Raw genomic sequence first — 57,671 nt, forward strand, 5'->3', positions numbered from 1 at the left:
CCGACGCCGCTCAGGTCCTGATAACACTTCAACCATCTTATTATTCTGACTGGTGCTAAACATAGGTCTAAGACTACCTCTTATTTTAAGAGAGGCGAAGTGTCTGGTGATCTATGGGGCCAGTCTATAAATCATATTCCCGTTGTTTATTCCATCTGGCATTTTCTGCATCATTTTTAATTTGTGATAATGAACGTTCATCCTTTAGCATTGACAATAAGTCTGTAGCACAATGGTTATCAACTCTTGCTACTTGCTTAGGTGCAGCCTCTAAACGTCCTGTAATTGGGTTAACCGTCTTGCCTTCTGGTATTGGCTTAGGTTCTGGTGTGATAGCCTTTTTAACTTCTTCCTCTGTATGTGAATCAGGATTAGCTATAACCTCTGCCTGTTCAGTCTCTCTTTCATCTTCTTTAAATTGAGCATACCATTCAGCCTCTACACGCTTGCAGTTTTCTAATATAAATTCATCATTGAAGTTATATTGAATCCTTTTATTTCTCCTCCCAGCTTCTGTATAAATAACTCTTGTTAAAATACCTTTATCTTCAAGAATCTTACCATGTGCTGTTATGTCATCTATTTTCTTTATCCCTGTAGACATTGATAAGCGTTCTCTAGCTGGATTACAAACATTGTTGTAAGACATACAGCGATAGTGAAGCAGAGACACTAATAATGCATATTGAGTAAAAGTAAGGCCAAATGCTTTACTAGCATATTGAATAGCATAATCACGTACATATTCTTTTTTCATTTAATTCTCCTTAGATTGGAGTGATGTTATATTTACCTTGTGCAGTAATCATCACAAAGCTTAGATACAAGAGCAGGAATTGAAATGTGTTGCTGATTAGCAATAGTCAAAAGCTGCTGAAAAGTTTCAGGTGTAAAACGAATATTCATATAAACCTCCTAATATTAACCACTACTTAAATACTGAATGGCAACATATTTATTCCTTTTTTGTACACTTTTATTAACATATTTATTAACTTTTGATAGGTTTATAGTGAATGAAAATTACAGACACCCTGAAAGGGGGTATGCTACAGCAATACTTATTTTCACTCTTAACTTACAGACCCCCTGAAAAGGTGTATAAGGCAAAAGAACAATTGCTAAAGCAAAAGTATAAATAATGAAGGATAAAGAAAAAGGCCTCTCAAAAAGAGAAGCCTTTAAAAAGAACGCTGATAAGAAATAGAAACAGACAGAAAGGACTAAGCTTAGCCTTTACATCATAAAGCAAGCTTTATCATTCAGCGAACACTACAGCGATTAATTGCCACCGCAAGCGGAGGAATCAACTGTTTGAAAGTTAACCTGCTTACCATCCTCAGTCTCATAATAAGAAAGATAGAACAGCTTGTTACCCTGTCCACTTCTTGCAGTAAGATAGAGATAGTTCTTGTCTTTGTTGATGAAGTAAAAACGTTTAGATAATCCGCTTCCCAAATTCTTACTATTAATCAAGAAGTAATCCTTACCAGCGTAATTAATCCTTTTGGAAGCAACCCCTTGTAGCGTACACGGATAAGCAACAACCTTTACCAGTGAATACCATTTTATCTTACTCATTAACCATGCTACGAGAACTACAGATATCCACACAAGAGGATGCGTATAAGCTAACCACGTTGAATGCATCTATTCAGTTCCTTAGTGAAGCTACAGCGACTATTCTTGCAGAAAGGAATCAAAAGAAGCAATTAATTTATAAGTGGTTCCACTTACCATTCTAACCTCTACTAGTTCAGGCACAGCATGAATGTCATATTGTAGTGGCATAGTGAATTTGGCCACCTGAATAGAGGTGATATCATCACCTCATAGTCAAAACAGGTGACATTATGACCGGACGTAACAGACGCAATTTTAGCCCCGAGTTTCGCCTCGAGGCTGCCCAGCTTGTACTCGATCAGCATTACACCGTTGCCGCCGCTGCCACTGCGATGAATGTCGGCAAATCCACGATGGATAAATGGGTTCGACAACTGAAAGAAGAGCGAGCGGGAAAATCACCCATAGCTTCACCCATGACACCTGAGCAGATTGAGATACGTGAGTTGAAGAAAAGACTTCAACGCGTTGAAATGGAACGGGATATATTAAAAAAGGCTACCGCGCTCTTGATGTCAGACTCCCTGAACAATTCTCATTAGTTGAGAAACTCAGGGCGCGGTTTCCTGTTGCCGTTGTGTGCAACGTGTTTGGGGTTCATCGCAGCAGTTATAAATACTGGCGGCAGCCCAGGAAGCCTGACGCCACGAGAGTGGCATTACTGAGCCTTGTGCGTGAAGTTTATCGCGAAAGTAACGGTTCAGCAGGAGCGCGAAGCATTGCCGCAATGGTCACCACCAAAGGTATAAAACTGAGCCGCTGGCGGGCAACAAAGCTGATGAAAGCGCTCAATATTATCAGCTGTCAGCAACCTGGCCATCGTTATAAGAAGGCGTCTAAGGAACACATTGAGATCCCTAATTATCTGGATCGCCAGTTTGCTGTTACCGAGCCTAATCAGGCCTGGTGTGGTGATGTGACTTATATCTGGACGGGAAAACGCTGGGCTTATCTGGCTGTTGTACTCGATTTGTTTTCCCGTAAACCGGTTGGCTGGGCGATGTCATTTTTCCCTGATTCCGCACTGACAGGTAAAGCCCTGTCGATGGCCTGGGAAGCACGGGGAAAACCGGCTAATTTACTGTATCACTCGGATCAAGGCAGTCACTATACCAGCAGGAATTTCAGACAGTTACTGTGGAGATATCAGATAAAGCAAAGCCTGAGTCGCCGGGGAAATTGCTGGGATAACAGCCCAATGGAACGGTTCTTCAGAAGCCTGAAAACAGAGTGGGTACCGGATAATGGCTACGCGAATTTTAGCCAAGCCAGCACGGCAATAACGAATTACATCACAGGATATTACAGCCAGCTCAGACCTCATCAATATAATGGTGGTTTGACGCCGAATGAATCAGAACGATTGTTCTGGAAAAACTCTAAAGCTGTGGCCAGTTTTTGTTGACCACTACATATGCGTTCCCCGCCTCGTAATAAGTACCCTGTTCAATGGCATCAATCTTTACAGCCTCCTCAATCAGCGAGGTATTAATAGCTTTTTCAGCAGAGACAACCATGTGTGTTTCAGAGTCTAAATGGCTAAACACTTCAAATACTTTCATAACGCATTCCTTATTAACAAAAAAAATAGTTCTACTTTTCAGGAAACAGTTTAATCCATTCCCTCCACTTCAACGACTGAGGAACAGGCCCATTAACACTTGCTCTCATTCGATTCATTCTGATAGCCGGAATACCTAAGCTTTCAGGGCTTTTAAGTTTCTTAACATAAGTACATCTACACCCTTCATGAAAAGGAGGTAGTAATTCGGGAGCGGAGAGAGGAATAAGCAACCCGTCGCGTTCCCCACACTTATGGCAGGTATTGTAATCGAGAGTAGCTACAATTTCGTACCCTTCAACAATATCTTCATCTTTCACAGAACGCCCTCACATACAAAAAAACGTTTAAATATCTTTTTCATTTGTTATTCCTACTGAACCTTTCCGGTTTTCTGACAGGTTTTAAACTCTGAGGAAGAAGGGATTACACCTGTTCCATTCTCAGCAGCTTTAAGTTCCTTCCCATCCTTAATAAGATAGAGGAATGGGTATTCAGCCAATGCACTTTGCGCCCACACCTGAACAGAGCCTACAGAGCCATAAAGAACAGAGCTTGAGACTGTGTAACCACGGTCAGCCACTGGAACTACAAAGAAGATTTTGTAGAAGTGGTGTTCAACCTGAAAGGAAACATCAGCACCACATGAATAGTTACCTACATCTTCCTTAGTTAGAAATGATTTAGCAGTTTTATCAATATGTTCACTATCCAGCTTTTCACCAGCAGCTCGAATAGAACACCCACTAAGAAGCCCTGCAATTAAAGCAGCTACAATTAGTTTCTTCATGCTTAGCCCTGTTTGTTATTGATAGTATTATTAATGGTTACAGGTGCTTTATCTGTATTCAGCGTATTAAGAGGGCTATCAATCTTCATCGTAGCATCTGGTGTATTTAGTGTAATTGACTTATCTAAGTCCCATGCAGAGCCTGTAGCAAGGTCTACACCACCACATATAATGACACCGCAAAGAACATCACCCCATAGCCAGCCATTCAGATTATCATTGATTGTAGAAGTGATAGGTGTACTGGTAGCTGTTCGACGTAAGCTCACTGTGTAAGGTGCATCACCACGCTTTAAATTCACTGTAGCAGGTGCAACACCATCAGCCACTTCTGCACCATCAGCATTACGGATAGAGTAAAGAGCGGGTGCATTAGTCTTAATGGCTACAGGCTGTGTTTTACCATCCACGATTAAGCAGCATCCAGACAAAGAAGAAGCCAGTACAGCAGCACCAACTAAAGACGCCATAAATTTGATTTTCATTGCTTGTGCTTTCCTAAAATATAAATATAAATTATTTTGCTATCATCACTAACTTTTATTTTATTTCTTCACACGTATATTGAACATCAGCAAAATTGTTTTTTAAATCTAGCGTTTGTGTGGTCAGATAATATTTATTAACCTTGGCCTTATCATCGGAATTTAAAACATTAAACATATTGTTTTTAGAATCAGGAGGAGTAACAGTAAAGAATGTAAATACCACTTCATCGTCGTTAGCATTCTTACCACCTGCTGAGGCCTTACCTACATATGCCCCTGTGTAATCCTGTGATTGCACTCCCTCATGTTCATAACGACTATCAGGAACATCATTTTTAGCAATCACAAAGCCATTCTGTGAAACGGAAATAAACTCATACATTCCGATTGTAGGTAATCCGCCGTTAAGGTCTTTATCAGTTGTAACCACATCATCGACAGTTACGCTCTGACCACCTGAACATTTATAATGAGTCGTGCTGTGGTCTGTTATGTCATTCCATTCAGTGAAAGGGACTAAATCAGAAGCAGCATAGTTAGCTTCTACTTCTGGTGTTTTGTGATTGGCTTTAACTACAGGGGCCGCATTGCTGGTAGTATCTGAACACTTAGCCGCTGTGAAAGCACAAGCACCCAAGAACAGAGCGCCACAAACGCCAGTTCTAACTACAAAGAATTTACGAAACATACAAGCTCTCTTAGTCTGCTAAGCGGTCTATTTTATCGTCTGAACGCAAAATAAACTTGCGATTCTCTTTAACTAAATATTAAATATCCCTTCTAAACCCTCTGTAAGCCCCGCTATTCGTTTTGTTATTAACAGGGCTACCAGAGTATTCATTTATAAATTAAGCCTGTGTAGTGGCTTCTGGTGAAGTTTCAAAAGCTTCTACAAGGTCTGCTGCTAATTGATTACCTTTTCCTTTCAGGTCAATAAGACGGTCTAAATCTTCTTTTTCTACAGTCTCATTAGCAGTAATAATTTCTTTCATACGCGTTAAGAAGTCGCTTATCTCCTGCTCTGATTCTTCCTGTAACTGTCTCTTTGATTTCTTTACTGGTACTTCTGTTGCAGCATGTTCATCTTTGATTAATTCTGCAATATCACCCATAGAAGCTTTAAGTTCATTTGCAATTCTATCTTGAGCCTCTAGAAGCTTAATCTCTGTCATTTCTGAAAAAACAGTATGCAGAATATCAGGTGCTTTTTCCTTGCAGCATTTCAGCAGCAAATCAAAAAACTGCTTCTGCTCACGTGTGATGCTTACACCCTCGGCTTCTTTCCTAGCCCTAAGCTCTGCTGCTTCCTTTTCAGTTTTAGCTGTTTCTTCTTCTGCAACCTTACGGGCAAGAGCCTTACCTTCTGCTTCTGTTCTCCCTAAATGCCAGTGCTGAAGTTGCACATTTGCCAGCTTTAATTCCTTCTCTTTTGTCACATAATTAAAGATGGCGCTCTGTGGTAGCTTAGGTGTTTTATCACCTTTGATATAAGGAGCAAACTTAACAGCCTCTTTGATACGGTCAGAAACATTTTCTTTCCCATTCTTATTACCTAATACATCAATATCAATACCAGCTTCTTTGATTACCTTTGCTACATCTTCAAATCTTGCGTTCATTCTCAATCTCTCTTGCTTGCTGTTTACATAACTGGGAAGCAAATGTTGCGCTTATATATCTTCTTAAGAAAGCGCTTATTAATCACAAAGCACAAATACATTAAATAGTGATGCATAAATAGCCCTTGATAACAAATGATTAACCAGAGGCGTATATTTTATCTCCATGAAAACTAACGGATAAATACGGATGAACACGGATTGTTCGTATACATATGTTTAACCCATTTAACGCGATGAGATAACACCTGTAATTATATGTAAGGCAGCTAAGAACATGCTCACAAGGCTATATTCTGCCTGAATTAGCACAAATAGCTTAAATATCGCGGTGTTTATTACGCTTACTCACGTAAGCAGCCACTGAAAGGAAGAACTAATAACCAACTGCATTAATGCATCTCTCACCAAAAGGTTAAACATCACAAGATGTACAGGCCACATCACATAGCTAGCGGGAATAATAAGAAGCTCTGCTTCTGTATGAGTCCTTCACATAGCATCACGTCGCTCGTACAGAAGCAGAGCTTCTTACTGTTGCACACACGTAGCACACAATCTTGTGCACACTCACACACAAGTTATTGTTTTATATGGATGAAGGTAGATTGATATAATCTTTAACGGTTTTCTCTTTCCACTCAGTGTTAGCTTCAAAGAAAGATTTCTTGCAGCCTCTAACGTTGTATTAGGGAATGCTGCTAATTCTTTCTGTATCGACGTATAAGCCACTTTCTCAGATTGGCTAGGTTTGCATTGCCTCACCCATTACAGGGGCTTGTGGAGCGTCCTGTGAAGCCGTCCCTAACATCATGTTCAACTTAACAATCTTACTTTCATTGATCAGGCTGTCACGACACTTTGTTAACATCGCCTTCATTGATTGTAGCGGGGCTTCAAATTGTGAAAGTTCCACGTAACGCAATGTCATTTTCGTAGCTCGTTTTTGGGCTTCCTGCACATCGTAGGTTTGAAGATGGATCGTTAGCATTCCTCCATCGTGGCGCTTTCTCCAGATGTACCCTTTCCCCTTCACTAATGTTGTGTACTGAATGTGTACCGTTTGTGTATTCATCGCTCATGCCTTGCTACGTCTGGTTTCTATGGCGATTACTCTACATCCCTTGCTACATCTGGCTTTAGCGTCAACGTGCTAAAAATCAAATGTGCATCCTGCTAGATTTTGCCCATCTCCCACGATGGGCTTTTTTTTGTCCTTCACTCACCTCTGCACTCGACTGGCTGCAAAACTCAGTACCTCTTCCCTGCTATACAACAAATAATATTGCACAAGATACTGTGACTCTCTTCAAGTCGAAATATCCACAGCAATGCTATTACTATTCCACCGTCTTTTATGAGGTGATCAAATAATGAACGCATTGGAACTGCAGGCTATCCGCCATATTTTTGCTATGACGGTGGAAGAAAGCGCGATGTATATCTCGCGTGATAATAATGTTGCCGCATGGCAACAATGGGAAAATGGCGAAAGGGAAATCCCGGAGTACATCGCGCACATTTGTAAAGAAATGAAAGCCAGACGGAAAGTAAGAATTAATGCAGTTATCGACAAAATTAATAACCGCATTGGTAATAACACTATGCGTTTTTTCCCCGATCTGAACTCATTTCAGACGGTTTATCACCACAACGATTTCCTCGACTGGAAAATCTATCAATCGGCTGCTGTTGAGCTCTACGCTCACGACCTTGAGCGTTTGTGTTAAGCATTTACAACGCCATACCAATTTAGCCTCTTCGCTGAGTAACACATTATGAAAAACACCTATTTCTCCACTGCGATAGGGCTGTACTTTAATTACCTGGTCCACGGCATGGGGGTCATTCTGATGAGCCTCAATATGTCTTCGCTTGAACACCAGTGGCAAACCAACGCCGCGGGCGTCTCGATCGTTATTTCCTCGCTGGGCATCGGTCGTTTAAGTGTCTTATTAATGGCTGGCATGCTCTCCGATCGCTATGGCCGCCGACCGTTTATTATTTTCGGCATGATCTGCTACCTGATTTTCTTTGTTGGCATCATCAATACGCATAGTATTTTTATCGCCTATGCCTTTGGCTTTCTGGCGGGAATGGCCAACAGTTTTCTCGATGCCGGAACCTATCCCAGCCTGATGGAGGCGTTTCCCCGATCGCCCAGTACAGCCAATATATTAATAAAAGCCTTCGTCTCCAGCGGCCAGTTTCTGCTTCCTATGATTATCAGTTTGTTGGTGTGGGCCGAGCTTTGGTTTGGCTGGTCCTTCCTGCTGGCGGCCGCCATTATGATAATCAACGGCGTGTTTTTGTTTCGCTGTCGCTTCCCGGCGCATCCAGGAAATCAAACTTCCATCAAGGCATTACCTGCTAAACGGGAAACCCAACAATCTGAACATCGTTGTTCGATTCTCGATCTTGCCTGTTACACTCTGTATGGCTATATCGCCATGGCGACATTTTATCTGGTAAGTCAGTGGCTGGCGCAGTACGGACAGTTTGTTGCTGGCATGCCTTATACGTTATCTATCAAATTGTTAAGCATTTACACCTGCGGCTCTTTGCTGTGCGTATTGATTACTGCTCCACTGGCGCGCAAAGCGGAACGCGCGACATTGTTGTTGATGCTGTACACCTTTATTTCATTTATTGCGCTGCTGGTGGTTTGCCTGCACCCGACACCCTACGTGGTTATCACCTTTGCGTTTGTCATTGGATTTTCTTCAGCCGGAGGCGTGGTGCAAATCGGTTTAACGCTGATGGCGGCACGCTTTCCACATGCAAAGGGTAAAGCGACCGGCATTTACTACAGCGCGGGCAGCATTGCGACTTTCACCATTCCGCTGATCACAGCAAGAATCTCTGAGACCAGCATTGCTCATATCATGTGGTTTGATGCCGGTATCGCCGCGGTCGGTTTCCTGTTGGCGCTGTTTATTGGGTATCGCAGCCGCGCCGCATTAAAACATCAACTAAAAATGGCGACGGTCGCAGAATAACGGGGATGCAATATTGTTCATCCCTTCTGCAACATAATTGGCTGCCCTTTTAAATTATCAGCGAAAAGTCATCAGGAAGAATTAAATTCACAGTTTAAGATGCAAAATACCTGGTAAGTTAAACGCCATGCTATGTAGGTAATGTGTCTACTGAACGGTATATTAAGCACAAGGTCGCCGAAATTTAAAAATATCGTCAAGCACGAAATAATTTTAAAATCCGCAAGGAGTTGTGAAAATGTCTCAAAACAAGACCTTTAACACGCCATTTCTTCTGGCGATAATCTGTATTTATTTAAGTTATTTTCTCCACGGCATTAGCGTCATTACGCTGGCGCAAAATATGACGTCTCTCGCAGAAAAGTTCTCCACCGACAATGCCGGGATTGCCTATTTAATTTCAGGCATTGGTTTGGGGCGACTGGTGAGTATTTTATTCTTTGGTGTGCTCTCAGATAAGTTTGGCCGCCGGGCGATCATTCTGTTAGGCGCTATTCTGTATATGCTGTTTTTCTTCGGTATTCCCGCCAGCCCTAATCTGCTGATTGCCTTTATTCTGGCTGTTTGCGTTGGCGTGGCTAACTCGGCGCTGGATACCGGTGGCTATCCGGCATTAATGGAATGCTTCCCCAAAGCATCAGGATCGGCTGTTATCCTGGTTAAAGCGATGGTCTCGTTCGGGCAGATGCTCTACCCCATTGTCGTCAGCACCATGCTGCTCAACCACATCTGGTACGGCTATGCGGTCATTATCCCCGGCGTACTGTTCGTCGTTATCACCCTGATGCTGTTAAAAAGCCGCTTTCCCAGCCAGATGGTGGATGCCGGTATCGCCAAAGAGCTGCCACAGATGAACAGCAAACCGTTGGTCTGGCTGGAAGGCGTCGCTTCCGTGATGTTCGGTGTCGCGGCGTTTTCAACCTTTTACGTCATCGTGGTCTGGATGCCGAAATACGCCATGGCGTTTGCCGGCATGGCGGAAGCCGACGCCCTGAAAACGATCTCTTACTACAGTATGGGATCGTTGGTCTGCGTATTTATTTTTGCCGCCCTGCTGAAGAAAATGGTTCGACCGATATGGGCAAATGTGTTTAACGCCGCGCTGGCAACCATCACCGCAGCGGTCATCTATTTATATCCCTCTCCGCTGGTGTGTAACGCCGGTTCATTTCTGATTGGTTTCTCTGCCGCTGGCGGTATTTTACAGCTTGGCGTCTCGGTGATGTCAGAGTTTTTCCCCAGGAGCAAAGCCAAAGTCACCAGTGTTTATATGATGATGGGTGGCGTAGCCAATTTTATTATCCCATTAATCACCGGATACCTTTCTAACATTGGCCTGCAATACATCATTTTGCTGGACTTTGCATTTGCTCTGCTGGCCTTCATCACCGCCATCATCGTCTTTATTCGTTACTACCGCGTATTTGATATTCCCAAAAATGATGTGCGGTTGGGCGAACGTTATTTTCAATAAATTGTTTAGAAGGAGTATCAAATGGACGTAACTGCTAAATATGAACTGATTGGCTTAATGGCCTACCCTATCAGACATAGTCTGTCACCAGAAATGCAAAACAAGGCATTAGAAAAAGCGGGACTACCTTTTACCTACATGGCATTTGAAGTCGATAACTCAACGTTTGCCAATGCCATTGCCGGACTGAAAGCGTTGAAGATGCGCGGCACCGGGGTCTCTATGCCCAATAAGCAGTTGGCATGTGAATATGTTGATGAATTGACCCCTGCGGCCAAACTGGTCGGCGCAATCAATACCATCGTGAACGATGATGGTTACCTGCGCGGTTACAATACCGATGGCACCGGTCATATTCGCGCCATTAAAGAAAGCGGCTTCGATATTAAAGGTAAAACCATGGTACTGTTGGGCGCGGGCGGCGCATCGACAGCCATTGGCGCGCAGGCGGCCATTGAAGGCATCAAAGAAATTAAGCTGTTTAACCGTAAAGATGAATTCTTTGAAAAGGCGCAGGCATTCGCCAAACGCGTCAATGAAAACACCGATTGCGTCGTGACCGTTATCGATCTCGCCGATCGGCAAGCATTTGCCGATGCCCTCGCCAGCGCGGATATTCTGACCAACGGCACAAAAGTCGGCATGAAGCCGCTGGACAACGAATCTCTCGTGACCGACGTTTCCCTGCTGCGCCCGGAGCTGCTGGTGACTGAATGCGTTTATAACCCGCATATGACCAAATTATTGCAACAGGCGCAACTTGCGGGTTGCAAAACAATTGATGGTTACGGCATGTTGTTATGGCAAGGGGCTGAACAGTTCAAACTCTGGACCGGGAAAGATTTCCCACTGGAGTATGTGAAACAGGTTATGGGTTTTGCAGCCTGACGGGCACGCATTTGTAATATATTTAAAGGGTAATCAATGAAAACCGTAACCGTAAGAAACCTCGTCATTGGCGAGGGTGCGCCGAAGATCATTGTCTCGCTGATGGGTATAGACATCGCCACGGTAAAAAGCGAAGCGCTGGCCTATCGCGAAGCAGATTTCGACATTCTGGAATGGCGAGTTGACCATTTCAGCGATGTCTCTTCCACAGATGCCGTGCTGGAAGCGGCTCGCGCCATCCGCGATGTGATAGCGGACAAACCGCTACTTTTCACCTTCCGCAGCGCCAAAGAAGGCGGTGAACAGGCACTGTCTGTCGAAAACTATATTGCACTTAACCGTGCAGCAGTAGACAGCGGTCTGGTGGATATGATCGACCTGGAGCTTTTCACCGGTGATGAGCTGGTTAAAGCGACCGTCGAACATGCCCACGCGAAAAATGTCAGCGTGATTATGTCGAATCATGATTTCCATAAGACACCAGCCGCAGAGGAGATCATCCAGCGTCTGCGTAAAATGCAGGAACTTGGCGCGGATATTCCTAAAATCGCCCTGATGCCGCAAAACAAAACGGATGTGCTGACACTGTTGGGCGCTACGCTGGAAATGCAAGAGCGCTATGCGGACCGGCCGATAATTACCATGTCGATGGCTAAAACTGGGGTGATTTCACGTCTCTCCGGCGAGGTTTTCGGTTCAGCAGCCACCTTTGGCGCCGTTAAAAAAGCGTCGGCCCCGGGACAAATTTCGGTCGCCGATCTGCGTACTGTATTAACAATATTGCATCAGGCTTAATAGCAGAATATATCCACATCACTATTAGCAATGCCCTGCCCCAGATATTCGCTTAACCACGAATATCTGGCTGGCAGCTAAGCCTGATTAAATTAACTCACAATATTATTGTCGACTATAGCGACAGGTAGTCGCACGCATATAATCTGGAGTTTATATGAAATTTCTAAGACCAAACCGTATCGATGGTCGGGTACCTGTATTATCCGCAGCAGAAGCCATTAATTATATTCCTGATGAAGCAACCCTCTGCGTATTAGGCGCAGGCGGTGGTATTCTTGAAGCAACCACATTAATTAATGCATTGGCAGAAAAATACAAAAATACGCAATCACCACGTAATTTATCATTAATTAGCCCAACGGGTTTAGGCGACCGCGCCGACCGCGGAATCAGCCCGCTGGCGCAGGAAGGTTTAGTCAAATGGGCGCTCTGCGGCCACTGGGGACAATCGCCACGAATCTCCGACCTGGCTGAGCAGAATAAAATCGCTGCCTATAACTATCCTCAGGGCGTATTGACCCAAGCTCTGCGAGCATCAGCAGCCCACCAGCCTGGCATTCTGAGTGATATCGGCATCGGTACGTTTGTCGATCCTCGCCAACAGGGCGGCAAACTGAATGAGGTGACGACCGAAGATCTGATCAAACTGGTGGAAATCGATAACAAAGAGTACCTCTATTATAAAGCCATTGCGCCAAACATCGCGTTTATTCGCGCCACGACCTGCGATAGCGAAGGCTACGCCACCTTTGAAGATGAAGTGATGTATCTCGATGCGCTGGTGATTGCTCAGGCCGTACACAACAACGGCGGCATCGTCATGATGCAGGTGCAAAAAATGGTGAAGAAAGCCACGTTGCATCCGAAAGCGGTGCGTATTCCGGGCTATCTGGTCGATATTGTGGTCATCGACCCCGACCAAACCCAACTGTACGGTGGCGCGCCGGTTAACCGTTTTATTTCCGGCGATTTTGTCCTCGATGACAGCCAGCAAACAGCCCTGCCGCTTAACCAGCGTAAACTGGTGGCCAGACGCGCGCTGTTCGAAATGCGTAAAGGCGCGGTCGGCAACGTTGGCGTGGGCATCGCCGACGGGATTGGCCTTGTCGCACGCGAAGAAGGTTGTGCCGACGATTTTATTCTGACGGTCGAAACCGGCCCGATTGGCGGCATTACGTCTCAGGGCATCGCGTTTGGCGCCAACGTCAACACCCGCGCCATTCTGGATATGACCTCCCAGTTTGACTTCTACCACGGCGGCGGGCTGGATGTGTGTTATTTAAGTTTTGCTGAAGTGGATCGGCACGGCAATGTCGGCGTACATAAATTCAATGGCAAAATCATGGGCACCGGCGGTTTTATCGATATTAGCGCCACCTCCAAGAAAATTATTTTTTGCGGCACGTTAACTGCCGGAAGTTTGAAAACGGAAGTTGCCGACGGCAAGTTAAATATCGTGCAGGAAGGTCGGGTGAAAAAATTCGTTAACGAATTACCTGAAGTCACGTTCAGTGGAAAAATTGCCCTTGAGCGTGGTCTCGATGTGCGTTACATCACCGAACGCGCTGTATTTACGTTAAAAGAAGATGGCCTCCATTTAGTTGAAATTGCGCCAGGGGTCTCTTTGCAGGAAGACATTCTCGACAAAATGGACTTCACTCCGATTATTTCCCCAGACCTGAAACTGATGGACGAAAGATTATTTATCGATGCCTCGATGGGCTTTGTATTACCCGACGCAGCCAATTAAAAGGAGTACCCTGATGGACTTTTCATTAACTGAAGAACAAGAACTGTTGCTTTCCAGCATTCGCGAACTGATTACCAGCAATTTCCCGGAAGAGTATTTCCGCACCTGCGATCAGACGGCGACTTACCCGAAGGAATTTATGCGAGCTCTTGCGGACAACGGTATTTCGATGCTGGGCGTTCCGGAAGAGTTTGGCGGCATCCCGGCTGATTACGTCACCCAGATGCTGGCGCTGATGGAAGTGTCAAAATGTGGCGCGCCCGCATTTTTGATCACCAATGGTCAGTGCATCCACAGCATGCGACGTTTTGGCTCCGCCGAGCAGCTGCGTAAAACGGCAGAAAGCACCATGGAAACGGGCGATCCAGCGTATGCGCTGGCATTAACCGAACCGGGAGCAGGCTCCGACAATAACAGCGCCACCACCAGCTATACCCGCAAAAACGGCAAGGTGTATCTCAACGGGCAAAAAACATTTATCACCGGCGCTAAAGAGTATCCGTACATGCTGGTACTGGCTCGCGACCCGGAGCCGAAAGATCCGAAGAAAGCCTTTACGCTATGGTGGGTGGATTCAAAGAAACCTGGCATTAAGGTTAACCCACTGCATAAAATCGGCTGGCACATGTTAAGCACCTGCGAAGTCTATCTTGATAACGTTGAAGTGGACGAAAGCGATATGGTCGGCGAAGAAGGCATGGGCTTCCTTAATGTAATGTACAACTTTGAAATGGAACGCCTGATCAACGCCGCGCGCAGCACGGGTTTTGCCGAATGCGCCTTCGAAGATGCCGCTCGTTACGCTAACCAACGCATCGCATTTGGTAAGCCAATTGGTCATAACCAGATGATCCAGGAAAAACTGGCTCTGATGGCAATAAAAATCGAAAACATGCGTAATATGGTGCTGAAGGTCGCCTGGCAGGCCGATCAGGAACAGTCGCTGCGCACAAGTGCGGCGCTGGCAAAACTGTATTGTGCACGTACGGCAATGGAAGTGATTGACGACGCAATTCAGATTATGGGCGGACTGGGTTACACCGATGAAGCACGCGTATCCCGATTCTGGCGCGATGTCCGCTGTGAGCGCATTGGCGGTGGTACCGATGAAATCATGATTTACGTCGCGGGTCGCCAAATCCTGAAAGATTATCAAAATAAGTAAGCGGTATAACTGACCGGATAGCGCGGATGCGCTATCCGGGACGGTGCGGGGGAATCAGACTTCAGGCATCAGGCATTCTTGCTCAGCAAGGTTATTTTTAAACTGCCTACGATAATCGCTGGGAGTACATCCCACATGCCGCTGAAAAAGTTTGGCAAAATGATCGACGTTTTCATACCCTACCCGCCACGAAATTTCCGCCAACGAGGCCTCGGTATTAGTCAGGGAAAATTTTGCCTCCGTCATTCGTCGCTGAATAACATAATTGATGGGTGAAATACGATACTCCTTGGTAAATTCATGGCAGATATAGCTCACGCTGGCGCGGAATTTTTTAGATAACTGTTCGAGAGTGATTTTTTCGCGGAAATTGTTATTTAAATAGACCAGTACATCTTTAATTAAGACATCTTTTTTAATATATCCTTGTTCAGAGCGGTAAGCATTTTTAAAGTTTTCGTAATATAACACGGTTAATGCATACGCGAATGCGTCATAAGCGGAAGAAGTCAGGTTGTTCTTGCTCTGCGGGAGCATCACCCCCAGTTCATTAAAAATACTCTTAATAACCTCTTTACCCTGACTGACGTTAATGACCGGACACGAGTGCGTCTGCAATAGCTGATTATCCTGCCAGCCTTTAAACCGGAAACCGTAGAGCGCGCAGGTGTAAGTGGTAGCCGGTGCGCTGGTATCAGATGCAACCGCATGTAATCGCCCTTGTTCAATCACCACAATGTCCCCGGCATGCGCGACATACAGCGAAGAGTCGATGATTAATCTTGCAACCCCCTTTTTAACATAGATAAGCTCCGTTTCATTATCATGAACATGATGGCCGGATTCCCAGTTAGGATCATCGCTAATGACGAATCGGGAAAGTCTCGGCGTTTTCCCCTGCTCAAAAAGGGTCTCCATGGCATTATCAAAGCAGCGTTGATACATGACAACCTCCACCTAAAGGCAGTAATTTTGCGAATAATTAATATCAGAAAGCGAAAACAATAATGATGTTATACAACGTTATTCCTTGCTGGCGAAACAAAATTATTTGCGTCGACTGCAAGATGATACCTCCTGCCCCGTCGCGCTGTTCTCCACGATTATTTCCGTTTTATAAATATTGATAAGAGTAAATGTTATTAATTCAACATTAACAATTTACATATCAGAAACAAATTAAGCGTAGAAACGATAAAAAACAGGATGCATTTCGCAATTATCCTTCCCTGGTGTGTTTGCTATTTTTTTTCTTCAGTACACAACCCCGAACTCTCGTTTATGAAACAAGCATTCCCGCCGCACTTTTTTTTGCAAGATTGTTGGGAATGAAAACAGATTGCCCCGTCGAAAACAGTCCCCTCTCTGCCGCACACTATTTTCAGTTAATTTTCCCTACTGTGGATGACTGGAGATGCCATGAAAATAATAACCTGCTTTAAGTTGGTGCCTGAAGAACAGGACATTGTTGTTACCCCACAGCGTTCGCTTAACTTTGACCGGGCCGACGCCAAAATCAGCCAGTTTGATCTGAATGCGATTGAGGCCGCGGCGCAACTGAGTACGGAGGGTGATGAAATCGTCGCTTTAACCGTGGGCGGCTCGCTACTGCAAAATTCCAAAGTGCGTAAAGACGTGCTGTCGCGTGGACCGGACAGTTTGTTCATGGTGCAGGATCCACAGCTGGAGCATTCATTGCCCCGCGACACCGCTCAGGCGCTGGTCTACGCGGCCAAAAATATGAATTTCGACCTGATGCTGTTCGGAGAAGGATCGGGGGATATCTACGCCCAACAGGTTGGCTTACTGGTTGGCGAACTGTTGCAACTCCCGGTGATTAGCGCCGTCAGCAACATCCAACGTAATGGCGACCGCATTGTGGTTGAGCGTACTCTGGAAGATGAAGTCGAAGTGATTGACCTGCCGCTCCCCGCTGTACTCTGCGTAACCTCGGATATCAACACGCCGCGTATTCCCTCAATGAAAGCCATTCTCGGCGCGGGTAAAAAGCCCGTCACAACATGGCAAGCCAGCGATATTGGCTGGACGCCGGCGTCACCGTTAGCGGAACTGGTAAGCCTTACGGTACCGCCACAAACAGAACGTAAGAACATCATTCTGGAAAATGACTCGGCTGAAGCCATTGCCGAACTGGCGGAACACCTGAAAAAAGCCCTGAACTAAGCTCAACGGAGAGAAATTATCATGAGTAAATTAGCTAACGTATGGGTGTTCAGCGATAACGTAGAACGCTACGCAGAATTAATGGCCGGCGCGCGTCAGTGGGGTGAACACGTCCATCTTATTGTACAAGGCAGCGAACAAGCTAATCAGGTTAAACCTCTGGGTGCCGATGAGATAATCGTGCTCGAAGCCCCCTCCGGTTTACAGCGTGTTGAAAATTACGCCGAAACCATTGCAGCGCAGATGCAAGAACACGCCGGAATGCTGTTGATGCCCGCTACAAAGCGCGCGAAATCACTTGGGGCACGGTTAAGCATCCAACTCAATGCCGCAATGGTGAACGACGCAATATCGGTGACGCTTGAGGATGACACCGTGTTCGCAGAGCACCGCATGTATGGTGGTCTGGCATTCGGCAAAGAAAAAATCAAAAGCGCGCTGGCAATTATCACGCTAGCCCCAGGGGTGCTTGAACCCGTAGCGGAAAACGCATCGCACACCTGTCCTGTTGTCTCGGCAGCTTACATCGCACCGCTTCATGAAATTATGTGCCAGGAACGTCGCGCCAAATCCGTGAGCAGCGTGGACCTCAGTAAAGCCAAACGTGTGGTTGGCGTGGGGCGCGGCCTGGTTGCGCAACACGATCTGGAGATGGTGCACCAGTTGGCATCGGTACTGGGTGCAGAAGTGGGCTGTTCACGCCCGATTGCCGAAGGCGAAAACTGGATGGAGCGCGAACGCTACATTGGCGTTTCTGGTGTGTTACTGAAATCAGACCTTTACCTCACGTTAGGCATCTCAGGACAAATTCAACACATGGTCGGCGGTAACGGCGCGAAAGTCATTGTCGCTATCAATAAAGACAAAAAAGCCCCTATTTTCAATTACGCCGATTACGGCCTGGTAGGCGATATCTACAAAGTTGTTCCGGCCCTTATCGAACATCTCAGCCGCTAACCCCCCATTTAACGCACATCTCCCGCTGCTTCGCGGCGGGAAAGGAGCATAAAGCATGTCAGATGAAAAATTCGATGCCATTGTGGTCGGTGCTGGCGTGGCGGGTACAGTTGCAGGCTACGTTATGGCGCAGGCCGGACTGGACGTGCTGGTCATCGAACGCGGAAACAGTGCGGGCAGTAAAAATATGACCGGTGGGCGACTCTATGCGCATAGTCTGGAACGCATCATGCCGGGATTCGCGCAGGAAGCACCACTCGAACGTAAAGTGACCCGCGAAAAAATATCCTTCCTGACCGAAGAGAGCGCCGTAACGCTCGACTTTCATCGGGATAAAGACAACGCGCCAGCGCAGGATTCTTACACCGTGTTGCGCAACCGACTTGATCCCTGGCTGATGGAAAAAGCAGAACAGGCCGGCGCGCAGTTCATCCCCGGCGTACGCGTCGATGCGCTGATCCGCGAAGGTAATAAGGTCACCGGCGTGCAAGCTGGTGACGATATCCTGGAAGCCAATATTGTCATCCTGGCCGATGGCGTCAACTCAATATTAGGACGGTCGCTGGGGATGGTCCCTCCCTCTTCTGCTCACCACTATGCCGTTGGCGTAAAGGAGTTGATCGGCTTACCTCCGGCTGTGATTGCAGATCGATTCAACCTCTCAGGCGATGAAGGCGCAGCCTGGCTGTTTGCTGGTTCACCGTCTGATGGACTGATGGGGGGAGGCTTTCTGTATACCAACCAGGACTCGGTCTCTCTGGGGCTGGTATGCGGGCTGGGGAATATTGCTCACGCAACGAAAAGTATTCCACAAATGCTGGAAGACTTTAAGCAACACCCGACTATTCGTCCACTGATTGCGGGAGGAGAACTGCTGGAGTATTCCGCACATATGGTACCGGAAGGCGGTCTGGCAATGGTACCCAAACTGGTTGATGACGGCGTAATGATCGTCGGCGATGCCGCGGGTTTCTGTCTGAATCTGGGTTACACGGTGCGTGGTATGGATTTAGCAATAGCCTCCGCAGAAGCCGCCGCCCAAACCGCCATTGCAGCCAAAGAACGCCAGGACTTCTCTGCCAGCAGCCTGATGGACTACAAACGCGCCCTCGAACAGGGCTGTGTGATGCGTGATTTACAGCATTTTCGCAAGATCCCGGCGCTGATGGAAAACCCGCGCCTGTTCACCCAATACCCTCGCATGGTCGCAGATATCATGAACGATATGTTCACCGTTGACGGACGCCCGAACCAACCGATTCGTAAGATGATGATGTCCCATGCGAAGAAAATTGGGTTGATGAACTTACTGAAAGACGGCATCAAGGGGGCAACTGCGCTATGAGTCAGGACAATACCGTTAACGTCGACGTCAAGCTGGGCGTCAATAAATTCAATGTCGATGAAGGTCACCCGCACATTATTCTGGCCGAACATCCCGATCTGAATGAATTTCGCAAACTGCTGAAGGCCTGTCCCGCCGGACTGTATAAGCAGGACGAGAGTGGGAATATTCATTTTGATTCTGCTGGCTGCCTGGAGTGTGGCACCTGTCGGGTGCTGTGCGGCGATACGATCCTCGAACAATGGGAGTATCCGGCAGGAACATTTGGCATTGATTTTCGCTACGGCTAACGGATTGAGCCGTTGTACCCCGGATCGGCCTCCACGGCCAATCCGGTCAGACGTATGCCGATATTATCCAGGGAATAACGAATGAGTATCACACTAACGTTTAACGCCGAACGTCGCGATGCCTGGCGACAACAAGGTTTATGGGGAGATGCTTCGCTTGGCGATTACTGGAACCAAACAGCCAGAGCCATGCCGGATAAAATCGCCGTGGTTGATAATCATGGCGCTTCATATACCTACGCCGCACTCGACGGTGCCGCCAGCAGTCTGGCGAGCTGGTTTTTAGCCTGCGGTATTCAACCCGGCGATCGCGTCGCTTTCCAGTTGCCTGGCTGGTGCGAATTTACCATTATTTATCTGGCCTGCCTGAAAACTGGAGCCGTTTCCGTCCCGTTACTACCCGCCTGGCGCGAAGCGGAGTTAGTATGGGTATTAAATAAATGTAAAGCGAAGATTTTTTTCGCACCTACCCTGTTTAAACAAACCCGGCCGGTCGATTTGATCCTCCCCTTACAAACCCAGTTACCGCATCTGCAACAGATTGTTGCCGTGGATAAACTGGCGCCGGCAACCACCTCGCAGGCACTCAGCCAACTGCTTTTAGCACCGCCGTTAAATCAAACGATTAACGTTCACGCGGATGAACTGGCAGCGGTACTGTTTACCTCCGGAACCGAGGGAATGCCGAAAGGCGTAATGTTAACCCACAACAATATCCTTGCCAGCGAACGCGCCTACTGCGCCCGTCTCAATCTCACCTGGCAAGATGTGTTTTTAATGCCCGCGCCGCTTGGACATGCTACCGGTTTTCTGCATGGCGTTACCGCACCGTTTTTAATCGGCGCACGCAGCGTGTTGTTGGATATTTTTACCCCAGACGCCTGTCTCGATCTGCTGGAGCAACAGCACTGCACCTGCGTACTCGGCGCAACGCCATTTGTCTATGACATGTTGTGTCGCATGGAAAAACGCGCCTGCGATCTCTCATCGCTACGCTTTTTTTTATGCGGAGGCACCACCATTCCGCAAAAGATTGCCCGTGACTGCCAACGGCTCGGCATTAAATTGTTAAGCATTTATGGTTCAACGGAGAGCTCGCCGCATGCGCTGGTCAATCTCGATGATTCACCTTCCCGCATGATGACCACCGACGGCTATGCTGCTGCAGGGGTCGAAATTAAAGTCGTCGATGAAGCGCGCAATACCCTGCCTGCAGGAGTAGAAGGTGAAGAGGCCTCGCGTGGCCCCAATGTTTTTATGGGCTACCTCGATGAACCCGAACTGACCGCCCGCGCGCTGGATAAAGAGGGGTGGTATTACAGTGGCGACTTATGCCGAATGGACGACGCGGGATACATCAAAATTACCGGGCGTAAAAAAGATATTATTGTGCGCGGAGGGGAAAATATCAGCAGCCGCGAGGTAGAGGATATTCTATTGCAACATCCACGCATTCATGATGCCTGCGTTGTCGCGATGCCGGACGAACGGTTAGGTGAAAGGTCATGCGCTTATGTGGTACTAAAAGCCCCGCATCATTCGCTGTCGCTGGAATCTGTCGTCGCCTTTTTTAGCCGCAAACGTGTAGCAAAGTATAAATACCCGGAGCATATCGTGGTTGTCGAGAAGTTACCGCGCACAGCGTCCGGCAAGGTACAAAAATACCAGTTGCGTCAGGATATTATTAAACGTTTGAGCATGGAGAGTGTTGCAGGATAAAGTGCCGGATGGCGATGCTAACGCATCTTATCCGGCCTACGTTGAATAGGCCGGATAAGGCATAATGTTACTTGTTCAGTTCAGCCAGGCTCAGCCAGGTCTGTACGACGGTGTCCGGGTTCAGCGACAGACTGTCGATCCCCTCTTCCATCAGCCAGGCCGCGAAGTCTTCGTGGTCAGAAGGTCCCTGACCGCAAATACCCACGTATTTGCCCTGTTTCTTAGCAGCGCGAATCGCCATCGACAGCAGCGCTTTCACCGCGTCGTTACGCTCATCAAACAGTTCAGAAACCACACCCGAGTCACGGTCCAGGCCCAGCGCCAGCTGCGTCATGTCGTTTGAGCCGATGGAGAAGCCATCGAAGTACTCAAGGAACTGTTCTGCCAACAGGGCGTTAGACGGGATCTCGCACATCATGATGATCTTCAGGCCATTCTCGCCGCGTTTCAGCCCCTGGCGCGCCAGCTCTTCAACCACCGCTTTCGCCTGGGCAACGGTACGTACAAACGGTACCATCACTTCAACGTTAGTCAGACCCATATCGTTACGGACACGTTTCACCGCGTCACATTCCAGTGCGAAACAGTCGCGGAAGCTGTCTGAAACGTAACGGCCCGCCCCGCGGAAGCCCAGCATCGGGTTCTCTTCGTGCGGCTCATAACGCTCACCGCCGACCAGGTTAGCATATTCGTTGGACTTAAAGTCCGACATACGCACGATGACGCGTTTCGGATAAAACGCCGCACCCAGCGTCGCGATCCCTTCCGTCAGACGACCAACGTAGAATTCACGCGGAGAGTCGAAACCTTTCATCATGCCGCGGATTTCATTTTGTAGCTCAGGCGTCTGGTCATCAAACTCCAGCAGCGCACGAGGGTGCACGCCGATCATGCGGTTGATAATAAATTCCAGACGCGCAAGGCCGACACCTTCGTTTGGCAGGCAGGCAAAGTCAAAAGCCCGGTCCGGGTTGCCGACATTCATCATTACCTTCAACGGCAGATCCGGCATGGTCTCCACGCTGGAGCTCTTCACGCTGAAATCAAGCATCTCAGCGTAAACATAACCGGTATCGCCTTCGGCACAGGAGACAGTGACCTTCTCACCATCCTTCATGCGCTCGGTGGCATCGCCGCAGCCAACCACGGCAGGGATCCCCAGTTCACGGGCAATGATCGCCGCGTGACAGGTACGGCCGCCACGGTTGGTCACAATCGCCGCCGCTTTCTTCATGATCGGTTCCCAGTCCGGGTCGGTCATATCAGTCACCAGTACGTCGCCGGGTTCAATACGGTTCATTTCGCTGATGTCGTGAATAACTTTGACCGGGCCGGCGCCAATGCGGTGACCGATGGCGCGACCTTCAGCAATAATTTTACCCTGGGCGTGCAGCGTATACCGCTCCATCACCTGCCCGCGAGAACGCACGGTTTCCGGACGAGCCTGAACAATGAACAGCTTGCCGGTATGACCGTCTTTCGCCCATTCGATGTCCATCGGACGACCGTAGTGCTTCTCGATCTGTACCGCCTGCTTCGCCAGTTCCTGCACTTCATCATTGGTCAGAGAGAAAATATCGCGTTGTTCCTGCGGCACATCCTCAATGGTCACCTGCTTACCGTGTTCCTGGGTTGGCGCGTAGACCATACGGATTTTTTTCGATCCCATGGTGCGACGAACGATCGCCGGACGGTTAGCCGCCAGAGTCGGTTTGTGCACGTAGAACTCATCCGGGTTAACGGCACCCTGCACCACCATCTCGCCCAGACCCCATGCGGAAGTGATAAACACTACCTGGTCGAAACCGGATTCGGTATCGATGGAGAACATAACGCCTGAGGACGCAAGGTCAGAGCGCACCATCCGCTGGACGCCAGCAGAAAGCGCCACGCCACGGTGGTCATAGCCCTGGTGAACACGGTAAGAAATCGCGCGGTCGTTAAACAGCGAAGCAAATACGTGTTTGATAGCGACCAGGACAGCATCGAAGCCCTGGACGTTAAGGAAGGTTTCCTGCTGACCAGCAAATGACGCATCTGGCATATCTTCTGCGGTGGCGGAAGAACGCACGGCAAAAGATGCATGGGCATCGTCTGCTGACAGCTGCGCGTAGGCATCGCGGACGGCATTTTCCAGCTCCGGCTGGAAAGGAGTGTCGATAATCCACTGGCGGATTTGTGCCCCGGCTTTCGCAAGCTCGGTAACATCATCAATATCCGTTTTATCCAGCAGCTCATAAATGCGCTGGTTTACACCGCTTTGGTCCAGAAACTGGTTAAACGCATCGGCGGTTGTTGCAAAACCATTCGGTACGGAAACTCCCATACCGGAAAGGTTAGTAATCATTTCACCCAGGGAGGCATTTTTGCCCCCAACTCTGTCTACATCATTCATGCCGAGTTGGTTATACCAAAGCACCAGCGGTGACGAGCCATTGTTGGACATCGAACAATCCTTATATATGAACGAGGTTAGGAAACTCAATTTTGCGTATTTATCTTTGCATATTTACCGCGGCGAAAAAAACGGTGAATCGTTCAAGCAACTTTATTTTTTATTTTTTAAGATTGTTTCCGCATTTGCGCAAACCCGCGAGCGACACGGGATCACCACAAAAACTATCGGTATAAACATTTGTTCCGAAAAATGAAATGTACTTTTCATTAAATATAAAAATAGCGTTTCACTTTATAAAAGTGATGGCGCAATATTCGCTTCTGGCGAATTTTAATTTATGCTTTCAGAGAATTATGTCTGCCCCAGGATGAGCAAAATGGATAATGCTGTTGATCGTCACGTTTTTTATATTTCTGATGGTACGGCCATCACCGCCGAGGTATTGGGCCACGCGGTAATGTCGCAATTTCCGGTCACTATCAACAGCATTACGCTGCCGTTTGTTGAAAACGAGAGCCGCGCGCGCGCGGTTAAAGACCAGATTGACGCCATTTACCAACAAACCGGCGTGCGTCCTCTGGTGTTTTACTCCATCGTCTTGCCGGAAATCCGCTCAATCATTCTGCAAAGCGAGGGGTTTTGTCAGGATATCGTACAGGCGCTGGTCGCTCCATTGCAGCAAGAGATGAAGCTCGACCCAACGCCGATTGCCCATCGTACCCACGGCCTGAATCCCGGCAACCTCAACAAGTACGATGCGCGTATTGCCGCTATTGATTACACCCTTGCCCATGACGATGGTATTTCGTTGCGCAACCTCGATCAGGCGCAGGTGATCCTGCTCGGTGTTTCCCGTTGCGGCAAAACCCCGACCAGTTTGTATCTGGCCATGCAGTTTGGTATCCGCGCGGCCAACTACCCCTTTATTGCCGATGATATGGATAATCTGGTGCTGCCCACATCCCTGAAGCCGCTGCAGCATAAACTGTTCGGTCTGACCATCGACCCCGAACGCCTGGCGGCGATCCGCGAAGAGCGACGAGAGAACAGCCGTTACGCCTCGCTACGCCAGTGTCGGATGGAAGTTGCCGAAGTGGAAGCGCTGTACCGGAAAAATCAGATCCCATGGTTAAACAGTACCAACTATTCGGTAGAAGAGATTGCTACCAAGATCCTCGACATTATGGGGCTGAATCGCCGCATGTACTAGAATGCTAGTGCATTGGTTCAATTTTTTGTTATTATGCTCGCCACCAGGCCGGATGAGTGTGATATTGTGATGCACATCACTTCCCGGTAGTCCTGCCGTTGAAGCAACAATTTCTGAGACAAGTAATGAACAGAACCGATGAACTCCGTACTGCGCGTATTGACAACCTGGTCACTCCAGCAGAGCTTGCGCAGCGGCATCCTGTTTCGTCCTCCGTCGCCCGTCATGTTACGGACTCCCGACGCCGGATAGAAAAAATATTGAATGGCGAAGATCCCCGTTTGCTGGTGATCGTAGGCCCTTGCTCAATTCACGATCTCGATGCCGCCGTGGAATACGCGACGCGCCTGCAGGCCCTGCGCGAAAAGCACCAGACACGTCTGGAAATCGTGATGCGTACCTATTTTGAAAAGCCACGCACCGTCGTGGGCTGGAAAGGCTTAATTTCCGACCCGGACCTGAACGGCAGCTACCGTGTGAACCACGGCATTGAGCTGGCGCGTAAACTGCTGCTGCAGGTCAACGAACTGGGCGTCCCCACGGCCACTGAATTTCTCGATATGGTGACCGGCCAGTTTATTGCTGATTTAATCAGTTGGGGCGCCATTGGCGCGCGCACCACCGAAAGCCAGATCCACCGCGAAATGGCGTCTGCTCTTTCCTGCCCGGTTGGGTTTAAGAACGGGACGGATGGTAATACCCGTATCGCCGTCGATGCGATTCGCGCCTCCCGCGCCAGCCATATGTTCCTCTCCCCGGATAAAACCGGCCAAATGACCATTTATCAGACCAGCGGTAATCCATACGGGCATATCATTATGCGCGGCGGTAAAAAGCCGAATTATTTTGCTGAAGATATTGCCGCCGCCTGCGATACCTTGCACGAATTTTCCCTGCCTGAGCATCTGGTCGTCGATTTCAGCCATGGTAATTGCCAGAAGCAGCATCGCCGTCAGTTGGAAGTGTGTGATGACGTATGCCAGCAAATTCGCAACGGTTCGACGGCGATTGCCGGGATCATGGCGGAAAGTTTCCTGCGTGAAGGCACGCAAAAAATCGTCAGCGGTCAGCCGCTGGTTTACGGTCAGTCGATTACCGACCCGTGCCTGAACTGGGAAGATACTGAACTACTGGTGGACAAACTCGCCTCGGCGGTTGATAGCCGTTTTTAACGCTGTACACCGGGTAACACCACGTTGCCCGGTGGTAATTCTTTGTTTTTTCCTTCATTGTTGTGCAAAAACTGTTCCCGTCACAATTATTTCACAAAAACGCTTGCCGCACATTTGCAGTTTGATGATAATGATTATCATTGTTACATTGATTGCTATTTTTAAACTATATGTCACGTATGGATAACACAACAGCAACGCCTGCAAAAGAAAAAACACCGCCTGCCGTCGCCGCAACCGAGCGTCGCATTGACAGTAAAAGTTTGCTGGGCAAAGAAGGACGCGTGATTATAGAGCACGATGGCCAGCACTACCTGCTGCGCCAGACCCATGCTGGAAAACTCATTCTGACTAAATAAACGACACTTTTCGCCAGCCACCCAGGTGATACCCAGGCAGCCAGCGCTTTTCGATTTTCTAATGGAGAGTTGCTATGCCCCACCTGCACACCGCATCCTTGCGCCCGTCGCTCCTGGCGTTGGCGATTGTCAGTAATCTTCCCGTCGTTGCCTGGGCGGCAGTAGAGGATATGACCGTCACCGCCACCGGTAATCCCCGTAGCGCCTTTGAAGCGCCGATGATGGTCAGCGTTATCGACGCTACTGCACCTGAAAACCAGACAGCCAGCTCGGCAGCCGACCTGTTACGAAAGGTTCCGGGCCTGACCCTTGACGGTACGGGGCGGACAAATGGTCAGGACGTCAATCTGCGCGGCTATGACCGTCGCGGCGTTCTGGTGCTGGTGGATGGCGTTCGCCAGGGAACCGATACCGGGCACCTGAACAGTACCTTCCTCGATCCGGCGCTAATCAAGCGGATTGAAGTGGTGCGCGGCCCTTCCGCACTGTTGTATGGCAGCGGCGCGCTGGGCGGCGTAATCGCCTATGACACTGCGGATGCTAAAGACTTACTGGAGGCGGGTCAGAATAGCGGTTATCGCGTGTTCGGTACCGCGGCTACCGGCGATCACAGCCTCGGTATGGGCGCCAGCGCATTTGGCCGCACCGATACCCTCGACGGGCTGCTGGCCTGGTCCAGTCGCGATCGCGGTAATTTGCGCCAGAGCGACGGCACTACCGCCCCGAACGATGAAGCGATTAACAATATGCTGGCGAAAGGCAGTTGGAAAATTGACAGCGCCCAGACGCTGGCCGGCTCGCTGCGTTATTACAACAATGATGCCCGGGAACCTAAAAACCCACAAACCAGCGCGGCGGATACCACCAGCAACCCGATGACCGATCGCTCAACCATCCAGCGCGATGCGCAACTGACCTACTCCCTCGCCCCGGCGGATAATGACTGGCTAAACGCGGATGCCCGCATCTACTGGTCCGAAGCGCGCATTAATGCACAAAACACGGACAGCACCGGCGAATTTCGCAAGCAGACCACCAAAGGCGGAAAAGTCGACAACCGTAGCCGCCTGTTTACCGATTCATTTGCTTCTCACTTACTGACCTACGGCGGTGAATACTATCGTCAGGAACAACAACCGGGCGGCGCAACCACCGGTTTCCCGCAGGCAAAAATCGATTTTAGCTCCGGCTGGCTACAGGATGAAATCACCCTGCGCGACCTGCCGGTTACGCTGCTGGGGGGTACCCGTTATGATTCTTATCGTGGCAGCAGCGACGGTTATGAAGATGTCGATGCCGACAAATGGTCGTCCCGCGCTGGACTCACCGTTGCGCCTGCCGACTGGCTGATGCTTTTCGGTTCATACGCTCAGGCCTTCCGTGCTCCAACCATGGGCGAGATGTATAACGACGCGAAGCACTTCTCGATTGGCCGTTTTTACACCAATTACTGGGTGCCAAATCCGAACCTGCGTCCGGAAACCAACGAAACACAGGAATACGGATTTGGCCTGCGCTTTGACGATCTGTTGATGGCGAGTGATGCGCTCGAATTTAAAGCCAGCTATTTCGACACCAAAGCCAAAGATTACATCTCCACCAGCGTCGATTTTGCCGCTGCGACGACCATGTCCTATAACGTACCCAACGCCAAAATCTGGGGCTGGGACGTGATGGCGAAATACACCGCCGATCTGTTCAGCCTCGATATGGCCTATAACCGCACGCGGGGTAAAGATACTGACACGGGCGAGTACATTTCCAGCATTAACCCGGACACCGTCACCAGCAAACTGAACGTGCCGGTTGCGCACAGCGGTTTCTCCGTTGGCTGGATAGGTACATTTGCTGACCGCTCAACGCACATCAGCAGCAGCTACGCCAAACAACCCGGCTATGCGGTAAACGACTTCTACGTGAGCTATCAGGGGCAACAGGCGCTAAAAGGCATGACCACCACACTGGTCCTGGGCAACGCCTTCGACAAAGAGTACTGGTCGCCGCAGGGCATTCCGCAGGATGGCCGCAATGGCAAAATTTTCGTGAGTTATCAGTGGTAATCACTTTTCCCCGGTTCGCCGGGGCAGCAATCTGGAAGGAAGAGACAATGAATCACCACACACGCTGGCTGGAACTGAAAAAAGAAAACCCTGGCAAATACGCACGTGACATCGCGGCTATGATGCACATCAGCGAGGCAGAACTGACCTTCGCGCGCGTCGGTCATGACGCCTGGCGTTTACGTGGCGAAGTCCGCGAAATCCTCGGCGCGCTGGAAGCCGTAGGCGAAACCAAATGTATTTGCCGCAACGAATATGCGGTGCATGAGCAGGTCGGCACCTTTACCAACCAGCACCTGAGCGGGCATGCCGGGCTGGTACTCAATCCACGCGCCCTCGATCTGCGTCTGTTCCTGAATCAGTGGGCAAGCGCCTTTCATATCAGAGAAACAACCGCTCACGGCGAGCGTCAGAGCATTCAGTTTTTCGACCATCAGGGTGATGCATTGCTGAAGGTCTATGCCACACAAAATACCCTCGTTGAAGAATGGGCAGCGTTACTGAGCCGTTTCATCTTCACTGAAAACCCGTCACTGGCGCTGCAATCCGCTAAAAACCCTGCTCCTGCTACCGTCACCGTTGATGCACAGGCCGTGGATCAAGAGTGGCGAGCCATGACCGATGTCCACCAGTTCTTCGGTCTGCTGAAACGCCACGATCTCACTCGCCAACAGGCGTTTAATCTGGTAGGCGATGACCTGGCCTGTAAAGTAACCAATGGCGCACTGGCGCAGTTACTCAATACCGCGCGTCAGGATGGCAATGAAATTATGGTGTTTGTGGGTAATCGCGGCTGCGTACAAATTTTTACCGGCGTGATAGAAAAACTGGTACCGATGAAAGGCTGGCTGAATATATTCAATCCAGCATTTACATTACATCTGCTGGAAGAAAGCGTGGCTGAAACGTGGGTAACGCGCAAACCAACCGCCGATGGACACGTTACCAGTCTGGAACTGTTTGCGGCCGATGGCACACAGATTGCCCAACTGTATGGTCAACGTACGGAAGGCGAACCGGAGCAAACGCAATGGCGCGCGCAAATTGACGCACTGACGCCGAAAGGGCTGGCCGCATGAACAAACTGCTGCTCCTGATGGCGTTGCTGCCCGTTACTGCGCTGGCGGTCCCCGAGGACAGAGTCGTTACTCTGGGGGGCGACGTCACCGAAATTGTGTACGCGCTGGGGGCCCAGTCAACGCTTGTGGCGCGAGACAGTACCAGCCAGTGGCCTGAAGCCGCAAACGCCCTGGCTGACGTCGGCTATTTACGCCAGCTTAACGCCGAAGGGATCCTTACCACACGTCCGACGCTGGTCCTTGCCAGTGCGCAGGCGCAGCCTTCTCTGGCGCTAAAACAGGTCGAGCAGAGCAACGTCAGGGTTGTTACGATCCCGGCAAACAACGACCTTAACGCGATTGATGAAAAAATTCGCGTCATTGCCGAGGCGACTCACCGGGAGGCCGACGGCGAAACGTTGCGTGCAACCTTACGTCAGGAGCTGGCGGCGCTCCCGTCATCTGAACTTAACAAACGCGTCCTGTTTATTCTTAATCATGGTGGGATGACCGCCATGGCCGCAGGCCAGCAAACCGGAGCCGATGCAGCTATTCGCGCCGCCGGTTTGCGCAACGCGATGCAGGGGGTTAACCGTTATCAACCTCTTTCACAAGAAGGTGTGATTGCCAGCCAGCCGGACCTGGTGGTGATTTCACGGGAAGGTGTTAAGGCCATGGGTGGCGAGGCGAGCCTGTGGGCGCTGCCGGGGCTGGCGCAAACACCTGCGGGACGGAATAAACAGGTATTGCAGGTTGATGATATGGCTCTGCTTGGCTTCAGTATCCGCACGCCGCAGGCCATTTTGCAACTACGCGCGAAAGCAGAGCAATTGCCCTGATGTCCCGACGAATCACTTGTTCTTTGTGGGTCATGGCGCTAATGCTGGTCGTAATGACAATTTTGGCTACCGGTTTTGGCGCGTTGCGCCTGCCGGTAAGTCAGCTCTGGCGTGATGACAATGAAACTCTGCGTCAAATCTGGCTCACTATTCGCCTGCCCCGTGTTCTGCTGGCGCTGGTGATTGGCGGTTCTCTGGCGCTATCCGGTTGTGTGATGCAGGGACTGTTTCGCAACCCACTTGCCGACCCGGGATTACTCGGAATTAGCAGCGGTGCGGCCTGCGCCGTCGCCCTGTGGGTGGTACTGCCTGTCTCTTTGCCCGCGCTACTGATGCTGTATGCGCCAATGTTGGCTGCATTTGTCGGTGCACTGGCGGCAACCGTGGTGATTTTTATCCTCAGCCAACAGCGCGACGGTTCACTCTCGCGGCTGCTGCTGGTCGGTATTGCGATCAACGCGCTCTGCGGGGCGGCTGTTGGCGTTCTGTCGTGGGTCAGTAATGATGCGCAACTGCGCCAGCTGTCGCTGTGGGGGATGGGAAGTCTGGGCGCTGCGCAATGGTCCACGCTGCTGGCAGTTACCTCGCTGGCTATCCCGACGGTGCTGATCGTCTGGCGTCTGGCTTCGGCCCTGAACCTGCTGCAACTGGGCGAGGAAGAGGCGCATTATCTTGGCGTGAATGTGCGTACAATCCAGCGTATTTTACTGCTTTGCAGCGCCTTGCTGGTAGCCGCAGCGGTGGCAGTAAGCGGCGTAATTGGCTTTATCGGGCTGGTTATCCCGCATTTAATACGTATGTGGCTCGGCGCAGACCATCGGGCCGTTATCCCCGGTTCCGTGCTGGCGGGCGCGTTTTTATTACTGATTGCCGACACGCTGGCCCGCACTTCAGTTGCGCCAGCGGAAATGCCGGTCGGTCTGTTAACCAGTCTGCTCGGCGCCCCATGGTTTTTATGGCTTATTTTTCGTCAGCGAGGATCGCATGGCTGAACATTTCGTTGCTGAAGGACTTCACTATCGCGTGGCGGGCAGGTCGGTGATTGCTGATGTATCGCTTGCCCTCGCAAAAGGTGAACTGGTGGCGCTCATCGGCCCAAACGGTGCGGGGAAATCTACCCTGCTGCGCCTGTTGACCGGTTTTCTCAAACCGATTGCCGGGCGCTGCATGCTGGCGGGCAAAGCGCTGGATGAGTGGCATATGCAGACGCTGTCGCGCCATCGGGCGGTGATGCGTCAGCAAACGCAACTGGGATTTGACTGGCCGGTAGAGGCCGTTATCGCGATGGGCCGTGCGCCCTGGACCCAGCGTTCGGAACCTCGCCTTATCGCGCAGGTGATGGAGATGACCGGATGCGCGCCGTTGGCAGGTCGGCAATACGCCACGCTTTCCGGCGGCGAGCAACAGCGCGTGCAGTTAGCCCGCGCCCTGGCGCAACTCTGGTGCGACGGAGCGCCTCGCGGCTGGTTATTTCTTGATGAACCCACCTCGGCGCTGGATCTTTACCACCAGCAACATCTGCTGCGGTTACTGAAAACGCTTGTCGCTTCAGGAGAGCTGCATGTGTGTATTGTGCTTCACGATTTGAATCTGGCAGCTTTATGGGCTGACAGAATAGTGTTACTGCATAATGGCAGGCTGGCGTCGCAAGGGACGCCGGAGACCGTGTTACGGGCCGATGATCTGATGCGCTGGTACGGTGCTGAGGTTCACGTTGGCCATCATCCGGCCAACGTGTCCCCCCAGGTGTTTCTGGCGCCTTAGCTTGAACAGCTCACTTCCAGCCGTTTGCCCCACTCAGGCGGCCGGCTGACATAGTCATCATCGCGATCGACAAACGGGGTACGCAACGCCTGGTGCAGCCGATGTAGCTCGGCGTAATCTCCCTGCTCCGCCTGACTAATCGCCCGTTGCGCCAGCCAGTTGCGTAAAACCATCGCCGGGTTTGCCGCCTTCATCTGCGTTTGTCTGACATCGTCAACAACGCTGTCCTGTTCCAGGCGCGAGCGATACCGTGTGAACCAGTCGTCAAACGCCGCACGATCCACAAACTCATCGCGTAGCGGAGATAGCGCACTGTGTTGTTCCGTCAGACTGAGCATGCGAAACGTTCGCGTATAGTCGCTTCTTTCTCGCGCCATCAGGCTAAACAGTTCACTCAGCAGCTCGTTATCGTTTTTCTGCTCGCTAAAGAAGCCGAGCTTTTGCCGCATCCGTTGACCGTAACGCGTTAACAGCGCCAGTTGGTAATTGTCCAGCGCATCATTGAGCGCCTCGACCGGGATAAATGGCGACAGGGTTTGTGCCAGACGTTGCAGGTTCCACAGCGCGGCTGCAGGTTGATTATCGAAACTGTATCGTCCCTGATGATCGGAGTGGTTACAGATAAAATCCGGCACGTAGTCATCAAGAAAACCATACGGACCGTAATCCATCGTCAGCCCCAGAATAGACATGTTGTCCGTATTCATAACGCCATGCGCAAACCCTACCGCCTGCCAGTCGGCGATTAAGCTTGCGGTACGCATGACAATATCGCTAAACCACAGCTGATATTTATCGGCTTCTTCCTGCCAATGCGGCCAGTAATGACGAATCGCGAAGTCTGCAAGTTGACGGACTTTCTCCGGCTCGCGACGATAGTAAAAGTGTTCAAAATGGCCAAAGCGCATATGGCTTTGCGCCACGCGAATGAGCATCGCCCCATGCTCTACCGTTTCGCGATATACCGGCGTGTCGCTGGTGACAATCGACAATGCCCGCGTGGTGGGTATTCCCAGATAGTGCATCGCCTCGCTGGCCAGGCTTTCGCGAATGGTTGAACGCAGCACGGCGCGCCCATCCCCCATGCGGGAATAAGGCGTCAGTCCGGCACCCTTCAGGTGCCAGTCAAGCGTCGAGCCATCAGCAAGCTGTTGTTCGCCCAGCAGGATCCCACGTCCGTCACCAAGCTGACCGGCCCAAACGCCGAACTGATGTCCGCTATAAACTTGCGCTAAAGGCGACATCCCGGGAAGCAAGGATTCGCCTCCCCAAACGCCTGAACCCTCTGGAATAGTAAACAGCGCCGCAGGAATAGCCAATTGCTCAGCCAGAGCATCGTTATGCCAGATAAGATGCGCGTTTTTCAGGGGCGTAGGCGAGAGTGCTGTATAGGTTGCTGGTAATTCATCACGCCAGCGGGTGGTAAAAGACAGGGTCATAGGGCCTCCTGTCTCTAGTGTAGACTGTTAATAGCCTGTTAAACACCAGCAAATAAAAGGGTTATATCCTCGATAACGAAATTATCTGCGCGGGCGGTACCGCAGGCCACAGTCCTCCCTGCATGGCGCTGAAACCGAGGGGAAGTACTCGTGCCAACATTTCTTGCGTATCAATACCGCTAATGATGATTGACTCACAGCAGGGTGATATTTGCGCCTGGATAGCGCGCATAAATGGTTCAAATGAAATATGTGCAATCCTTTGTTGAACAAAGTTTTTATCCAACACCACACGTTTGAACAGGCCATCAAAAATTGCCCGCGTTGATATGCCGCCAGCGCCATAATTTTGCAGAATTAATGGAAATCTTGCCGCAAGTGCAGTCAGCGTTGGATTGTCTTTACCCTTGTTTAACTCTGGATAGCTTTCATTAATAGCCAGTTCCAGAAATGAAAATCGTTCAATTTGTGAAGCATATTCAGCGTCTGATAATAAAGTATGAGCAACTGCCGGGGTTAAATTAATCCAGACTGAGACTTTTCGCTGAATAAAAAAATGTTGGCACGTTTCGATTAATTCCAGTTTCTCTGTAAATAAACGACATTGTTCATCGTCCGACATCCGAGGTAAGACCAGCTCGGTTGGTATACGCACATCCCCCTGCAGGCTGGCAAAACTGGTGATGATATCTACGAATTCAAGATCGCCTTTTTCACTTCTCGCAGGAAGAAAAGACAACTCCGATTGATAAAGATTATCCAGTGAAACAATCATCGTACCAGCCCCTCTGCATAGGTGTTATCCGGCATCCTGTAGCAAAGGATGGAGAAATACGTTACTGCTGATGCAAGTAGAGGCTCTTTCATTTGTCCCTTTATAGCCAGTAAATCGAATCCTTTTTTTTAGCTTATCGTGATTATAAGCGAATATCCAGCTTTGCACTTTTTAATATCCCGGCATAAATCATATTTTTAGCAAGATACACTCTTAACACACAGGGTTATTGATCGGCTGGAAGCAGTAATAACAGTTAGCATTCAAATGAAAATGTCGAGGCTGCACAGTCGTTAGCAGCCTCGTCAGTTGTGAGGGTTAAATACGTCGAGCCTGCCAGAAGTTTTTACGCCAGTAGACATTATCCAGTGACGAGCGCATCACTCCGCGGCTGGTTGAGGCATGAATAAATTGATTATTGGTGTCGTAAATGCCGACATGCAGACCACTTTCTCCGGATCCGGTTTTAAAGAAAACCAGATCGCCTGGCAGCAAATCATCTTTATCGATTTCGGTACCAATCTTTGATTGCATGCGCGTGTCGCGCGGGAGCTGTAGATCGAATTTATCCCGCATCGTCATCAAAACAAACCCTGAGCAATCCACCCCGCTACGGCTCATACCACCATAACGATAAGGTGTGCCATGCCAGGTTTGTAGCTGGTCATTAAGACCGGCGATAACGGCGATAGAATCCGACAAATGGGCATTTGGCGCAGGAGCACGATGGCTGCTGCAGCCCGCCAAAAACAATGCTGTGATGAAAAGGAGCCAAAAGCGCATTCAGGACGAATCCTCTGGATTTTATTTTTATGCCAATTTAGCGTGGAAATTACAGGATTTTCAAGAACCCATTTAACTTAAGTGGTTGATATGAGCATTCTGTGGCCTTCGATATCCAAACGACGGAAGTTCACGCCGTAAGCCGCAGACAGATTAGCTGGTGTCAGGACCATATCACGTGAGCCACTGGCAAGCAGCTTCCCACGTTTGAGCAACCAGGCCTTATGCGCATGGCGCAAGGTATGATTGAGGTCATGGCTGCTCATCACAATCGCTATTCCCTGCAAACACAGCTGGCCCAACAACCTGTCCAGGGCGTTTTGTTGCGCGACGTCCAGGCTGTTCATCGGCTCATCCAACAGTAAAAGCTGACCGAATGGATTAGCTTGCGGGCAAATTTGCAAAATAACGGCCGCCAGGCGCACACGCTGCCACTCACCGCCGGAGAGTTGATTAACGCCACGCCCCAGCTTATCCCCCAGACCAAGCGCATCGGCGACCTCCTGTAACAGATCGGCACGCGCTTTGTCGGGTTGATGCAGCGTCAGAAAATGCCAGACCGGCATGGCAAAAGGCGGGTTTTGCTGTTGCGCAAGATAAGCACGATATTGCGCCAGCTTTGCTGCCGGCCACTCTTCAAGCGGCATGTCGCCGAAGGTGATGCTGCCCTCCCCGGTCGTCAAACCCGCCATACGCGCCAACAGCGTACTTTTCCCCGCACCGTTAGGCCCCACCAAATGCAGGATTTCCCCTGCTTTTATTTCACCAGAAAGCGGGCCGAGCCGGGTCGATTCCGCTACATCCTGTAGCTGCATCAATCGAGACATTAGTTTGCCAGCGCCTTCTTGATGCTTTGCACCAGCATCGGATCCTCAGGCGTCATATCCGGAGAGAATCGTTGCAGTACTTGCCCATCCCGTCCCACTAAAAACTTCTCAAAGTTCCACAGGATATCGTCCGGGTAGAGCGGCGCCCGGCCTTTACTGGCCATACGTTCATAGAATCCACTGTCTGCTGGCGCCACAGCCGTTGGCGCGGCATCAATCAGCTTCTGATACAGCGGATGACGCCCCTCGCCGTTGACGTCAATCTTGCTGAACATCGGGAAGGTAACGCCCCAGGTCATACTGCAGTACGTTTTTATTTCATCTTCGCTGCCCGGTTCCTGGCCCAGAAACTGATTGCAGGGAAAACCAAGCACATTGAAGCCCTGCTGATGCCAGGCTTTCTGCAGGTTCTCCAGTTGTTCGTATTGCGGCGTCAGTCCACATTTTGAAGCAACGTTGACGATTAACAGTACATTGCCGGAATACGGTTGCAGCGTAGTCGCCTCGCCGTCAATGGTCGTCACTTCGGTATTGAGGATAGTGTCTTGCATAGCATCTCCAGAACAACAGGTTGATTTTCAGTTTTTAATCATAGACCGAACCAACGCTTTCTAGCGCGCGGCTTTCAACAATAGCCAGATAAATACCGGTGCTCCCATGGTAGCCGTCACCACGCCGATGGGCAGTTCAGCCGAAGCCAACACCAAACGCGCGACAACATCAGCAAACAATAATGCGATTGCGCCAGCCAACGCGCAGCCAGGCAGGAGAACACGGTGATCGGTTAAACCACACAACCGCAAAATGTGGGGGATAACCAATCCAATAAAACCAATCGCACCCGCCAGAGCCACGCTTACGCCGACCATCCATCCTGTGGCGACCACCAGCAGATTGCGCCAGAACCATAATGGTAACCCCAGTTGGCGCGCAGAAGTTTCCCCCAGCGCCAGCATATTCATCGGCTGAGACTGACAGCAGATCCATATCAGTACGGGGATCAACGCCACCATCAGCCAGGCCTGATGCCAGTCGACGCCGCCAAAGCCCCCCATCATCCAGTACATCAGTTGTCGTAAGTCAAAAGAGGTGGAAAAATAGATGGCCCACGTCATCAACGCGCTACAGATAATGCCCAGCGCCACTCCCGCCAGCAGCAAGCGACTGGTAGACAAATGACGACGGGCAAAGCGTAACAGAATGAGAGTAATAATCAGCGCCCCGGCGATGGCACATAAGCCCAACGCCCAGCCGGGAAGCTGCCCCTGCCCGAGCAGCACAGCAGCAATGAGTCCTACACCTGCGCCGTTAGACACGCCCAGTAGACCCGGTTCCGCGAGTGGATTTTCAAAGAGGGCCTGCATTACCGCACCGGATAAAGCCAACGCAGCGCCTACCAGCAAAACGGCGAGGGTACGAGGAAAGCGGATTTGCCAGACGAACAGATCGCCGCGGGCGCTGAACCAGTCGCCGGGAGCGATCCACTGTTCTCCTGCGCACAGGCTTAAAATCGTTGCCAGTAACATCAGCACTGACAGTGACAGTATCCAGCGCACGTTTCGTCGCTGCTGTTGATGGGCGAAAGTCAGCATGTTTTCCATTCTGCTGAAAAGAGATGGGGGTGATTTTACGGTGCTGTTTCGGTAGTGAAAAGGAAAAAGGCCGCAGAGCGGCCTTTTTAGTTATATACGTCATGCTTTACGCTGCCGCTTTGATGGCAACGCAAGTGGTTTAACGAATCGTTAAATCACTCTTCTTTGGGCGTTGCGTTTTCAACCCGACTTTTTAACTTCTGTCCGGGTCTGAAGGTCACCACGCGCCGTGCTGTAATGGGAATATCTTCGCCCGTTTTCGGGTTACGTCCCGGACGTTGATTCTTATCACGCAGATCGAAGTTACCAAAACCAGAGAGTTTTACCTGCTCACCATTTTCCAGAGCACGACGAATCTCTTCGAAAAACAGCTCGACCAGTTCTTTGGCATCCCGCTTGCTAAGCCCAAGCTTATCAAACAGATATTCTGACATTTCAGCTTTTGTAAGCGCCATAGGTTCAATCCCTCAATGATGCCTGGAATCGCTCTTTTAATGCCTCTACACATTTGGCGACGGTAGCGGCAATCTCCTCTTCTTCAAGTGTACGGCTGGTATCCTGAAGGATCAGGCTGATAGCGAGGCTCTTATAGCCCTCCGCAACACCCTTACCGCGGTACACGTCAAATAAGTTTACGCCAACTACCTGATTTACGCCAACTTTCTTACACTCGGATAAAATATCCGCAGCGGGAACGTTTTCTGCCACAACGACTGCGATGTCGCGACGGTTCGCTGGGAAGCGAGAAACTTCACGCGCCTGAGGCACCACGCGGTCTGCGAGCTTGTTCCACTCCAGTTCAAACACCAGAGTGCGACCGTTCAGATCCAGTTTACGTTCCAGCTCAGGATGAACAACCCCAATGAAACCAATACGTTCACCTTTCAGATAAATCGCCGCAGACTGACCCGGATGCAGTGCTGGATTCGCTTCAGCTTTGAACTGAATGTCCGCCAGTTTGCCGGTCAAGTCGAGAACCGCTTCCAGATCGCCTTTCAAATCATAGAAATCAACGGTCTCTTTTGCCAGATTCCAGTGTTCATCATGACGATTACCGCAGATCACGCCTGCCAGCATCAGATCCTGACGGATCCCGAGGTTGGCCTGCGTATCCGGTACGAAACGTAAACCCGTTTCAAAAATACGCACCCGGTTCTGCTGACGGTTCTGGTTATACACCACCGTTGACAGCAAACCGGTCCACAGCGACAAGCGCATTGCCGACATATCAACAGAAATTGGGCTTGGCAGCAGCAGCGATTCTTCACCCGGATGCAGCAATGCCTGAATTTTCGGGTCGACAAAGCTGTAGGTGATAACTTCCTGGTAGCCTTTGTCATTCAGCATGGTTTTTACACGTTTCAGCGATAAATCCGCTTCACGATGCGTACCCATGATCAGACCTGCCTGAATTGGCGTATTCGGGATATTGTCATAACCGTAAACGCGGGCAACTTCTTCGACCAGGTCTTCTTCGATTTCCATATCGAAACGCCAGCTCGGCGCTACCGCTTTCCACTCATCCTGACCTTCCGTGACGTCACAACCCAGACGACGCAGAATATCACTCACCTGGTCATCAGCAATATGGTGTCCGATCAGACGATCCAGTTTGCTGCGGCGCAGCGTAATGGTCGCGCGTTTTGGCAGCGTCGCTTCGTTGGTTACATCAATAACTGGACCGGCTTCACCGCCGCAGATATCAATCAGCAAACGGGTTGCACGCTCCATCGCTTTGTACTGCAGCGCAGGATCGACACCACGCTCATAGCGGTGAGAAGCATCGGTGTGCAGGCCATGACGACGTGCGCGACCGGTAATAGACAACGGACTGAAGAACGCGCATTCCAGCAGGACGTTTTGCGTTTCATCATTCACGCCGGAATGTTCGCCACCAAAGATGCCGCCCATGGCCAGCGCTTTGTTATGGTCGGCAATCACCAGCGTATCCGCATGCAGTTTAGCTTCGCTGCCGTCCAGCAGAACCAGGGTTTCCCCCTCTTTTGCCATCCGGACAACAATCCCGCCTTCAATGCGGTCTTTGTCGAACGCGTGCATCGGCTGACCCAGTTCGAGCAGCACATAGTTCGTTACGTCAACCACGGCATCGATAGAGCGGATGCCGCAGCGACGCAGTTTTTCTTTCATCCACAGCGGGGTTGGCGCTTTAACGTTGATGCCTTTCACCACGCGCCCCAGATAGCGTGGGCAGGCTTCCACCGCGTCGACCTGAATCGGCAGGACATCGCTAATGGTTGCGGCTACTGGCGCCATTTCCGGTTCAACCAGCGGAGCCTGGTTCAGTACGGCAACATCACGTGCCACGCCGATGATACCCAGGCAGTCGGCGCGGTTCGGCGTAACGCTGATTTCGATAGTGTTGTCGTCAAGCTTCAGGTATTCGCGGATATCGGTGCCAATTGGCGCATCGGCGGGCAGTTCGATAATGCCGCTATGGTCGTCGGAAATACCCAGCTCGGAGAACGAGCACAGCATGCCTTCAGACGGTTCACCGCGCAGTTTCGCTGCTTTAATTTTAAAGTCGCCTGGCAGTACGGCGCCCACGGTTGCCACCGCCACTTTCAAGCCCTGACGGCAGTTCGGCGCGCCACAGACGATATCCAACAGGCGGTCACCGCCTACATTCACTTTGGTAACGCGCAGTTTGTCAGCGTTCGGGTGCTGAGCGCACTCAACCACTTCACCCACCACAACGCCGTTGAACGCGCCCGAAACAGGTTCCACACCGTCAACTTCCAGACCCGCCATCGTGATTTGGTTTGACAGCGCATCGCTATCAATCGCCGGGTTTACCCATTCGCGTAACCACAGTTCACTGAATTTCATTGTTTTATCCTGCCTTTATTTAAACTGTTTGAGGAAACGCAGATCGTTTTCGAAGAAAGAACGCAGATCGGTCACGCCATAACGCAGCATGGTCAGACGCTCCATACCCATACCGAATGCAAAGCCGGAGTAGATTTCCGGATCGATACCCACGTTGCGCAGCACGTTCGGGTGAACCATCCCGCAGCCCAGCACTTCCAGCCATTTGCCATTTTTGCCCATCACATCAACTTCCGCAGAAGGTTCGGTGAACGGGAAGTAAGAAGGACGGAAGCGAACCTGCAGGTCTTCTTCAAAGAAGTTGCGCAGGAAATCGTGCAGCGTACCTTTCAGGTTGGTGAAGTTGATGTTGGTATCAACAATCAGCCCTTCCATCTGATGGAACATTGGGGTGTGCGTCTGATCGTAATCGTTACGGTATACGCGCCCAGGGGCGATGATACGGATCGGCGGCTGTTTTTCTTTCATGGTGCGGATCTGCACGCCGGAAGTCTGCGTACGCAGCAGACGGGTCGCGTCAAACCAGAAAGTGTCGTGATCAGCACGCGCCGGGTGATGGCCTGGAATATTCAGTGCGTCGAAGTTATGATAGTCATCTTCGATTTCCGGACCGGTCGCCACGGTAAAGCCCAGCTCACCGAAGAAGCTTTCAATACGATCGATAGTACGTGTTACCGGATGCAGACCGCCATTTTCAATACGACGTCCCGGCAGAGAGATATCGATCGTTTCTTCAGCCAGACGGGCATTCAGCGCAGCACTTTCTAATTCGGCTTTACGTGCGTTCAGCGCTTGCTGTACCTGCTCTTTAGCTTCGTTTATCACCGCACCTGCTGCCGGACGCTCTTCTGGCGGCAGCTCGCGCAGGGTTGTCATTTGAAGGGTCAAGTGCCCTTTCTTGCCCAAATATTCGACGCGGACATTGTCTAACGCGGCAACATCTGAAGCCTGGTTAATGGCGGCCGTTGCACTGGCAACCAGCTCTGCGAGATGTGACATGGTTTTCCTCGTTATGTGGCGATATTCACTAGTCGCTCGTCTATACGCAAAATCATTCAAGTTGTATCAAGGCGGCAAAAGAGCAAATCCTCAGGAGCGTACATCAGTACGTGACTGAGGTGAGCGAATGCAGCCAACACAGAGACAACTTGAAGGATGACGCGTATAAAAAAAGCCTCCACCAGGGAGGCTTTTAGGCGCTGTTTTCCGTTTCTTCTTTCACGCGCAAGCCTCCTGGATTCAGGTGCTAAAGTAAAAGAAGAAGCGGAAAATAGCAGCATTCATGCTTGCATTACCTTATGTGGTAAAAACCGGACAACCTTTATTGAAAAGGCTTACGGGTAAAATGTCAACTAATTGATTGCGCTACAATAAAAGAGAGGGAGCCAGGCTCCCTCTTTTCACCGGCTTATGCCAGAGCTGCTTTCGCTTTTTCGACCAGAGCGGTGAACGCTACTTTGTCGAATACTGCGATGTCAGCCAGGATCTTACGGTCGATTTCAACAGAGGCTTTTTTCAGGCCGTTGATGAATTTGCTGTAAGAAATACCGTTCTGACGTGCTGCTGCGTTGATACGCGCAATCCACAGTTGACGGAACTGACGCTTTTTCTGACGACGGTCACGATAAGCGTACTGACCAGCTTTGATAACAGCCTGGAAGGCAACGCGGTATACGCGAGAACGCGCACCGTAGTAGCCTTTAGCTTGTTTCAAAATTTTCTTGTGACGTGCACGGGCAACTACACCACGTTTTACGCGAGCCATATGTGCTCTCCTGTATCTATATTCTTAGTAAAAAATTAATTAAACGTTAACGGCTTATGCGTACGGCAGGCACGCGATAACCAGACCCAGATCGCCTTTAGAAACCAGGCCTTTTGGACGCAGGTGACGTTTACGCTTAGTAGATTTTTTGGTCAGAATATGACGCAGGTTTGCGTGCTTACGCTTAAATCCACCACCACCGGTTTTTTTGAAGCGCTTAGCAGCACCGCGTACGGTCTTAATTTTTGGCATTTTAATAACTTCCACTTCGCATTGTTAATAAACGAAACGTAGGCGAACAACGGCTGTGGAACCCGCAGGCTCCACAGACATTGCTACTTGAAGGCCTTACTGTTTCTTCTTAGGAGCGAGCACCATGATCATCTGACGGCCTTCGATCTTCGTAGGGAAGGATTCGACTACTGCCAGTTCACTCAGATCGTCACGGACGCGGTTGAGCACTTCCATACCGATCTGTTGGTGGGCCATCTCACGGCCGCGAAAACGCAGCGTGATCTTAGCCTTATCGCCATCTTCCAGAAAGCGTACCAGGCTGCGGAGTTTTACCTGGTAATCGCCATCGTCGGTACCAGGACGGAATTTAATTTCCTTAACCTGGATAACTTTTTGCTTTTTCTTCTGTTCCTTAGAAGACTTACTCTTTTCATAAAGGAACTTGCCGTAGTCCATAATACGACAAACTGGCGGTTCGGCGTTAGGGCTGATTTCAACTAAATCTACTCCAGCTTCTTCAGCTTTTTCGATTGCTTCTCTCAGACTCACAATACCCAAAGCTTCGCCTTCCAGACCTGTTAAGCGAACTTCCAGGGCGCGAATCTCGCCATTAATACGATTCGGACGTGCCGTTTGAACTCGTTTTCCGCCTTTAATACCTTATTCCTCCAGTTGTTGAAGACTGCGGCTGCGAATCTCTTGTTGCAGCTTCTCAATCACTTCATTTACGTCCAGGCTGCCCAAGTCTTTGCCACGACGGGTGCGCACGGCAACTTTGCCTGCTTCAACCTCTTTGTCGCCACAGACCAACATGTAAGGGACACGACGTAAAGTGTGCTCGCGGATTTTAAAGCCAATCTTCTCATTTCTCAAGTCTGCTTTTACACGAATGCCCGCATTTTGTAGTTTCTGCGTTAATTCGTTTACGTATTCAGACTGAGAATCGGTAATGTTCATGACCACAACCTGAACCGGCGCAAGCCAGGTCGGGAAGAAGCCAGCAAACTCTTCGGTCAGAATACCGATGAAACGTTCCATCGACCCAAGAATTGCGCGGTGAATCATAACCGGCACCTGACGCTCGTTGTTTTCGCCAACATAAGAGGCGCTTAAACGGGACGGCAGAGAGAAGTCCAGCTGTACAGTACCGCACTGCCATGCACGATCGAGGCAGTCATACAGGGTAAATTCAATTTTCGGACCGTAGAATGCGCCCTCACCCAGTTGGAACTCAAACGGGATGTTGTTTTCTTCCAACGCAACGGCCAGGTCAGCTTCAGCACGGTCCCACATTTCATCGCTACCGATACGTTTTTCGGGGCGAGTGGACAGTTTGACGACGATCTTCTCGAAGCCAAAGGTGCTGTACATATCGTAGACCATACGAATACAAGCGTTAACTTCATCACGGATCTGTTCTTCAGTACAGAAGATATGCGCATCATCCTGAGTGAAGCCACGAACGCGCATCAGACCGTGCAGCGCGCCTGACGGCTCGTTACGGTGGCAGCTACCAAACTCAGCCATACGCAGCGGCAGATCGCGATAAGATTTCAGACCCTGATTAAAGATCTGTACGTGGCCCGGGCAGTTCATGGGCTTAATGCAGTATTCACGGTTCTCTGAAGACGTCGTGAACATCGCATCTTTGTAGTTATCCCAGTGACCTGTTTTTTCCCACAGCACGCGGTCCATCATGAACGGACCTTTAACTTCCTGATACTGATATTCTTTCAGTTTCGAACGAACGAAGACTTCCAGTTCACGGAAGATAGTCCAGCCATCATTGTGCCAGAACACCATACCCGGCGCTTCTTCCTGCATATGGTACAGGTCAAGCTGTTTACCGATTTTACGGTGATCGCGTTTGGCGGCTTCTTCCAGACGTTGCAGGTAGGCGTTGAGGGCTTTTTTATCTGCCCATGCAGTACCATAAATACGCTGCAGCATCTTATTATTGCTGTCGCCACGCCAGTATGCCCCTGCGGTCTTCATCAGTTTGAAGTGATGGCAGAAACGCATGTTCGGCACGTGCGGGCCACGGCACATATCGACATATTCTTCATGATGGTACAAGCCAGGCTTGTCATCATGGGCAATGTTTTCATCAAGAATAGAGACTTTATAGGTCTCGCCACGCTTCACGAAGGTTTCACGCGCTTCGTACCAGCTGACTTTCTTCTTAATGACATCGTAGTTTTTCTCAGCGAGCTCGTGCATCCGCTTCTCGAGCGCGTCGACGTCTTCCTGGGTTAACGTACGGTCAAGATCGATATCGTAGTAAAAACCGTTGTCAACAACCGGTCCGATCGCCATTTTGGTGTGCGGCCAGAGTTGTTTGATCGCGTGTCCTAACAGGTGCGCACAGGAGTGACGAATGATCTCCAGACCTTCTTCATCCTTCGCGGTGATGATGGAGAGCTTCGCATCATGTTCAATCAGATCGGAAGCATCTACCAGCTCACCGTTAACACGGCCAGCAATCGTGGCTTTCGCCAGACCTGGACCGATGTCCAGCGCAACATCCATGGGGCTTACAGCGTGGTCGTAATGGCGTTGGCTGCCATCAGGAAGAGTAATAACAGGCATGTTATATCCTTATTTGCAGTGGTGCCCCACACGTAAGAGCACATACAAAATCAAATTATTTAAAAATATCATCTAGTTAAATGCGTTTCTGAGCTTTACTCTGCTAAGTGTGTACATTGTGGTGTACATAATCCAAAATGTACCCGCATTAACTACCTGATACCGAGTTGTCAGTGTACACGCCGAGACCATGTCAGAAAAGGGTGAATTGCTTAAGATAATGATCACCCTCACCTATTACCGGGAAATGATGCAGTGGTGGGCAGACTGGCTTGATGAGAAAGTATCATAGGAAAGCAGCACAAAGCCTTGCAAACCGATGCAAAGCTTTGTGTACCAATTTGTTCTCTCATCATAGTTCCATCAAGAAAATGGCAGTACTAATTTAGTTTTTTGATGCTATAAGCTAGGATAGCGCGTCATTATTCGTTTCAATTTTTGATCCGAGGTTTCAGTGTCTAAGGATAAGAGTTTTTTCAACTTCATACACTCATTGCGAGGCGTTGCTGTATTGCTCGTAGTTTGGTCGCATCTGGGTGGTTGGTGGCTTTCGTTTAACGGGTATCAGTCTTCCTGGCAAAGCATCTGGGAAGCTGCTTTTGTTGGGCCATTCCATCTATATCAGAACGGCGGCCATTTAGGCGTTTTAATATTTTTCCTTATTAGTGGATTTATTATTACGCACGTATCGCTGAAGGAAAGCTTGTATGAGTTTGCGGTGAAACGTGTATTCAGAATATTTCCACCTCTTGCAGCATCACTTGCCTTAACATACTTGATTGTTAGAATTTGCCTTCATTACGAAATTCCTATGCCGTTAGGAATTGGAGAAAGAACACTAAACGAATATGTTCAGTCTCTTTTCCTGATTAACTACATAACAGGAACCACAGCTGTTAATGCGGTCACTTGGACTTTACTAATTGAAATAGTTTTTTATATTGTTACTGCGTCATTAATATCTTACACAAGAAAAGACAATATAAAATCCACATTTGCATTTATTTCAATAATTTCAATAATTGTTTGCGTTAGTTTTACAAGCCCTGAGTTGAGATCTCTTGCGAATCTATCAGTGTATGTACTGTTCCTGCTTATAGGTAGAATTTATTATTTTTACTCATCATGGAATATGGATGGGAAAAGAGCATCTGGACTTGCTGCAATTTGTGCATTCTTATACATATCGTTTTATAATTTTTTATATCCTGGCTTGCTTTTTTCTGCACCTAGCCCTGCATATCCGGCCATTTACTCTGACATCATATCTGTTCTTGTTTTCATAATTGCTGCAAATTATCTGAAGAAGATTGGAGTTGTATCATTCTTTCTTGCTGAGGTTAGCTACTCAACTTACCTTCTTCATTTACCAGTTGGCGGCTTAGCTATGGTGTTGCTTGACAAGGCTGGAGTCTCATTTGAGTTGTCATTTTTATTATCTCTTTTGTCTTGTTTCGCTGTGTCTTATTTAATGCTTTTACTTGTTGAAAGGCCGTCACAGAAAATAGCCAGAGCACTACTTATTCAAACAAGAAAATCAGATAAAAAAGGTTTAACTCTATGATTAGGTTATCTTTCATATCACTTGCAATTGTTTCGTCTTCAGCAATGGCTCTTAACGCCAGTGACTTAAACGGAATGGAGGGTTACTCAATTGTAGCGACAACAAAGACAGTTGGGTCGTTCTATGGGTGCGAAGAGTTGAAGGAAATAAGGCTTGAGAATGGGATGAGCATTACATGTAAAAAATATCAGAGAAATGAGTCAAATGTTGATAGTGTCGTAGTTCTTAAAAAAGACACAGGGCTAGAATATGATGTAAAAGCTATTATCGGCAATTACATTTATGACATGATGCCAGAAAGTAATCAACAATAAAAATTTATGAGCCTAATTTTTTGTTAGGCTCATAATCTAATAATTAACTAACCGATATTATAAAGCAAAGAAGCTGAGAATATTTAACACCCCACCGACTTCCGGCTGGAATAGCAGGAGAAATTACGTTCCCTTCCTTATCCACAGATTCATGGATATCATCCCATTCCTCATATGACAAGAAATCATAATCCTCGTGGTTAAGCCCATTCTTTTTAAGAACCTCTGCAACACCCTGAGCCATCACACCGAAATGCCATTTGGCATGATCACCATCCCTTTCAACCTCGTCATTGCGCCTGTAAGCTCTGATTGATGACTTTATCTCAGCAGCCGCCTTCTTCTCCGCATCATAAAGCAATCTCTGCTGCTGTTTTTCTCTTGCATCAGATGTGTTGATAGTCCCAGCTACAGCATACACAACCGTGAATCTGGCGCTAACTGAACCACAAGCGATGAGGTTATCGGCCATTGGCCCAAAGTAACGAACAGCGTTATCGGTTGCGAGAGTGACGCCAGTAACCGTCTGAACATCAGTAGATGTCCTATCACTAACAAACCATGTAGAACGTCCGTAGTTTCTATTATCAGCAGTTGACGCCCTTGCTGAAAAGGTAAAGCCGCTGGTCTGTGTGAGTGGGTATCCTGTCCACTCAAAGTTCTTCATTTCGTAGGTATTTGCGAAAGTTTCCAGTGCATTTGTTGCATAATTATAGATAGCATCGCCAGCCTGGTGAGTATATTTTCCTCGAACGTTTGCACCAGACACTATTCCTATCGCGCCAGATTCAAACTGGTTGTTATCAAACAATATTAATCCGGTTTTCCCTGAATCTGTTTCAAAATCATAAGTCCCTGCAAGTAATCGAGAATCCTCAACTACAACTGTCGAACCCTCAGCATAAATCTTACTTCCTTCAACTGAATGAAGGAAACAGTTAGACAGTGTAATAGGTCCGACTTTTCTACCATCAGACATATCACTCGCAGCTCGAATGACATTGAATTGACATTGTTCAAAATCAACACCGACTGCATTTACTGGTCCTGTGCCTCTACCTGCAATAATTCCATAGTTTACTTTTTCAATAAAACCGCTGACGAAAACACCATTACAGTCAGATTCCGAATCAAACAGAATACCAGCATTTCCTGTTTTAAAATTACCCCATATGCGAACGTTAAGTTTTGATCCATTAGAAGCAGATCGCGCAGTAAAACGAATTGCTGAATCAGAGAAGTTCTCGGCTATCAGGTTTGGCGTGTTAAACCCCCAAGAACTAGGGCCAACAACAAGCGCGTCGTGTACAGAACTCTGCAATGTACAGTTAATCGATGAGTTAACGAATCGCTCCATGTATATGTTAGGGTAAGCGATGTCCTGACAATCAATCACCAGGCCTTCATCAATAGTGACATTGAATCGAAGTTGGCCCTGACCAGAATCAGCACCTTTTTTGCCATTAAGAAAAAGGAACATGCCATGATAAAGCTCAGTTCCGCCAGCCTGTAATTCTACAGTAGCAGGCGTGAAGCCAGGCAGTGCATAAATTCGCACTCCTTTTGCTCGGATATGCACAGCTTGCTTAAACCATAGTGGTGCAGAAATACCATAATCACCAGGTGGAATATCCATAGCCGGTGGTGAATACGGTGGAGTCAGTCCTTGCTGAAGAGTTTCAAGATATTCAATATACATTTGCAATGCAGCAGTCCAGTCGTTACCTACTATGGTGTCCCCTGCGGCATCTTTTAAGTTTAAATAATCGAAGTTCCGGTCGTGCTGAGTTCTACCGGGCCAGTCAGTAATTGGTTGCTTAACAGCAATTAGCGCATCCCCAAGTCCATCATTGTCATTATTCAGATCGCTGCGTAACTGTGTGTCACCTACATTTAACCACTTGCCCGGGCCGACACCACCTGATGACTCTGGGGTTGAGTTTGCGGGCACCACTTTAGTCCCGCCGGCAAATGAGCCCGTCCATTTGTAGTATGAGTTATCAGCAGGATTGAACAAAACCTCATTTGGATTATTTAAAGTAGCACCTGTATCAAATGTAACTCCAGTGAGGGTAACATATCCAAAGGCACCCATAACTTGCTGAGCAAGGTAATTGATGCCTTCAATAGTGTAATGTTTACTGCCGAAACGATCGGTGTATGTCCATCCCATTGACGTTACAAATTCATCGATTTTACCGGCGTTAAATTTCAGATCCTGAGGTTTTTCACTTGGAACAGGTAATTGAGTAGGTGTGGTAGCCATATTTATTCCATAAAAAACCCGGCACAGTGGCCGGGGTGTGATATTCGGATTAAGTACTATTCGTAGACTGAATCACTGTACTCTGCGACGGTCAGGGATACCGTATTGTCCGTGTTAGGTTTGATGCTGTTGACAGTCCATAACTGGCTGTCAAGTTCTTCCACTGTCGCTATGAGATAGCGCGAAGGGAGCTGGACAGTTTCTCCATTCCAAATGTTAAGTTGAATATCAGGTATTGCTGCGATGAAGCCGTATTTCGTGTCGCTGCGTGCCGTTACCGGATAACGCATGGTTGGGTTTCCCAGACTGTCAGTAACCAGCACATACATCGTACCGGTAAACATGATCGGTTCACTGGTGTCGAAGTCATTCCCGGCACGTCCAGTGATGTACCCCTGCTGCTGGTTGCTGTCGTAGATGTCCGGCATCTGAATGACGCTTCCTACCTGGATAATGCCGTCTTCAAACACTTTGGCATTCATCTTCACCCTCGAGTAAATCAGGCGTTTCGTTTCGCGAAGAGCGCGTTCCCGCGCCTGGTACTCGTTTCTGAACCCGACGATTTCCAGTTTGTTCGGATTTTCCGCCTCCTGTTCGACGATAGAGCCGTTCAGCACGCGGTAATTGATGTATGTCTTATTGTTTGTGGTTGGGTGAACATAGGACACTTGCACGCCGTCGTAACCGCCAGGCAGCGTGGCCTCATACGTCATTTTGTACTCGTCCGTCTTCATGTTTGCCCGGTTGAAAACTGCTGCCGGGTAACCTACTTTCTGATCGCGGGTGAACGTTAGTACACCGTCGTCCCAGTACGCCATGACAGAAGCCGCATTGCAGATCGCCTGCACCCGGTCGCCAAGTGAGTCGTTCTCATCGTCAAACGTGTAGTCGAAGTAACCAAGCCGATCATCTTGCAGGCTCTCCGCGATAGAGTACAGCCCGTAAAGATCAATGCTGCTTTCTGGCTGCCCACCCATTACAAGCCAGGTATGTGCAACTGCGTCAGCAAATGAGCGTGATGGTCTCAATGTGAAATCGACGGTTTGTGTCGTTAGGTTGTAACTGATAGTCTGACGAGTCACCAGTGCATTGTATTTTCGGTCACGGCTACCCAGTGCATTCTCTGTTGCCCTCACCTTTACGCGAACCAGCGTATCAGTTGGATGAACAACATTGCTGCGGATGTTGACGGCGTGAATTTCCTCAACTTTAAGAATGGACGCATCATTAGAGTTGTTTGTCCGTTGGAAGTTAATGGCGTATTTACCAAACCCTCCTGCTGGAACTATTTTATCTGTGCGATAAAACACTTCACTGGTCGACTTATGCGGTGTTCCCTGATGATAGGTGAAGGTCTGCTGCGTTCCTGGTATCTGATTGTAATCGTCATCGATTTTCCAGATTGTTACTGTCCAGTCCGCCCAATTTCCTCCACCGAGTGATGACTGTGTATGCAGCCAAAGCTCTGTAGACTCAACCGGCGAGAAGAAAGGTCCTACAACAAGCGCTTCGTTATCATTGAGGGTGAATGTAGTCGTGTTAATGGTTGCATTTACCGGAATAGTTGATGGGCCCTGCAAGTTACTCATGGTAAACGTATACCATTGAACAGGATTAACAACATACCCATCGTCGCTCTGTACCGCTGATATCAGCGTTCCTGAGAACCACACATCTTCAGTAACAGAACCAGATGCTGTGTTATATGAGATGCTGATCGCGAAAGTGACAGAGTGCGGCAATACTAAATCCATGAAATAATCAAACTCTGCCTGTTTAACTATTTTCATCGCTATCTGACCACCCGCATACTCACCGCTAACCACGGTATTTGCAGTCGCAGACTCTATAGGAAAATTATCGCTTTCGTTTGGCCCTGGCATCTCCTGCCCGTCGACATCGTCAAACGAATACCCCTCGTTAATGGTAGGTATCACCTCGCCAGGCTGATAAAACTGATATTCCGCACCGGCCATCGATCCGAGGCTCGACTCAGAGTAACGAACAGATTCATAGTCATACTTTCCTATTCCGACGCACATCCACTCAGTGACATATTTCAGGCCGCCATCGTTCTCACTCTGGCGCACATATTCAAACATCGACTCCTGAATCAAATCAGGAAACGATCTTACCTGTCCGTAAATGTCAGGCTTCGCTTTGTATACCCTGGCGGTATTTGTCTGCCCGGTCAGGCTGTTATTCGGTGAGTCGACGGTGTTGCCACCGTTGTTAGCAATTGCAGGCTTCGGAGCCAGGAAGGAAAACACAGCTCCAACAACTTTGAAGATCGGGCTCAGGATATCGCTGACGATGCCTTTTGGCTGGTCGAAAATCTGGATGGTGTCCAGTTCGCTCAGTTCAAACTCGAGATCATCATCATCACTTAACCTCACGCCGTTGCGGACGATCAGCAGATCACTGTGAAAGGTGGAATCATTGGCCGCCAGCCAGTCATAAAAAATGGTGCCGTTAGGCACCATGCAACGCAGCTTAGGCGTTCCTGGAAAATTCGATATCTCAACCAGCGCCATATTCGAAAAACTCCACTTTTGTGAATGCCCGATGAATAACCAACAAAGAATCCATGCGCACGCTTCCGTTCTCGCCGCGTGAGTGCAGCGCCTGCCTGTTTAGAACCAGGCCAACGTGTGCCGGTTGCGCGCCGCGGTACCCGACGAATATCCCACCTTCAACTGGTTTATCGACCTTGCGCCAGAAAACGACGTCACCCTGATAGCAGGTGAAGAAGTCCTCGCCGGCTTCGTAGTCCTGCGTCTGGTGCAACTCAATGCCGAGAACGTGCCGGTAATACAGCACTACCAGCCCCCAGCAGTCGACTTTATCGAACGAACAGGCACGATTAGCCCACGGCACGCCGATCACCTTGCTGATGAAATCAGAGGTACTGCAGCCCGGTGTATTCCTGCGGATCATAAAGTCGGCCTATGTTGTTGTTCAGCGGGTTAGTTACAGAAAGCGTCACAGAAGCGGCATCAGCGTCTATATCTACCGTCTTGACGTACAACGCCCAGGACTTTATCGGTACAGACACATCTCCACTGTCGAATATCTGCCGTGTGGCCGTGATTGCTGTTAACCGTGATGCGCCTTTCCACTGCTTCATCAGCGCTTTGATATCAGACGACAACCGACCAAGCTTTACCGTCGCGTCGATAACCGGTGTCCCGCTCTGCTGGCTTTCCTCAATCTCAAAACGGGCTGGCTCGAACGTCTGGCCGCCGAGAACCTTTGGGAAGAATTGTTTGTCTACCAGGCGAACATAGCCAAACGACGGATGATAGAAAGTGAGGGTGTCGTACAGGCCGCGTGTTGGGCGCTTCTGCTTGTAATCACGGTATGAAGGCATTATGGCACCCTTGGAATAGACTCCGGATCACGTCCGTCCGGATAGCCAGTGACGATAATATCTAACCATGACCCCCAAGGAGGCGGAAGTTCAACAATAATGTCGTCGAACTCGTCGTCAGCGTTGTAGAGATGATTGGCGATAACCGTTCCTGTCCAGGTCACCAAACCGCCATCAATGCTGGTCTGCACCGGCATCTGCGTAAAGTGAAGCTCCTGAACCTGTAGTCCGGATCCGCCAATATTAAGCGGCATCCTGAACCAGTTCAGCCCACGGTTAAGGTAGTTCGGGCTGCGCAGCCATTGCTGGAAGGCCTTTTCCTGAGCAAGGGTAAAAATCCAGGTCAGTGACCAGGTAACTTTCAAATCATCGGTAAGATTCTGAAAGATAGCCGGGCCGACCGCTGGCTGATCGGTCTGGAACCCGGTATCAAGCGTCATGTTTTTACTGGCCTTCTGCGCCAGCGGCAGCCAGTCGGGATAGTCGATAATTGGCATCAGCCTTGCCCCCTTGGCGTGCGTTTAACATTAAAATTGCTAGTTATGCCGCCGCTGATTGGGCCGCCATTATTCAGATCAGCTATAACCATATCGATAGTTAGCCCGCCATTACCATCAGAGCTTGCCTGCGCATCCACTGATGAGCCGTTATAGTTCTGTACGTTTAAAACAACGTTTATTCCTCCGCTCCCTTGCATGTCCTTATTGCTGATCACCTTGCCGTTGTCGCCGGGGATCATGTACTGCTTACCTGTGCTGGCCTGGTAAATCTCAGGCATGCCACCTTCGCCGACCTGGTACATACCGCCAGCAGAAACCGGGCCGCCATTCTTGCGCTTTCCGAGCAGGTTCGCGCCAATAACGCCAGCCACCGCTCCGAGTCCGATCGCCGCCGCCGTACCCATAGAGGCTATTGAGGAAAGGATAGCTGCAGGAGTCCAAGCCGCAGCGGTTGTCGCTGCCGCTGCTGTGCTGGTCGCCGTCTGCGTGGCCACTGCTGCCGTCTGCACAGCCGTCACCGTGCCGATAGCCGCCGTTTGTGCCGCCTGCCCCATGATGGCTGACTTAACCCACTCGATACCCATCTGGACGAACGAGTTAATGACGCTATTCAGGACCGTCATGCCAATACTGCGCATTGCATCACTGGCAGACATGCTGCCTGTGATGATTCCTGTCAGCGCGTTACTGGCAACTGAACCGAGTGAATCGAAAGCAGCAGCCGCTGCCTGCGTGGCTGCGTTCTGCTGTGCCCACTCTTCCCACATCGCCGCGTTACGCTGATCCCGGTATTGCTGTTCGATAGCAGCGCGCGCAGCCTCAGCCTCTCCGATCTTCTGCGGGTAGAGTTGGGCATATTGTTGGATATCAGCGATATCTTTCTGGTACTGGCTATCAAGTCCGGCAGTTTTGCTGGTTTTACCCTTGATAGTGCCGAACTTATTGGCAGCGTCAGTACGTTCCTTTTCTGCCTTGGCCTGGGCACGCAATGCGTTGGCGTTATCCCAGGCTTTAGCCGCGTATTGCCCGGCCAGAATGACCTGTTCCTGTGTCGCATCATTACCGAGAGACTGCTGTGCAGTAAGTACGGCCTGCGCACGAGATAATTCACCAACACTGCCCGCTGACAACTCGGCCTTCTGCCTCAGCTCGTCAAGTTTTTGGTTAACCGTCTCCTGCGCTTTAGCGTACTGCTCAGCTTCTTTCTGAGCTGCAGACTTTCCGCCTTTCGCTTTGCTGCCAGTAGCTGAGCCGGTCGTTTTAATCTCGATCGGCTTTGTGTTAGCCGCGGTCTGTGATGCTTTGGAAACAGCAGCCAGATCGCCAACCAGCATGGCGGCTTTATTGCTCAGCCCAGCCAGGGCTTTGTTTTGCGCCTCCCAGCCATCAAGCCCAAGCCAGGACCAGGTGCGCGCCCGGCGGTTAAACATTTCAGCCGTACTGTTCAGATCAGAGATCTGAGCGTCTGCGGAAATGGCTTTGCCTGCCAATCTATCTAACGCTGCTGTTAACGAGTCGATTACCGTTACCATCCCTGAACTCGCGCCAGTAGCCTGGTTAACTGAGTCGATCATCGACAGGAATGAGTTAGTCAGTGCGTTATTGGCTTGAGACAGAGTACGAGGAAGTTTTTCGAACTCTGCATTTACTGAGCCGGTTTGTTTCTGGATGGCGTTCAGTGCGTCTTCAGCAGTCAGTTTACCGTCCAGCATCAGCTGGCGAAGCTCTCCAACACTTACGCCCATCCCAGCGGCAATCTGACGCGCCAGTTCAGGCATTTGCTCGAGGATGGAGTTAAACTCTTCCGCCCGGATAGTCCCCGAAGATATCGACTGGCCGAACTGACGAAGAGCATTAGCCATTTCTTCGGAAGAGGAGCCGCCAATGCGACCTATTTTCTGAAGTGTTTCGGTGAGCTGAATGATCTGGCCGTTCGTCGCGCCGGTATCGCGCAACGCTGTTCTGAGGGTTTCCCACAGCTTCGCGGTGTCCTGCAGTGATCCGCCCGTTGCCGAGCTTATGCGCATCAAACCCTGCATTGTCTGGGTGGCTGCCGCGGCGCTGCCAGTTAACCGCTCGATCCTGGCCTGCATTTGAGACATGGCGTCAGCCGCTTCAAGGAAGCGCTTACCATAATCAACTACCTGAGATACGGCGATCGCGGAAGCTATTGCAGACAGCCCTGTCTTTAACCCAACAGAAGATTTTGCTGTCTGATTTTGCGCTTGTTTGAGGTCGTATAATTTCCCGGCAAGCTCGCCAATTTCTTTTCTTTGAGCCGCAGTGGCAGATGAACCAGCTTGGAGCCTGGCCGAAAGCATTGCTGCACTTCTCGCTCCATTCTTCTGCTCTTCATTGAGAACAGCGATCTGCTGTGTAAGGCTCAGAGAAATTGAGCGCAATCTTGCCGCGTCATTGGCATGCTGCGCTGCCTGCTTGGCTGCTTCAGACGATGCTTTTGCTGACGCATTTTGAGCAGATTTGAGGTCATAGAGCTGGCCGGCAAGCTGAGAAATGCGCGCCTTTTGCTCGTCAGTTGCCCCATTCCCCGCTTTCATTTGGGCAGACAGGATAGCGGCGCTGCGAGATCCATCAATCATCTCAGCGTTAAGGACGGACAACTCACCCTCAAGGGATGAGATCGCCGATTCTGATGCTCTGAAAGCAGCGGCACTGTCGCTATTTGCTTTTGCAGCATCGATGGCGGCCTGCTTTACGTCAAAAAGTTTTACCGCAAGGTTACCAATCTCCCTGCTCTGCGCCTCTGACGCATCCCCTGACGCTGCAATCTGAGCTGCGAGGGCGGCAGCGCTGCGTGCGCCATTTTTATTTGCCTCTTCAAGAACTGCTATTTCGTTACCAAGCCGCTCCATGATTTTGGCTGCATTGCTCGCGTCATCCGCAGCCCTTGCGATCGACTTGCCAGATTTATCAGCAGATTTTTCGAGCCCGGAAAAGTTATCGGCGGCTTTACCTGCGCCATCACCCATTCCGTCAAGCGACTCAATGGCTTGTCGGCCAGCCTGAAGTAGGGGTGCTATATCAGCGCTTACTGTATAGACGATGCTACCGGCGTCTTTCTCACCTGCCATGTCATTCTCCGGTTATTGCTTTGCTTTTGCCCTGCGAGCGGCCTGTTTAGCCAGGTACTCGTCGGCGATGCTGTCGTACTCTTCGCGAGTAAAGCCTTTCTGGTCCGGGTATTTCGCCGCCAGCAGCATCTGAAATTCAGTCATAGTTAACTGGGCGGCTTCGGCGCGGTTCATGCCGAAGTGGCTGCGTGCCGCGCTGATGTAGTCGAAGGCTTTAAACTCGGTAGTACGTTCACCAGTCTCATGGCGCTGCAGCTGGCGAACCTTTGCCTTTCCGACTACACCGTGCTGCATGAGATGCTGAGCCAGTACGATGATGTCGTTCTTCGGCATCTGGCCCGGGCGGTAGACGACGCAGTGCCGCCACCCTTTCCACTCGCCGATCATTGGCGTCAGGTCGTCATCGCAGCACGACTGCAGCACCAGCATGCACGTTGATAAAAGCTTCTCAGCGGCGCGGTTGAAAGAAGGAGACAGCCATTCAGGAAAGCGCCCCAGCGTGCCAGCACAAACCTCAATGAGCAGAGCGACATCATTGCCGTGGATGGTGGCGTATGCCTGCACAATCTCTTCCGGAGTGCCGATCCTGGTCATGGCCTCAAATGAAGGCCGTAGCAGGTAATCTTTCCCTCCTTCGCGGCTGTCGCTGATAGAGAGTTCGCCAATATCGGTTAAAGCGGTCATAGGCCTTCCAGTAAACGGGCATTATCAAGGGCAGCACGCCGCCCTTTGGAATGTCCGTTAGGTAACGGTGACCGTATGCACAGCCACAAAGTTGCCGTCTTCGGTGTTGACGATGATCTGCGCGCTGCCGGTGGCGACACGCGTCACGGTAACGGTGTTGCCGGAGGCAGTGGCCGTTGCTTTGGTCGCATCGGTAGTCGCTACAGTGAAGTCTTTGTTGGTTGCGCCGGTTGGTGCGATGTTCACCGTGAAAGTGCTGGTGCCACCTGCCGCGCCGGTGCTGGTAGCCGGAGTTACCGTTACGCCAGTCACCGCTACAGCAGTCAGCTCGTTCACTTCGATGGTGGTTGCATCACCGACTTTGAACTCGGTGGAGAACGTGACGATGTCGTTGGTACCGCCGTCAGAACTCAGCGCCGTGATGTTCATGTAGCCGACGAATTCGACCGGGCCGTAGTCCATGCGCACCCAGATCCCAGGCTGGCGCTTGGCCTTCAGCTCGTCAGCGAAATACTTGATG

General features: G+C 49.8%; 55 protein-coding genes and 1 other annotated feature (1 of these 56 running past the window's edge). Of the genes, 23 read left to right on the forward strand and 32 right to left on the reverse strand.

Going from position 1 to position 57,671, the window contains the following annotated elements:
* Positions 1 to 124 precede the first annotated feature (124 nt).
* Together OOJ59_RS22450 and OOJ59_RS22455 are read right to left on the reverse strand one after the other, a co-directional pair.
* Positions 125 to 757 carry a hypothetical protein gene (locus OOJ59_RS22450; protein ID WP_268063490.1) on the reverse strand — a complete coding sequence of 211 codons (633 nt, stop codon included), beginning with the start codon at positions 755 to 757 and terminating at the stop codon, positions 125 to 127.
* A 524-nt stretch (positions 758 to 1,281) separates the two neighbouring features.
* Positions 1,282 to 1,650, reverse strand: coding sequence for a hypothetical protein (locus OOJ59_RS22455; protein WP_160956561.1), 369 nt, complete (start codon positions 1,648 to 1,650; stop codon positions 1,282 to 1,284).
* A gap of 203 nt (positions 1,651 to 1,853) precedes the next feature.
* On the opposite strand from OOJ59_RS22455, the gene OOJ59_RS22460 reads away from it, so the two are divergent.
* Positions 1,854 to 3,028 (forward strand): IS3 family transposase gene (locus OOJ59_RS22460; protein ID WP_137399272.1). Its coding sequence is split into 2 segments (ribosomal slippage): positions 1,854 to 2,112 and positions 2,112 to 3,028, totalling 1,176 coding nucleotides; the frame shifts between segments, so codons are not numbered across the junction.
* On the opposite strand, the gene OOJ59_RS22465 is transcribed toward OOJ59_RS22460, so the two are convergent.
* The 6 genes from OOJ59_RS22465 to OOJ59_RS22490 form a co-directional block, all read right to left on the reverse strand.
* Complete coding sequence (locus tag OOJ59_RS22465) at positions 3,003 to 3,185, reverse strand: hypothetical protein (protein WP_268063491.1); 183 nt, start codon at positions 3,183 to 3,185, stop codon at positions 3,003 to 3,005. The two genes, OOJ59_RS22460 and OOJ59_RS22465, sit on opposite strands and share 26 nt — an antisense overlap.
* A 372-nt stretch (positions 3,186 to 3,557) precedes the next feature.
* Positions 3,558 to 3,974, reverse strand: a complete 417-nt coding sequence (locus tag OOJ59_RS22470; protein WP_193157033.1) for a hypothetical protein — start codon at positions 3,972 to 3,974, stop codon at positions 3,558 to 3,560.
* Between the two features lie 2 nt (positions 3,975 to 3,976).
* A complete protein-coding gene (locus tag OOJ59_RS22475) occupies positions 3,977 to 4,459 on the reverse strand; it encodes a hypothetical protein (protein ID WP_193157031.1) in 483 nt (160 codons plus the stop codon).
* Positions 4,460 to 4,514: 55 nt separating this feature from the next.
* A complete protein-coding gene (locus OOJ59_RS22480) occupies positions 4,515 to 5,150 on the reverse strand; it encodes a hypothetical protein (RefSeq protein WP_193157029.1) in 636 nt (211 codons plus the stop codon).
* A 160-nt stretch (positions 5,151 to 5,310) separates the two neighbouring features.
* Positions 5,311 to 6,081 carry a hypothetical protein gene (locus tag OOJ59_RS22485; protein ID WP_160956165.1) on the reverse strand — a complete coding sequence of 257 codons (771 nt, stop codon included), beginning with the start codon at positions 6,079 to 6,081 and terminating at the stop codon, positions 5,311 to 5,313.
* A 745-nt stretch (positions 6,082 to 6,826) separates the two neighbouring features.
* Positions 6,827 to 7,156 carry a hypothetical protein gene (locus tag OOJ59_RS22490; RefSeq protein WP_160956164.1) on the reverse strand — a complete coding sequence of 110 codons (330 nt, stop codon included), beginning with the start codon at positions 7,154 to 7,156 and terminating at the stop codon, positions 6,827 to 6,829.
* 298 nt (positions 7,157 to 7,454) lie between these two features.
* Between OOJ59_RS22490 and OOJ59_RS22495 the strand changes: the two genes are divergently transcribed.
* The 7 genes from OOJ59_RS22495 (at position 7,455) to OOJ59_RS22525 (ending at position 15,155) form a co-directional block, all read left to right on the forward strand.
* Complete coding sequence (locus OOJ59_RS22495) at positions 7,455 to 7,811, forward strand: YdiL family protein (protein WP_038640241.1); 357 nt, start codon at positions 7,455 to 7,457, stop codon at positions 7,809 to 7,811.
* A gap of 48 nt (positions 7,812 to 7,859) precedes the next feature.
* Complete coding sequence (locus OOJ59_RS22500; RefSeq protein ID WP_038640240.1) at positions 7,860 to 9,080, forward strand: MFS transporter; 1,221 nt, start codon at positions 7,860 to 7,862, stop codon at positions 9,078 to 9,080.
* Between the two features lie 238 nt (positions 9,081 to 9,318).
* Complete coding sequence (locus OOJ59_RS22505) at positions 9,319 to 10,554, forward strand: MFS transporter (protein ID WP_038640238.1); 1,236 nt, start codon at positions 9,319 to 9,321, stop codon at positions 10,552 to 10,554.
* Positions 10,555 to 10,575: 21 nt separating this feature from the next.
* Entirely contained in the window at positions 10,576 to 11,442 is an 867-nt protein-coding gene (gene ydiB, locus OOJ59_RS22510; protein ID WP_069324249.1) for a quinate/shikimate dehydrogenase, read from the forward strand.
* Positions 11,443 to 11,478: 36 nt separating this feature from the next.
* Positions 11,479 to 12,237: a type I 3-dehydroquinate dehydratase gene (gene aroD / locus OOJ59_RS22515; RefSeq protein WP_085049445.1), complete on the forward strand. Its 759-nt coding sequence runs from the start codon at positions 11,479 to 11,481 to the stop codon at positions 12,235 to 12,237.
* A 157-nt stretch (positions 12,238 to 12,394) separates the two neighbouring features.
* Positions 12,395 to 13,990 (forward strand): acyl CoA:acetate/3-ketoacid CoA transferase, encoded by a 1,596-nt coding sequence (locus OOJ59_RS22520; RefSeq protein ID WP_085049446.1) that lies wholly within the window; start codon positions 12,395 to 12,397, stop codon positions 13,988 to 13,990.
* 13 nt (positions 13,991 to 14,003) lie between these two features.
* Positions 14,004 to 15,155 (forward strand): acyl-CoA dehydrogenase, encoded by a 1,152-nt coding sequence (locus tag OOJ59_RS22525; RefSeq protein WP_121528972.1) that lies wholly within the window; start codon positions 14,004 to 14,006, stop codon positions 15,153 to 15,155.
* 54 nt (positions 15,156 to 15,209) lie between these two features.
* Here OOJ59_RS22525 and OOJ59_RS22530 read toward each other — a convergent pair whose 3' ends face one another.
* Positions 15,210 to 16,100, reverse strand: a complete 891-nt coding sequence (locus OOJ59_RS22530) for an AraC family transcriptional regulator (RefSeq protein WP_038640228.1) — start codon at positions 16,098 to 16,100, stop codon at positions 15,210 to 15,212.
* A 474-nt stretch (positions 16,101 to 16,574) separates the two neighbouring features.
* Here OOJ59_RS22530 and OOJ59_RS22535 point away from each other — a divergent pair, with 474 nt between their 5' ends.
* The 5 genes from OOJ59_RS22535 to fadK all read left to right on the forward strand — a co-directional run bounded on the left by OOJ59_RS22535 (position 16,575) and on the right by fadK (position 21,650).
* Positions 16,575 to 17,339 (forward strand): electron transfer flavoprotein, encoded by a 765-nt coding sequence (locus OOJ59_RS22535; protein WP_160956163.1) that lies wholly within the window; start codon positions 16,575 to 16,577, stop codon positions 17,337 to 17,339.
* A gap of 21 nt (positions 17,340 to 17,360) precedes the next feature.
* Positions 17,361 to 18,296, forward strand: a complete 936-nt coding sequence (locus tag OOJ59_RS22540) for an electron transfer flavoprotein subunit alpha (protein ID WP_085049449.1) — start codon at positions 17,361 to 17,363, stop codon at positions 18,294 to 18,296.
* Between the two features lie 55 nt (positions 18,297 to 18,351).
* Entirely contained in the window at positions 18,352 to 19,641 is a 1,290-nt protein-coding gene (locus tag OOJ59_RS22545; RefSeq protein WP_160956162.1) for an FAD-dependent oxidoreductase, read from the forward strand.
* Complete coding sequence (locus tag OOJ59_RS22550) at positions 19,638 to 19,931, forward strand: ferredoxin (protein ID WP_038640220.1); 294 nt, start codon at positions 19,638 to 19,640, stop codon at positions 19,929 to 19,931. The genes OOJ59_RS22545 and OOJ59_RS22550 overlap by 4 nt, the downstream gene beginning before the upstream one ends.
* Before the next feature lie 81 nt (positions 19,932 to 20,012).
* Entirely contained in the window at positions 20,013 to 21,650 is a 1,638-nt protein-coding gene (fadK, locus tag OOJ59_RS22555) for a medium-chain fatty-acid--CoA ligase (RefSeq protein ID WP_160956161.1), read from the forward strand.
* 67 nt (positions 21,651 to 21,717) lie between these two features.
* Here fadK and ppsA read toward each other — a convergent pair whose 3' ends face one another.
* A complete protein-coding gene (ppsA, locus tag OOJ59_RS22560; protein ID WP_042308787.1) occupies positions 21,718 to 24,096 on the reverse strand; it encodes a phosphoenolpyruvate synthase in 2,379 nt (792 codons plus the stop codon).
* 328 nt (positions 24,097 to 24,424) lie between these two features.
* Between ppsA and ppsR the strand changes: the two genes are divergently transcribed.
* The 8 genes from ppsR to OOJ59_RS22600 all read left to right on the forward strand — a co-directional run bounded on the left by ppsR (position 24,425) and on the right by OOJ59_RS22600 (position 32,510).
* Positions 24,425 to 25,258, forward strand: coding sequence for a posphoenolpyruvate synthetase regulatory kinase/phosphorylase PpsR (gene ppsR / locus OOJ59_RS22565; protein WP_038640212.1), 834 nt, complete (start codon positions 24,425 to 24,427; stop codon positions 25,256 to 25,258).
* 125 nt (positions 25,259 to 25,383) lie between these two features.
* On the forward strand, positions 25,384 to 26,430 hold the full coding sequence (gene aroH / locus OOJ59_RS22570) for a 3-deoxy-7-phosphoheptulonate synthase AroH (protein WP_087856695.1): 1,047 nt from the start codon (positions 25,384 to 25,386) through the stop codon (positions 26,428 to 26,430).
* A gap of 170 nt (positions 26,431 to 26,600) precedes the next feature.
* Positions 26,601 to 26,789 carry a hemin uptake protein HemP gene (gene hemP, locus OOJ59_RS22575; RefSeq protein ID WP_038640207.1) on the forward strand — a complete coding sequence of 63 codons (189 nt, stop codon included), beginning with the start codon at positions 26,601 to 26,603 and terminating at the stop codon, positions 26,787 to 26,789.
* A 74-nt stretch (positions 26,790 to 26,863) separates the two neighbouring features.
* The gene (locus OOJ59_RS22580; RefSeq protein ID WP_160956357.1) at positions 26,864 to 28,849 is read left to right on the forward strand and encodes a TonB-dependent hemoglobin/transferrin/lactoferrin family receptor; all 1,986 of its coding nucleotides are present in this window, start codon (positions 26,864 to 26,866) and stop codon (positions 28,847 to 28,849) included.
* Positions 28,850 to 28,896: 47 nt separating this feature from the next.
* On the forward strand, positions 28,897 to 29,928 hold the full coding sequence (locus OOJ59_RS22585; protein WP_160956358.1) for a hemin-degrading factor: 1,032 nt from the start codon (positions 28,897 to 28,899) through the stop codon (positions 29,926 to 29,928).
* Complete coding sequence (locus tag OOJ59_RS22590; RefSeq protein ID WP_268063492.1) at positions 29,925 to 30,746, forward strand: heme/hemin ABC transporter substrate-binding protein; 822 nt, start codon at positions 29,925 to 29,927, stop codon at positions 30,744 to 30,746. The genes OOJ59_RS22585 and OOJ59_RS22590 overlap by 4 nt, the downstream gene beginning before the upstream one ends.
* Positions 30,746 to 31,738: a FecCD family ABC transporter permease gene (locus OOJ59_RS22595; RefSeq protein ID WP_121528968.1), complete on the forward strand. Its 993-nt coding sequence runs from the start codon at positions 30,746 to 30,748 to the stop codon at positions 31,736 to 31,738. The genes OOJ59_RS22590 and OOJ59_RS22595 overlap by 1 nt, the downstream gene beginning before the upstream one ends.
* A complete protein-coding gene (locus OOJ59_RS22600) occupies positions 31,731 to 32,510 on the forward strand; it encodes a heme ABC transporter ATP-binding protein (protein WP_137350530.1) in 780 nt (259 codons plus the stop codon). Before OOJ59_RS22595 ends, OOJ59_RS22600 begins: the two co-directional genes overlap by 8 nt.
* Here the strand turns inward: OOJ59_RS22600 and selO are convergent.
* The 14 genes from selO to thrS all read right to left on the reverse strand — a co-directional run bounded on the left by selO (position 32,507) and on the right by thrS (position 45,361).
* Positions 32,507 to 33,949: a protein adenylyltransferase SelO gene (gene selO, locus OOJ59_RS22605; protein WP_137347199.1), complete on the reverse strand. Its 1,443-nt coding sequence runs from the start codon at positions 33,947 to 33,949 to the stop codon at positions 32,507 to 32,509. The genes OOJ59_RS22600 and selO overlap by 4 nt on opposite strands.
* Positions 33,950 to 34,010: 61 nt before the next feature.
* A complete protein-coding gene (locus OOJ59_RS22610) occupies positions 34,011 to 34,724 on the reverse strand; it encodes an EAL domain-containing protein (protein ID WP_087856700.1) in 714 nt (237 codons plus the stop codon).
* A gap of 318 nt (positions 34,725 to 35,042) precedes the next feature.
* The gene (locus tag OOJ59_RS22615) at positions 35,043 to 35,507 is read right to left on the reverse strand and encodes an NlpC/P60 family protein (protein WP_038640189.1); all 465 of its coding nucleotides are present in this window, start codon (positions 35,505 to 35,507) and stop codon (positions 35,043 to 35,045) included.
* A 77-nt stretch (positions 35,508 to 35,584) separates the two neighbouring features.
* On the reverse strand, positions 35,585 to 36,334 hold the full coding sequence (gene btuD, locus OOJ59_RS22620) for a vitamin B12 ABC transporter ATP-binding protein BtuD (RefSeq protein ID WP_137347198.1): 750 nt from the start codon (positions 36,332 to 36,334) through the stop codon (positions 35,585 to 35,587).
* Positions 36,334 to 36,885: a glutathione peroxidase gene (locus OOJ59_RS22625; protein WP_038640185.1), complete on the reverse strand. Its 552-nt coding sequence runs from the start codon at positions 36,883 to 36,885 to the stop codon at positions 36,334 to 36,336. The genes btuD and OOJ59_RS22625 overlap by 1 nt, the downstream gene beginning before the upstream one ends.
* A gap of 60 nt (positions 36,886 to 36,945) precedes the next feature.
* The gene (gene btuC, locus OOJ59_RS22630; protein WP_042308812.1) at positions 36,946 to 37,926 is read right to left on the reverse strand and encodes a vitamin B12 ABC transporter permease BtuC; all 981 of its coding nucleotides are present in this window, start codon (positions 37,924 to 37,926) and stop codon (positions 36,946 to 36,948) included.
* A 155-nt stretch (positions 37,927 to 38,081) separates the two neighbouring features.
* Complete coding sequence (gene ihfA / locus OOJ59_RS22635) at positions 38,082 to 38,381, reverse strand: integration host factor subunit alpha (RefSeq protein ID WP_003030571.1); 300 nt, start codon at positions 38,379 to 38,381, stop codon at positions 38,082 to 38,084.
* A 4-nt stretch (positions 38,382 to 38,385) separates the two neighbouring features.
* Entirely contained in the window at positions 38,386 to 40,773 is a 2,388-nt protein-coding gene (gene pheT, locus OOJ59_RS22640) for a phenylalanine--tRNA ligase subunit beta (protein ID WP_137347197.1), read from the reverse strand.
* 15 nt (positions 40,774 to 40,788) lie between these two features.
* Positions 40,789 to 41,772 carry a phenylalanine--tRNA ligase subunit alpha gene (pheS, locus tag OOJ59_RS22645; RefSeq protein WP_003832580.1) on the reverse strand — a complete coding sequence of 328 codons (984 nt, stop codon included), beginning with the start codon at positions 41,770 to 41,772 and terminating at the stop codon, positions 40,789 to 40,791.
* A gap of 165 nt (positions 41,773 to 41,937) precedes the next feature.
* Positions 41,938 to 42,062: a sequence feature (Phe leader region), on the reverse strand.
* Positions 42,013 to 42,057, reverse strand: a complete 45-nt coding sequence (gene pheM, locus OOJ59_RS22650) for a pheST operon leader peptide PheM (RefSeq protein WP_001386830.1) — start codon at positions 42,055 to 42,057, stop codon at positions 42,013 to 42,015. Its footprint overlaps the feature before it by 45 nt.
* 119 nt (positions 42,063 to 42,181) lie before the next feature.
* On the reverse strand, positions 42,182 to 42,538 hold the full coding sequence (gene rplT, locus OOJ59_RS22655) for a 50S ribosomal protein L20 (protein WP_003030578.1): 357 nt from the start codon (positions 42,536 to 42,538) through the stop codon (positions 42,182 to 42,184).
* Positions 42,539 to 42,592: 54 nt separating this feature from the next.
* A complete protein-coding gene (gene rpmI, locus OOJ59_RS22660) occupies positions 42,593 to 42,790 on the reverse strand; it encodes a 50S ribosomal protein L35 (protein ID WP_003030583.1) in 198 nt (65 codons plus the stop codon).
* A 96-nt stretch (positions 42,791 to 42,886) separates the two neighbouring features.
* Positions 42,887 to 43,429 carry a translation initiation factor IF-3 gene (gene infC / locus OOJ59_RS22665; protein ID WP_048997935.1) on the reverse strand — a complete coding sequence of 181 codons (543 nt, stop codon included), beginning with the start codon at positions 43,427 to 43,429 and terminating at the stop codon, positions 42,887 to 42,889.
* 3 nt (positions 43,430 to 43,432) lie between these two features.
* Positions 43,433 to 45,361 carry a threonine--tRNA ligase gene (gene thrS / locus OOJ59_RS22670; protein WP_032939806.1) on the reverse strand — a complete coding sequence of 643 codons (1,929 nt, stop codon included), beginning with the start codon at positions 45,359 to 45,361 and terminating at the stop codon, positions 43,433 to 43,435.
* 454 nt (positions 45,362 to 45,815) lie between these two features.
* Between thrS and OOJ59_RS22675 the strand changes: the two genes are divergently transcribed.
* Together OOJ59_RS22675 and OOJ59_RS22680 are read left to right on the forward strand one after the other, a co-directional pair.
* Positions 45,816 to 46,925: an acyltransferase family protein gene (locus OOJ59_RS22675; RefSeq protein ID WP_268063493.1), complete on the forward strand. Its 1,110-nt coding sequence runs from the start codon at positions 45,816 to 45,818 to the stop codon at positions 46,923 to 46,925.
* On the forward strand, positions 46,922 to 47,239 hold the full coding sequence (locus OOJ59_RS22680) for a hypothetical protein (RefSeq protein WP_159121827.1): 318 nt from the start codon (positions 46,922 to 46,924) through the stop codon (positions 47,237 to 47,239). The genes OOJ59_RS22675 and OOJ59_RS22680 overlap by 4 nt, the downstream gene beginning before the upstream one ends.
* Positions 47,240 to 47,282: 43 nt before the next feature.
* On the opposite strand, the gene OOJ59_RS22685 is transcribed toward OOJ59_RS22680, so the two are convergent.
* The 8 genes from OOJ59_RS22685 to OOJ59_RS22720 form a co-directional block, all read right to left on the reverse strand.
* Positions 47,283 to 49,505 (reverse strand): tail fiber domain-containing protein, encoded by a 2,223-nt coding sequence (locus tag OOJ59_RS22685; protein WP_268063494.1) that lies wholly within the window; start codon positions 49,503 to 49,505, stop codon positions 47,283 to 47,285.
* 56 nt (positions 49,506 to 49,561) lie between these two features.
* Entirely contained in the window at positions 49,562 to 52,039 is a 2,478-nt protein-coding gene (locus tag OOJ59_RS22690) for a host specificity factor TipJ family phage tail protein (protein WP_268063495.1), read from the reverse strand.
* Positions 52,026 to 52,442, reverse strand: a complete 417-nt coding sequence (locus OOJ59_RS22695; RefSeq protein WP_159122057.1) for an NlpC/P60 family protein — start codon at positions 52,440 to 52,442, stop codon at positions 52,026 to 52,028. The genes OOJ59_RS22690 and OOJ59_RS22695 overlap by 14 nt, the downstream gene beginning before the upstream one ends.
* Positions 52,405 to 52,875 (reverse strand): hypothetical protein, encoded by a 471-nt coding sequence (locus tag OOJ59_RS22700; RefSeq protein ID WP_268063496.1) that lies wholly within the window; start codon positions 52,873 to 52,875, stop codon positions 52,405 to 52,407. The genes OOJ59_RS22695 and OOJ59_RS22700 overlap by 38 nt, the downstream gene beginning before the upstream one ends.
* A complete protein-coding gene (locus tag OOJ59_RS22705) occupies positions 52,875 to 53,372 on the reverse strand; it encodes a hypothetical protein (RefSeq protein WP_268063497.1) in 498 nt (165 codons plus the stop codon). The genes OOJ59_RS22700 and OOJ59_RS22705 overlap by 1 nt, the downstream gene beginning before the upstream one ends.
* Complete coding sequence (locus tag OOJ59_RS22710; protein ID WP_370606071.1) at positions 53,372 to 55,696, reverse strand: tape measure protein; 2,325 nt, start codon at positions 55,694 to 55,696, stop codon at positions 53,372 to 53,374. The genes OOJ59_RS22705 and OOJ59_RS22710 overlap by 1 nt, the downstream gene beginning before the upstream one ends.
* A gap of 783 nt (positions 55,697 to 56,479) precedes the next feature.
* On the reverse strand, positions 56,480 to 57,151 hold the full coding sequence (locus tag OOJ59_RS22715; RefSeq protein WP_174330913.1) for a DUF6246 family protein: 672 nt from the start codon (positions 57,149 to 57,151) through the stop codon (positions 56,480 to 56,482).
* 57 nt (positions 57,152 to 57,208) lie between these two features.
* Positions 57,209 to 57,671, reverse strand: the 3' portion of a protein-coding gene (locus OOJ59_RS22720; protein ID WP_268063498.1) for a phage tail tube protein. Its footprint extends 281 nt past the window's final position; 463 of the gene's 744 nt are visible here — the last part of the coding sequence; its start codon lies off the right edge, out of view; the stop codon is at positions 57,209 to 57,211.

Origin of the sequence: Citrobacter sp. W9, assembly GCF_026719375.1 — a bacterium.
GTDB classification, from domain to species: domain Bacteria; phylum Pseudomonadota; class Gammaproteobacteria; order Enterobacterales; family Enterobacteriaceae; genus Citrobacter; species Citrobacter werkmanii.

Excerpts from the sequence above, each read along its gene's own strand:
- ydiB (WP_069324249.1), top strand. The coding sequence starts at position 10,576 with ATGGACGTAACTGCTAAATATGAACTGATTGGCTTAATGGCCTACCCT.
- pheT (WP_137347197.1), bottom strand. The coding sequence starts at position 40,773 with ATGAAATTCAGTGAACTGTGGTTACGCGAATGGGTAAACCCGGCGATT.
- hemP (WP_038640207.1), top strand. The coding sequence starts at position 26,601 with ATGTCACGTATGGATAACACAACAGCAACGCCTGCAAAAGAAAAAACA.
- OOJ59_RS22535 (WP_160956163.1), top strand. The coding sequence starts at position 16,575 with ATGAAAATAATAACCTGCTTTAAGTTGGTGCCTGAAGAACAGGACATT.
- OOJ59_RS22625 (WP_038640185.1), bottom strand. The coding sequence starts at position 36,885 with ATGCAAGACACTATCCTCAATACCGAAGTGACGACCATTGACGGCGAG.
- OOJ59_RS22450 (WP_268063490.1), bottom strand. The coding sequence starts at position 757 with ATGAAAAAAGAATATGTACGTGATTATGCTATTCAATATGCTAGTAAA.
- OOJ59_RS22480 (WP_193157029.1), bottom strand. The coding sequence starts at position 5,150 with ATGTTTCGTAAATTCTTTGTAGTTAGAACTGGCGTTTGTGGCGCTCTG.
- OOJ59_RS22695 (WP_159122057.1), bottom strand. The coding sequence starts at position 52,442 with ATGATCCGCAGGAATACACCGGGCTGCAGTACCTCTGATTTCATCAGC.
- OOJ59_RS22505 (WP_038640238.1), top strand. The coding sequence starts at position 9,319 with ATGTCTCAAAACAAGACCTTTAACACGCCATTTCTTCTGGCGATAATC.
- OOJ59_RS22610 (WP_087856700.1), bottom strand. The coding sequence starts at position 34,724 with ATGATTGTTTCACTGGATAATCTTTATCAATCGGAGTTGTCTTTTCTT.
- OOJ59_RS22495 (WP_038640241.1), top strand. The coding sequence starts at position 7,455 with ATGAACGCATTGGAACTGCAGGCTATCCGCCATATTTTTGCTATGACG.
- OOJ59_RS22485 (WP_160956165.1), bottom strand. The coding sequence starts at position 6,081 with ATGAACGCAAGATTTGAAGATGTAGCAAAGGTAATCAAAGAAGCTGGT.
- aroD (WP_085049445.1), top strand. The coding sequence starts at position 11,479 with ATGAAAACCGTAACCGTAAGAAACCTCGTCATTGGCGAGGGTGCGCCG.
- pheS (WP_003832580.1), bottom strand. The coding sequence starts at position 41,772 with ATGTCACATCTCGCAGAGCTGGTTGCCAGTGCAACGGCCGCCATTAAC.
- OOJ59_RS22710 (WP_370606071.1), bottom strand. The coding sequence starts at position 55,696 with ATGCTTTCGGCCAGGCTCCAAGCTGGTTCATCTGCCACTGCGGCTCAA.
- fadK (WP_160956161.1), top strand. The coding sequence starts at position 20,013 with ATGAGTATCACACTAACGTTTAACGCCGAACGTCGCGATGCCTGGCGA.
- OOJ59_RS22615 (WP_038640189.1), bottom strand. The coding sequence starts at position 35,507 with ATGCGCTTTTGGCTCCTTTTCATCACAGCATTGTTTTTGGCGGGCTGC.
- OOJ59_RS22595 (WP_121528968.1), top strand. The coding sequence starts at position 30,746 with ATGTCCCGACGAATCACTTGTTCTTTGTGGGTCATGGCGCTAATGCTG.
- OOJ59_RS22715 (WP_174330913.1), bottom strand. The coding sequence starts at position 57,151 with ATGACCGCTTTAACCGATATTGGCGAACTCTCTATCAGCGACAGCCGC.
- OOJ59_RS22455 (WP_160956561.1), bottom strand. The coding sequence starts at position 1,650 with ATGCATTCAACGTGGTTAGCTTATACGCATCCTCTTGTGTGGATATCT.
- btuC (WP_042308812.1), bottom strand. The coding sequence starts at position 37,926 with ATGCTGACTTTCGCCCATCAACAGCAGCGACGAAACGTGCGCTGGATA.
- OOJ59_RS22470 (WP_193157033.1), bottom strand. The coding sequence starts at position 3,974 with ATGAAGAAACTAATTGTAGCTGCTTTAATTGCAGGGCTTCTTAGTGGG.
- OOJ59_RS22540 (WP_085049449.1), top strand. The coding sequence starts at position 17,361 with ATGAGTAAATTAGCTAACGTATGGGTGTTCAGCGATAACGTAGAACGC.
- aroH (WP_087856695.1), top strand. The coding sequence starts at position 25,384 with ATGAACAGAACCGATGAACTCCGTACTGCGCGTATTGACAACCTGGTC.
- OOJ59_RS22700 (WP_268063496.1), bottom strand. The coding sequence starts at position 52,875 with ATGCCTTCATACCGTGATTACAAGCAGAAGCGCCCAACACGCGGCCTG.
- selO (WP_137347199.1), bottom strand. The coding sequence starts at position 33,949 with ATGACCCTGTCTTTTACCACCCGCTGGCGTGATGAATTACCAGCAACC.
- OOJ59_RS22475 (WP_193157031.1), bottom strand. The coding sequence starts at position 4,459 with ATGAAAATCAAATTTATGGCGTCTTTAGTTGGTGCTGCTGTACTGGCT.
- OOJ59_RS22580 (WP_160956357.1), top strand. The coding sequence starts at position 26,864 with ATGCCCCACCTGCACACCGCATCCTTGCGCCCGTCGCTCCTGGCGTTG.
- OOJ59_RS22680 (WP_159121827.1), top strand. The coding sequence starts at position 46,922 with ATGATTAGGTTATCTTTCATATCACTTGCAATTGTTTCGTCTTCAGCA.
- ppsA (WP_042308787.1), bottom strand. The coding sequence starts at position 24,096 with ATGTCCAACAATGGCTCGTCACCGCTGGTGCTTTGGTATAACCAACTC.
- OOJ59_RS22600 (WP_137350530.1), top strand. The coding sequence starts at position 31,731 with ATGGCTGAACATTTCGTTGCTGAAGGACTTCACTATCGCGTGGCGGGC.
- ppsR (WP_038640212.1), top strand. The coding sequence starts at position 24,425 with ATGGATAATGCTGTTGATCGTCACGTTTTTTATATTTCTGATGGTACG.
- rpmI (WP_003030583.1), bottom strand. The coding sequence starts at position 42,790 with ATGCCAAAAATTAAGACCGTACGCGGTGCTGCTAAGCGCTTCAAAAAA.
- OOJ59_RS22585 (WP_160956358.1), top strand. The coding sequence starts at position 28,897 with ATGAATCACCACACACGCTGGCTGGAACTGAAAAAAGAAAACCCTGGC.
- OOJ59_RS22525 (WP_121528972.1), top strand. The coding sequence starts at position 14,004 with ATGGACTTTTCATTAACTGAAGAACAAGAACTGTTGCTTTCCAGCATT.
- OOJ59_RS22685 (WP_268063494.1), bottom strand. The coding sequence starts at position 49,505 with ATGGCTACCACACCTACTCAATTACCTGTTCCAAGTGAAAAACCTCAG.
- OOJ59_RS22500 (WP_038640240.1), top strand. The coding sequence starts at position 7,860 with ATGAAAAACACCTATTTCTCCACTGCGATAGGGCTGTACTTTAATTAC.
- OOJ59_RS22590 (WP_268063492.1), top strand. The coding sequence starts at position 29,925 with ATGAACAAACTGCTGCTCCTGATGGCGTTGCTGCCCGTTACTGCGCTG.
- thrS (WP_032939806.1), bottom strand. The coding sequence starts at position 45,361 with ATGCCTGTTATTACTCTTCCTGATGGCAGCCAACGCCATTACGACCAC.
- OOJ59_RS22545 (WP_160956162.1), top strand. The coding sequence starts at position 18,352 with ATGTCAGATGAAAAATTCGATGCCATTGTGGTCGGTGCTGGCGTGGCG.
- OOJ59_RS22490 (WP_160956164.1), bottom strand. The coding sequence starts at position 7,156 with ATGAATACACAAACGGTACACATTCAGTACACAACATTAGTGAAGGGG.
- OOJ59_RS22520 (WP_085049446.1), top strand. The coding sequence starts at position 12,395 with ATGAAATTTCTAAGACCAAACCGTATCGATGGTCGGGTACCTGTATTA.
- rplT (WP_003030578.1), bottom strand. The coding sequence starts at position 42,538 with ATGGCTCGCGTAAAACGTGGTGTAGTTGCCCGTGCACGTCACAAGAAA.
- OOJ59_RS22550 (WP_038640220.1), top strand. The coding sequence starts at position 19,638 with ATGAGTCAGGACAATACCGTTAACGTCGACGTCAAGCTGGGCGTCAAT.
- OOJ59_RS22705 (WP_268063497.1), bottom strand. The coding sequence starts at position 53,372 with ATGCCAATTATCGACTATCCCGACTGGCTGCCGCTGGCGCAGAAGGCC.
- ihfA (WP_003030571.1), bottom strand. The coding sequence starts at position 38,381 with ATGGCGCTTACAAAAGCTGAAATGTCAGAATATCTGTTTGATAAGCTT.
- OOJ59_RS22690 (WP_268063495.1), bottom strand. The coding sequence starts at position 52,039 with ATGGCGCTGGTTGAGATATCGAATTTTCCAGGAACGCCTAAGCTGCGT.
- OOJ59_RS22530 (WP_038640228.1), bottom strand. The coding sequence starts at position 16,100 with ATGTATCAACGCTGCTTTGATAATGCCATGGAGACCCTTTTTGAGCAG.
- OOJ59_RS22465 (WP_268063491.1), bottom strand. The coding sequence starts at position 3,185 with ATGAAAGTATTTGAAGTGTTTAGCCATTTAGACTCTGAAACACACATG.
- btuD (WP_137347198.1), bottom strand. The coding sequence starts at position 36,334 with ATGTCTCGATTGATGCAGCTACAGGATGTAGCGGAATCGACCCGGCTC.